The organism is Duganella margarita, from assembly GCF_009857535.1.
Taxonomy (GTDB): domain Bacteria; phylum Pseudomonadota; class Gammaproteobacteria; order Burkholderiales; family Burkholderiaceae_D; genus Rugamonas; species Rugamonas margarita.
Genome location: NZ_WWCS01000001.1, coordinates 1 through 57098, shown reverse-complemented (window position 1 = coordinate 57098; position 57098 = coordinate 1). Strand labels below are relative to the sequence as shown.

Sequence of the window (57098 nt, the reverse complement as noted above, 5' to 3'; positions counted from 1 at the left end):
TACGCTCAGCTTGCGCAGCGCCACCACGGCCAGCTGGGCGATGGCGGCAACGCATAGCCAGACGGTGGCGACGGTATGGCTGATCCCGCCGGCGCTGCGGCCCAGCGTCAGCACGGCGAACCAGCCGAGCACGGCCAGCCCCGGCAGCAGCGTCGCCAGCATGGCCAGGCGATACAGCGATGCGGTGCGCAGCGGCCAGCCGGCGGCGACCGGACGCAGCAGCGCGATTTGTTCGGCCACGGCCTTGTCGCCACGGTCGGTCAGCAGCATGGTCATCAACGCGGCGCACGCGCCCCACAGCGCCGGCGGCACCACGGGCGGATGCGCCATCCACACGCCGATGCTGAGCAGCGCGCCGGCCAGCAGCAGGGTTTGTTGAATGCCGATGACGTTTTCCGCGCGCCAGAACGGCAGCCAGAACAGCCGATACCAGTAGCGCGCCATGCCGCCGCGTTGCGCCACGTAGCGGGTCGGCGCGGGGCGGGAGCGGCCGGGCTTGCGGGCGGCAGGCATGCGGTTGCGATGATGCAGCGTCAGTGCCGACAACAGCCAGGCCAGCAGCAGCGAGGCCACCGTCAGCAGCAGCGCTTGCGGCGCAATCGGCCGCAGCCAGTCCGGCCACTGGAAAAACCAGATCGCGGTGGAGATGGCGTAGACCAGGCTCAGCGGACCGACGATCAGGCCGGCGACGGCGGCATCGGCCAGCCATTTGCTGCGCGGCGCAATCGGCAGCGGCCGGCTCCACAGCATCACCGCCGCCGGGTGCAAGCGCTTGCGCAGCAGCCAGACCGGCAATGTGCCCAGCAGCGTCTGGCCGGTGAACAGGCCCAGCGCTTCCGGCCATGGCTGGCCGGCGGCAAACAGGCCGGGCAGGGCGATCACGGCGACCAGGCCGATCAGCACCGGGCCGAAGCCGAGCAAAATATATTCGAGGGAGCTTGTCAGGCTGGCGGCGAAATGCAGCAGCGCGTGCCGTGCCAGGCGGAGACGGAAATGGAGATAAGCATTTTTCATTGCCGATCAGCTTACATGCTAATTCTGAAATGCAAATGAAAAAAAGGCCCGATGCGAACATCGGGCCCTTCTTCTGAATATTGGCGGAGCGGACGGGACTCGAACCCGCGACCCCCGGCGTGACAGGCCGGTATTCTAACCAACTGAACTACCGCTCCAATTCGTTGTTTATAAGTTTAGCTGGTGGGTGCTGAGAGGCTCGAACTCCCGACCTACGCCTTGTAAGGGCGCCGCTCTACCAACTGAGCTAAGCACCCAGAAAACTTATCAGCGTTGTTTCATTTAACTGCGACAACTGCTGAACGAGGCCGTATTCTATAGGACGCCGATTCGGTTCCGCAAGGGGTTTTGTAAATTATTTGGAAAATTGTTCTAGCGCGGCGGCGGCAGCGCATTGAGCAGCTCGCGGGTGCCATTGTCGACCAGCCGGTGGGTAATGTCAGCGCCAAGGTAGCGCTCGTAGAATTTCTGCATGGTGCCGTCGACCACAATCGAACGCAGCGCATCGGTATAGCGTTGCAGTACTTGCGGCGGCACCTTCTTCGAGACATACAGGCCGACCATCATGCGCGGCGATTCGCTGACCGATGTCGCGCTCATCCTGGCGGTCAGGCCGAACAGGCGCTGGTTCAGCAGGTAGATGGTGGCCGGCGCCAGCGTGCCCTCGGCGCGGCCGGCCTGGATCTTGCGGAACACCACGCCGAAATCGCTGACGTATTCCAGCCGGCCCTGCTGTTGCAGCCGGTCCAGCTGGTGCTGCGCGTCGGCGGTGTAGAAGATGCCGCGCGTGATGTTGAGGCGCGCGGTGCTGTGATCGACGAACTCGGCCAGGCTGTGGAACTTGCCGGCGTCGGCTCCCAGCAGCACCAGTTCGAAGCGGGTCCAGGTATAAGGCAGCCAGACGCCGTAGCGGTCGCGTTCGGCCGTGCGCAGCGAAGCGCCGGTCATTTCCAGTTCATTGCTGAAGAACAGCGCTTGCTGGCGGCTGCGCGGATACCAGCGCACGTTGATCTGGCAGCCGCTGCGCCGCTGGATTTCGGCCAGCACGTCGATATTGCTGCCGCGAATTACCGTGCCGTCGAGATAGGACGAGTAACCAAGATCGCTGACGCCGGCCCGCGCCGGGGCGCAAGCAGGGTCGAGCGGCGCCGCCCGCCCCGCAGTGCATGGAAGCCACAAGGCGATCAACAAAGTGGACAGGCATCTGGTCATGCAACGAGTGTAGCATCGGCAACTTGCACGCCGGCGGTTTTCGGGCGATACTGTACGTATTTACAGTGTTATTTGTGGATTATGGCCGACACCGTGCGCCGCATTGCTCATATCGACATGGACGCCTTCTTTGCGTCGGTGGAGTTGTTGCGCTATCCGCAACTGCGCGGCCAGCCGGTGGTGATCGGCGGCCGCGGCTACGATCCCGAGCAGCGCGCAGATGGCTCGTATGTCTTCAAGCGCCTGCGCGATTACGTCGGCCGCGGCGTGATCACCACCGCCACCTACGAGGCGCGGGCGTTCGGCGTCGGTTCGGCGATGGGCATGATGAAGGCGGCCAAGCTGGCGCCGGACGCCATCCTGCTGCCGGCCAATTTTGACTCCTACCGCCATTACTCGCGCCTGTTCAAGCAGGCAGTGGCCAGCATCGCGCCGGATATCGAAGACCGCGGCATCGATGAAATCTTCGTCGACCTGACCCATGTGGACGGCGACACGCAGACGATCGGCGCCCGCATCAAGCAGGCGGTGCAGGACGCCACCGGCCTGACCTGTTCGGTGGGCATCACGCCCAACAAGCTGCTGTCGAAAATCTGTTCGGATCTGGACAAGCCGAACGGCCTGACGGTGCTGGGCTTTGACGATATTCCCACCCGCATCTGGCCGCTGGGCGTGCGCAAGGTCAACGGCATCGGCCCGAAGGCCACCGAAAAGCTGGCCTCGCTGGGCATCGAGACGGTGGGCCAGCTGGCGCAGGCCGACCAGGGCTTGCTGCAGGATTACTTCGGCGCGCATTACGCGGCGTGGCTGACGCGGGTGGCGCAGGGCATTGATGATCGTGAAATTTCCACCAGCCGCGAGAGCAAGTCGATGTCGCGCGAAACCACCTTCGAGCGCGACCTGCATGCGCGCCAGGACCGGGCGACGTTGTCCGGCATTCTGACCACGCTGTGCGAGCGGCTGGCGGACGATCTGAAGCGCAAGGATTACGTCAGCCGCACCATCAGCATCAAGCTGCGCTATGACGATTTCCAGATCGTCAGCCGCAACGTGACGCTGCCGCAGGCGGTGGCCGAACCGGCCGCCATCCTGCAGGCGGCGCGCGAATGTCTGAAGCGGGTGCCGCTGCAGCGCAAGCTGCGCCTGCTGGGCGTGCGCGCCAGCACGCTCGAACCTCCCGGCGCCATGGCCAGCGCGCAACAGCCGGTGCAGGGCGATCTATTCGCCTGAGACCGGGTGTGCGCCAGCGTGTAAAATGGCGCTCCTTTTGCAATTTCCGAAACAAGGCCAGTCAACTTTATGTGGTTCAAGAATCTACAGATTTACCGTCTGCCGGCCCCTTGGGCCTACACTCCCGAACAACTGGAAGAAGCGCTGTCGTCAAACGCGTTCACGCCGGCCAGCAGCAACGAGCTGCTGCGCCAGGGCTGGGACAAGCCGCGTCCTAACGGCGGCCTGGTCCACGTGGTCAACAAGCAGATGCTGATCGTGCTCGGCACCGAGAAAAAACTGCTGCCGGCCAGCGTCATCAACCAGGTCGCCAAGGCGCGCGCTGCCGAAATGGAAGAAGCCCAGGGCTTTGCGCCGGGCAAGAAAGCCATGAAGGAACTGAAGGAACGAGTGGCCGACGAACTGCTGCCGCGCGCCTTCTCGATCCGCGGCAACGTCTGGACCTGGATCGATCCGGTCAACGGCTGGCTGGTGGTGGACGCCGCCAGCCCGGCCAAGGCCGATGAAGTCATCAAGTTGCTGCTGAAGGCGGTCGACCGCATGCCACTGGAAAGCCTGCGCGTGCAGCGCTCGCCGGTGGGCGTGATGACCGAATGGCTGCAAACGGATGAAGCGCCGGCCGGTTTCACGGTCGACATGGACACCGAACTGCGCGCCACCGGCGAGAGCAAGGCGGCGGTGCGTTACGTCAAGCACTCGCTGGACCCGGAAGAAGTACGCCGCCACATCGCCGCCGGCAAGCAGTGCACCCGCCTGGCCATGACCTGGGACAGCAAGATTTCCTTCGTGCTGACCGAATCGCTGGCGATCAAGGGCGTCAAGCCGCTGGACGTGCTGAGCGAAAAAGACGCCGGCGTGCGCAACGATGACGAACGCTTCGACGGCGACTTCATGCTGATGACCGGCGAACTGGCCAAACTGATGGCCGATGTGGTGGAAGCGCTGGGCGGCGAAGCCAAGGCATAATCGCCCCACAGCCCTTGCCTTTCAGTTAAAAATGCCGTGAAGTCGTTGATTTCGCGGCATTTTTTCGTTGATAAATGCAAAAAAATGTGCATTGCCACGAGGAAAGTAAGACGAATTCTGCTATAGTGAAAAGTCTTATCAAAAAAGGAACTTCCTATGAGCGGCCCTGTCGGATTGACTACACTGCAGATCGCCAATCTGACCTCGCAACAGCTGGCGGCGTGGACCACGGCGGACATCGCCGCCCTGACGCCGGCGCAAGTGCCGGCGCTGCGCCCGGCCGTGCTGAATGCCGCCGGCGCCGCCACCACCGCGCTGATGGCGGCGCTCAATCCGGAGCAGATCGCCGCGCTGAGCGTGGCCCAGGTGTCGGCGCTGGGGACGCGCGCCTTCACCAGCCTGGCCCATGGCGCGATCGCCTCGTTTGAAACCGCCGACATCGCCGCGCTGAGCACCGCCAATTTCGCCACGCTGCAAAGCGCCGACATCGCGCTGATGCAGGCGGCCCAGTTCGGCGCGCTGAGCGCCGCACAGCTGACCACTTTTTCCGCCGACGACATGCGCGCCATCAGCGATGCCGGTTTCGCGCAACTGAGCACGCAAGCCATGGCGACCCTGGGCAGCACCCAGGTGGCCGCCTTGACCAGCGGCCAGACGGTGGCACTGACCACGCGCCAGGCCACGGCCTGGAATGCGACCCAGCTGGCCGCCTTGTCGAGCGCCAACCTGGCCGCGCTGCAAGCGGCCGACCTGGGGGCGATGAAAACCGCCACCATCGCCGGCCTCTCGGCCAGCCAGATGGCGCTGCTGTCGGCCGGCCAGCTGGCCGGCATGAGCACGGCGCAGTTTGCCGCACTGAACACCAGTCAGGTCGCCGCGCTGAGCAACACCGCGCTGGCCGGCCTGTCCGGCGCCGACCTGGCGGCACTGAGCACCGGCGCCGTCACCCAACTGGGCACGGCCGTGCTGGCGCAACTGAGCAGCGAACAGCTGGGCGCCCTGACCACCCGCCAGATCGTGGCGCTTAGCAGCGCCCAGGTTGCCGGCCTGACGTCGCAGCAAGTCAGCCATCTGCGCAGCGCGCAACTGGCGGCGCTGGGGTCGCGCCAGGTAGCTGGCTTGTCCAGCGCCGATATTGCCGCGCTCGATAGCGGTGACCTGCCTTACCTGAATGCGGTGGCGATGAGCGCGCTGACGTCGGCGCAGTTCAGCGTGCTGGGCGGCGCCGATTTCAGCGCCATCGCCAGCCTCACCACGGCGCAGATTGCCGCGTTGGGCACCGCCACGCTGGTGGCGCTGAATGCCGCCCAGGCCGCTGCGCTGAGCAGCCGGCAAGTGGCCGCCCTGAGCAGCGCGCAGGTCAGCGTGCTGTCGCTCGCCGCCATCCACGCCCTCTCGGCGGCCGACCTCGGCGCGCTGCGCACCAGTGCGATCAGCGCGCTGTCCACCCAGCAAATGGCGGTGTTGAGCAGCGCCCAATTTGGCGCCTTCACCACGGCGCAGTTCTCGGCCATGAGCAGCCGCCAGCTGGCGGCCATCAGCAACCAGACCCTGGCTGGCCTGTCCAGCGGCGCCTTGTCGGCGCTGTCGACCAGCGTGATCGCGCAACTGAGCCCGTCGCTGCTGGCGGCGCTCAGCGTGACGCAGCTGGCCGGCCTCGGTTCGCGCCAGATTGCCGCGCTGAGCACGGCGCAAGTGGCGGCCCTCGATGCGGCGGTGCTGGCCTCGCTGAGCACCGCCCAGATCGTCGGTCTCAATAGCGCACAGGTCAGCGCGCTGAGCGAAGACGACCTGAACACCCTCGGCACCCGCGCCTTGCGGGCGCTCACCACTAGTGTGATGGCGGCGCTGAATTCCCAGCAGCTGGCCGCTATCGGCTTGCTGGATGGGGGCGCCGCCATTGCCGCGCTGAGCACCGCCCAGATCGCCGCGCTGCGCAGCAGTGCGCTGGCCGGCCTGACCCACAATCAGTTGCTCGCGCTGACCACCGCGCAAGCCGCTGCGCTAACCAGCAGCCAGGTGGCGGCGCTGCCGAGCGCCTTGATGGCGGCACTGGAGACTGCCGACTTTGCCGCGCTGCGCACCAGTGTCATCGCCAACCTCGGCACGGCGGCGCTGGCGCTGCTCAGCAGCGATCAGGTCAGCGCCCTGACCACTGCGCAAGCCAGCGTGCTGAGCGCGCGCCAGTTGGCCGCGCTGAGTGCCCCGAGCCTGGCCGGCCTGCAAAGCGCCGACCTCGGCGCGCTGGCCACTGCCACCATTGCCGCCATCGACGGCGCGCGCCTGGCGTCCCTGCAGACCGAACAGTTGAGCGGCCTGGCCACGCGCCAGATCGCCGTGCTCAGCATCGACCAGCTGAACGCGCTCAGCGATGACCAACTGGCCAGCCTGCGCTCGGCCCAGGTGGCCGCCCTGAGCAGCCGCCAGATCGGCGGCCTCAGTGTCGACACCGTCGCCGCGCTCAGCAGTGCCGGCGTGGCGGCGCTCAGCACAGCGGTGATCGCCAGCCTGAGTCCGCAACAACTGGCAGCGCTGGGACTGGATGTGGCGGCGCTCAGCACGGCCCAGATCGCCGCGCTGCGCACCAGCACGCTGGCCGGCCTGACTGCCGCGGAAGTGATGGCGCTGGGCACGCGCCAGGCCGCCGCCCTGAACAGCACGCAGGTCCAGGCGCTGTCGACCGCGATCATCCACGCGTTTGACGCCGCCGACTTCGCTGCGCTGCGCACCAACGCCATCGCCGCGCTGACCACGGCGCAAGTGCGGGTGCTGACCAGCGACCAGCTGAGCGCAATGACGCCGGCCCAGTTTGCCGCGCTCGGCACCCAGCAGCGCGCGGTGCTGCCGACCGATGCCATTGCCGGCTTCTCCAGCGACAGCCTGGCCGCGCTGGGCCCGGCGGCGCTGGCCGCGCTGTCGGCCGACCTGATTGCGCGCCTGAACGCGGCGCAATTGGCGTCGCTGGGTTCGCAACAATTCGCCGTCTTCAGCAGCGCCCAGTTGGCGGCGCTGAGCGTGGCACAAGTGGCCTTCCTCGGCACCCAACAGGTCGCCGGCCTGAATACCCGCAACCTGCCGGGCTTGTCGGTGGCCGATATTGCCGCGTTGAGCAGCGACGGCATGCGCGGGCTGAGCACGGCCATGTTGCAGGCGTTGACCAGCACGCAACTGGCGGCGCTGGGGGCGGACCCGGATGGCAACCTGTTCGGCGCCCTCAGCACCACGCAGATCGCGGCGCTGGGCACCCGCGCCATCGGCTGGCTCAGCATCGACCAAATCGTTGCGCTGAGCACTTTGCAGGCCAGCGTATTGAGCAGCGCCCAGCTGCGCGCCTTGAGCAGCAATGACATCGTGGCGCTGGAGACGGCCGAGGTGGCGGCGCTGCGCACCGCCGCCCTGAGCGGCTTGAGCACGGCACAGATGGCCGCGCTCGGCAGCGACCAGGTGACGGCCCTGACCAGCCAGCAAATCGCGGTCTTGAATGCCGCCCAGTTTTCCGCGCTCAGCTCGGCAGGGCTGCTGGGCTTGCAACTGAGCGACATTCCCGTGCTGAACACGGGCGTGATTGCCGGCCTGACCACGCGCGCGCTGGCCGTGCTCAGTCCCGAGCAGGTCGCCGCGCTGGCTACCCGCCAGATCGCGACCTTGAACAGCAGCCAGTTGAACGCGCTGAGCAGCCGCCAGATATTCAGCCTGCAGTCGGCGCAATTGGCGGCGCTGAGTTCGGCGCAACTGGCCAGCCTGTCGCTGAGCGATATCGGCGCCCTCAATCCCGAGCTGCTGGCGGCGCTGAGGACGGCGGCGATTGCCGGCCTGAGTTCGGCGCAATTGAGCGTACTGGGCAACGATCCACTCGGCAGCGGCCAGACTGCGATCGGCACGCTGACCACGGCCCAGATTGCCGCCTTGCGGCCGGCTGCGCTGGCCGGCTTGCGCTCCGCGCAGGCGGCTGCGCTGAGCTCCGACCAGGTCATGGCCCTGGGCAGCGCGCAGCTGGCGGCCCTGTCGATCGCCGATCTTGGCGTGTTCGACCTGACCGATATCGCCGCACTGCGCACCAGCACCCTCAAGGGCTTGTCGTCCAGCCAGCTGGCCGGCCTCAGCGGTGACCAGTTCGCAGTGCTCAGCACCGGCCAGTTTGCCGCGCTGGGCAGTGCAGCGTTGCGCGGCCTGACGGGCGCGCAGGCGGCCGCCATCACGGTCGAGCAGGCCAGGGCGATGACCAGTGCCCAGTTGGTCGGACTGTCGCTGGCGGCCATCGCCAGACTGAGGGCGGAAGAGGTGGCGGCGCTGCGTACCAGCGCGATCGCCGGTCTGACATCGGCCCAGATGACGGCCATCGGCACGGCCCAGCTGGTGATGATGTCGACCGCCCAGGTTGCCGTGCTCAACAGCGCACAGGCAGGCGCCCTGTCGGCCGCCAGCGTGATCAGCCTGTCGAGCGAACAGTTGTCGGTACTGAGCACTGCCGCCGTCAGCGCGCTGGACGCGACCGGCCTGGCGCAACTCAGCACCCAGAAACTGCTCAGCCTCACCACGCGCCAGATCGCCAGCCTGACATCCGGCCAAGTCAGCGCCTTGTTGCCGGCGCAGATGACCGCGCTGACCGCGGAGCAAGTGGCGGCCCTGGCCGTGCGCCAGGTGGCCGGGCTATCGACGGCCGATGTAGTCGCGCTGGACAGCGATGTCGGCGCCCTCAGCACGCAGGCGGTGGCGGCCCTGAACACCAGCCAGATCGGCGCCCTTGGCACCAACAGCCGCGGCCAGGCGGTCAACTTCGGTCTGCTGCGCACGGCGCAGATCGCCGCGATCGCCACCGCCGCGCTGCAAGCGCTGCGCTCGTCCCAGGTGCAAGCCTTTACCAGCGCACAGATCGGTGCGCTCAGTCTGACGCAGATCAAATCGGTGGCGCCGGCCTTCCTGCACAGCCTGAGCAGTTCGCAGCTGGCTGGCCTGAGCACCGCGCAGTTGGCGGCGCTCAGCACTTACCAGCTGGACGGCCTGACAACGGCGCAGCTCAGTTTGCTCAGCACGACCCAGGTGCATGCATTGACGGCGGCGCAAGTCAGCAGCCTGACGGTCGACGACATCGCCGCCTTCGGTAACGATGCGATGGCGGCCCTCAGCATTGCCGCCATCGCCACGCTGACGCCGGAACAGTTGGGCGCGCTGGGCAGCCAAGGTGGCGGACTCGTCGCGCTGAGCACGGCGCAGATCGCCGCGCTGAGCACGCGCACCTTTGCCAGCATCAGCACTGCCCAGGCGGCGGCGCTGACGCTCAACCAGATTGCCGCCCTGAGTTCGGCGCAAATGGGCGTGCTGCCGCTGACGGTGGTCGGCGCGCTGGACGCCAGCGTGATTGCCATGTTGAAGCCGGCTGTGGTGGGCAGCCTGAAAACCGAGCAATTGCTGGCGCTGAAGAGTAACCAGATTGCTGCGCTCACCGGGGTGCAGGTGGCGGCGCTGACTAGCGCGCAGCTGACCACCTTGGCGGCGTCGCAAGTCCGCTACCTGGACCCGAACGACATCGCCCTGATCAGCCCGCAACTGCTGAATGCGGCGGCGCGCGACGGCAATCTGCTGGCGGCGCTGAACACCGCACAATTGCAGGCGATGACGTCGACGCAGTTTGCCGCGCTGAACTCGGCGGCGGTCGCGCGCCTGCTGCCGGCCTCGCTGGCGGCGGTGGAAGCCGTCGATATCGCCGCGCTCAGCACCGGCGTCATCAGTGCGCTGAGCGACGCTCAGTTGCAGGCGTTGACGGTGCGCCAGGTATCGTCACTGACCATGCAGCAAGTGGCGGCCTTGATTCCGCACGATAGCGCCGAGCAATTCACGGCGGCGCAAATGGCGGCCTTTACCGGCGCCCAGCTGGCGGCGATGAGCACCGCCCTGATTGCCGACCTCAGCGCGGACAACCTGCGCGCCATCGACGTGGGCGATATCGCCAGCCTCGGCACGCGCCAGATCCGCGCGCTGACGCCGTATCAGATGACGTCCTTGAGCAATGCCCAGTTGTTGCAGCTGACCACTACGCAAACCCATGTGATGACGGCAACGCAATACAACAACCTGTCGACGGCGCAGCAGGCGGCGTTCACGGCCGAGCAGAAAGCGGCAATGACCTTCGTCACGCCGCTGGTGCTGGACCTGGACGGCAACGGCGTGCGCACGCTGGGTCTGGACGCGGGCGTGCAGTTCGACCTGGCCGCCAGCGGCGCCAGGCGCGCCACCGGCTGGGTTGGTCAGGGCGACGGCTTGCTGGCGCTGGACCGCAACCATGATGGCCTCATTAACGACGGCAGCGAACTATTCGGCTCGGCCACCAAACTGGCCGACGGCAGCACGGCCGCCGACGGCTATCAGGCGCTGGCGTCGATCGACAGCAATGGCGACGGCGTCATTGATGCGCAGGACGCACTGTACGGCGACCTGCGCGTGTGGGTGGATGCGAATGCGGACGGCGTCAGCCAGCCGGACGAGCTGAAGACCCTGGCCGCCCTGCACATCGCCAGCCTCAAGCTGGACGTGCAGCGCAGCAGCGCACTCGACCACGGCAACCTGATCGGCCTGACCTCGACCTACACCACCGACGACGGCCAGTCGCACGCGGCGGCCGACGTCTGGTTCGCGCAAGGCTTGAGCGGCAATGTCAGCGGCATGGCGCAAGCGATGTCGGGCTATGCGGAGGCGGCCGGCAGCAGCGCGGCCCCACCGGCGAGCGGCCAGCTGGCCACGCACAGCGCGCGCCTGGCCGAGGCATTGCAACACTACAGCGCCACCGGCCTGAGCGTCATTAACGCCACCAACGCCGCCTACACCGATGCCGACAGCCACCGCCTCAAGGCGCTGCAAGCCGGCGCAGCGCAAGGGCTGCTGGCAGCCCCGCGCTAAGCCCGGAGCGGATTACAGCGGCTGGAACACGCCAGCCGCTTTGTTCTTCTGCACGTTGTCCCAGGCGAAGATCTTGCCGTTCATGGCGACGTACACGCCGGCTGGCAGGGTTTGCGCCACGCCGGAGGCAAAGCCCAGATTGAACAGGGCGTCGGAGTTGGCGATCTCGTAAGGGATCATGGCGCCGGTCAGCACGATCGTCTTGCCCAGGTTGGCCGGACCCAGCACCTGCGCCGTCTGCGGCATTGTGTCGGTGCCGTGGATGATGACAATGGCTTTTTCGGCGGCCGCGCGGCACGCCGCCAGGATGCGCTCGCGGTCGGCATCCACCATGTCCAGCGAGTCCATCAGCGGCAACTGTTCCAGCGCCACATCGATGGTCAGGCGGCAACGTTTCAGCAAGTCCGGCACGTGGCTGTCGGCGAAGCCCAGGGTGCCGTTCAGTTCATTGTAGTGTTTGTCGAAGGTGCCGCCGGTGGCCAGGATGCGCAGGGTCATGATAAAAACGTATGCTAAAGAATGGATGTGCATCATAACCCAAACCTCGCACTGGAAACTTGGGTAGACTATGTCTACACTGGTTTCTTTGTTCGTTCAGCTGATCATGAAAGCGCTCGCTCCCGGCACTGTTATTTTCCACCGCCACCGTGGCTACGGGGTAATCACGACGGTCAATTTGTTGACCGGCTGGATTTCCGCCCGCTTCGGTAGCGAGTCGCGCACGCTCGACCTCAATCTGTCCACCGACGAGGTGCAGTTTGCCGATGGCGAGGCGATCCTGTTCCGCCGCGCGCCGCCCGACCGCATGCCGCACGCGCGGCTGATGGCGATGGTGCGCGCGCTGCACCAGGCCGGCTATCAGAAGCTGTACCTGTATTCCTGGCCCAAGCCGTCCGGGCTGCACTGGCGCTGGCATTTGTTCACCGGCCAGCGCGACTGGATGCAGCGGCCGTGGCGCGAAGGCTGGTATGGCTCGGGCGCCGACTACAACAGCAATCCGGTCATGGGCTGGGGCGATACGCCGGGCGCCAGTACCGATGAGCTGATCCACGCGCTGGCCAAATTCGATCCGCAGGGACTGGCGCAGGCGCTGGGCCGCGATGAAGACCATACCGCCTGGTTCGCCAGCGTGTGCGACGCGCTGCTGCCCGGGTATATGTACAGCCTGGACATGCAGCGTCCCGCTGGCGGCCCGCTGACCGACATGCCGCCGGTGCCGGTGATCCCGGTGCGCGCCACACTGCCGCCCTATGCCGGTCCGGACATCACCTGGCCGCCCGGCTGGGCTGGCCTGTGGAGCAAGGTCCATGTGATGCCGGCCCCGCGCGTCAATCTGACTGGCGTGCCTGACGAGCGTAGTCTGGATTATTGATGTTGGCTGGCGTGCCGTTGGCAAACGCCACCACGTTCTGGAACGCATGCTGGAAGTACAGCTCGTAGCTGTCCTGCTCGACGTAGCCCAGGTGCGGCGTCGCCAGCACGGTGGGGATGCGCAGCAGCGCTGAATCGGCCGCCAGCGGTTCCGAGTGGAACACGTCCAGCGCCGCATTGCCCGGCCGTCCTTTCAGCAGCGCCTGTTCCAGCGCCTCCGGCTGCACCAGTTCGGCGCGGCTGGTGTTGACGAACAGCGCATCCGGCCGCATGCGCGCCAGATCCCCGGCGTTGACGATGCCGCGGGTGGCGTCATTCAGGCGCAGATGCAGGCTCAGCACATTGGCGTGCTCGAAGAAAGCCTCGCGCGATGTGGCCGCCGTGTAGCCGTCCGCCACCGCCTTGTCGCGGCTGGCCTGGCTGCCCCACACCATCACGTTCATGCCGAAGGCGCGGCCGTAGCCGGCTACCGTCTGGCCGATCTTGCCATAGCCCCAGATGCCCAGCGTGCGGCCCTTGAGTACGAAGCCCAGTCCGTTCAACTGCGGGTTGATCGAGGCGGTCTGCCACAGGCCGTCTTTGAGATTGTTCGCATACGGCACGATCTTGCGCGCCGCCGCCATGATCAGCGCCCACGTCAGTTCCGACGGCGCGGTCGGCGAACCGATGCCCTCGGCAATCGCAATCCCCAGCTCGGTGGCAGCCGCCACATCGACATGGCCGGCCAGCTTGCCGGTCTGGGAAATCAATTTTAGATTTGGCAATTTTCCCAGCAGGGCGCGGTTGAACGCAGTGCGTTCGCGGATCAGCACCAGCGCGTCGTAGGGCGCCAGCCGGATCGCCAGCTGGCCGAGGCCACGGGTCGTGCTGTTGAACACTTTTACTTCGTGGCCTGCCAACAACTCGAAGCATTTCAGACTTGGAGTTGCATTTTGGTAATCATCGAGAATTGCGATTTTCATGGAAGATGAACGATCTTTTAAGAAATTTCGTAGGGAAATAACAGCCCTGCAGATAAGCCAAATAGCCTACTACTTTACTCAACTAATTCTCCTACATTTTCGTATGGAACCTTTGTTGAGGGGTGTACAATCGGCCGAAAATACAAAGCCGGACCACGAGATCCCGGCCCGCGCCACGACCGCCGTATGACCGCCGACCCATTTCGAATGGACCTCTGAGCGCTAGCCATAAGCTGACGACGATCTGCCGCCACCGAATTCTTTATTAGCATTGGAGGTATCATGAATCAGCCCGTGATGGGAGGCGTTGCACCATTGAACGCACCAGCTTACATCAAACAGCAAAAGCTCATCAATTGGGTGGCCGAAATCGCCGCCCTGACCAAGCCGGACCGCATCTACTGGTGCGATGGCTCGCAAGAAGAGTACGACCGCCTGTGCGCCGAGATGGTTGCCGCCGGCACCATGAAAAAACTGAACCAGGAAAAGCGTCCGAATTCCTACCTGGCCTGCTCGGACCCGACCGACGTCGCCCGCGTGGAAGACCGCACCTTCATCTGCTCGGCCACCAGGGAACAAGCCGGCCCCACCAACAACTGGATGGATCCGGCCGAGATGCGCGCCACCCTGCATCCGCTGTTTGACGGCTGCATGACCGGCCGCACCATGTATGTGGTGCCGTTCTCGATGGGTCCGCTGGGTTCGCCGATCGCCCACATCGGCGTGGAACTGTCGGATTCGCCATACGTGGCCGTCAATATGCGCACCATGACCCGCATGGGCAAGGCCGTGTATGACGTGCTGGGCACCGACGGCGAATTCGTGCCGTGCGTGCACACCGTCGGCGCGCCGCTCAAAGCCGGCCAGAAGGACGTGGCGTGGCCTTGCAACGCCACCAAGTACATCGTGCACTACCCGGAAACCCGCGAAATCTGGTCCTACGGCTCCGGCTACGGCGGCAACGCGCTGCTGGGCAAGAAATGCTTCGCGCTGCGCATCGCCTCCAACATGGGCTTCCAGGACGCCCAGAATGGCGGCGCCGGCTGGCTGGCCGAACACATGCTGATCCTCGGCGTGGAATCGCCGGAAGGCAAGAAGCACTACGTGGCGGCAGCTTTCCCATCGGCGTGCGGCAAGACCAACTTTGCCATGCTGATCCCGCCAGACACCTTCAACGGCTGGAAGATCACCACGATTGGCGACGATATCGCCTGGATCAAGCCGGGTGCGGACGGCAAGCTGTACGCCATCAACCCGGAAGCCGGCTACTTCGGCGTGGCCCCTGGCACCAACGAAAAAACCAATTACAACTGCATGGCCTCGCTGCGCGAGAACACCATCTTCACCAACGTCGCGCTGACCGACGATGGCGACGTCTGGTGGGAGGGCCTGAGCAAGCCGGCCCCAAGCCACCTGATCGACTGGCAAGGCAAGGACTGGACGCCGGAATCGACCGGCAAGGCCGCGCATCCGAACGCCCGCTTCACCGTGCCGGCCACGCAGAACCCGGTGATCGACGCAGCCTGGGATGATCCGGCCGGCGTGCCGATCTCGGCCTTCATATTCGGCGGCCGCCGGTCGACCACCGTGCCGCTGGTGACCGAAGCGCGCAACTGGGTGGAAGGCGTCTACATGGCCGCCACCATGGGTTCGGAAACCACCGCTGCCGCCGCCGGCCAGATGGGCGTGGTGCGTCGCGACCCGTTCGCCATGCTGCCCTTCATCGGCTACAACATGAGCGACTACTTCCAGCACTGGCTGGACCTGGGCAAGAAAGTGGAGAAAATCGAAGGCGCCACGCTGCCGAAGATCTTCTGCGTCAACTGGTTCCGCACCGACGAGCAGGGTCACTTCGTCTGGCCCGGCTTCGGCGACAATATGCGCGTGCTGAAGTGGATGCTGGAACGCATTGAAGGCGAAGCCGGCGGCGTCGAAAACATCTTCGGCACCACCCCGCGCTTTGGCGACATCCACTGGGATGGCATGCCGTTCTCACCGGAAGAGTTCGAGACGATTACTTCGATCGACAAGGACGCCTGGCGCGAAGAACTGAAGCTGCATGAAGAACTGTTCACCAAGCTGGCCTACCGCCTGCCGGCCGAACTGACCGCCGTGAAAGCCGAACTGGAGAAGCGCCTGGCCCGCTAAGCTCAGCGCGCGTCGCTCCCGCGAAAGCGGGAGCCCAGTCGGACTATCAGGTGCCCTATGGATTCCCGCTTACGCGGGAATGACACCGTGACGCCTTTTTTTTTGCTTGCAATTTCGCACACCTGTGCTAAAGTGCAGCCCATGGATACCCTGACCGCAAAAAGCGAAGCCACCTACGCCGCGATTCTGGAGGCCGCGCTGGATATGGCAGCCACCGACGGCATCGGCAAGCTGTCGCTGGGCGAGCTGGCCAAACGCACCGGCATCAGCAAGAGCGGCGTGTTTTCGCGCGTCGGTTCGCTGGAAGCATTGCAGGAGGCCGTGCTGGATGAGTACGACCGCCGCTTTGGCGCGGAGATTTTTCTGCCGTCGCTGCAACAGCCGCGCGGCTTGCCGCGGCTGACGGCCCAGGTCAATGCCTGGGCCAGCCGCGTCGCGGACGAGGGCTTGCGCAATTCCTGCCTGTACAGCGCCGGCGCTTTCGAGTTCGACGACCAGCAAGGCCCGCTGCGCGACCGCCTGCAGCAAGGCGTGATGGCCTGGCGCGCCTCGCTGCGCAAAACTATTCTGCAAGCGATGGAGCTGGGCCAGTTGCGGCCGGATACCGATCCCGGCCAGCTGGTGTACGAGATCTACAGCCTGGTGGTCGGCCTGATCCACGACACCCGCTTCCTGCATGACGACCAGACGCTGCGCCGCATGCAACGCGCCTTCAGCCGCCTGATTTCGACCTACAAGAGTTTTAACGATATGGCCTGAGCCGGCCTTTTTATTCACTTAATTTCGCACAGGCGTGCGAAAAAGGAGTCAATCATGAAAACTGTCCTGCTGTTGCTGCTCGTCCTGCTTTGCCTGCTGTGGCCGCGACTGGGCCGCACCTTGCGCTCGCTGCCGGACCGCAACGAAGACTTCATCCTGTTTTGAAATACAACGGCATAATAGGAAACCTCACATTGTGCCGGGAACAACTTGGACCGCAAACTCATCATCTTTGATTTCGACGGCACCTTGGCCGATACCCTGCCGGTGTTCTTGCAGGTGTTTGACGAAGCCGCCGACAAGTACGGTTTCAAGCGCTTCGATCCCAGCCGCAGACAAGCGCTGCGCGACCTCGACGCGCGGCAACTGATGGCGATTCATGAAGTACCACTGTGGAAGCTGCCCGCCATCGCCAACTTCATGCGCGCCAGCATGGGCCGCAATACCGACGGCATCCGCCTGTTCGCCGGCATGGATCAGGCGCTGCGCGCGCTGAAGGCGCAGGGCGTGCAACTGACCATCGTCAGCTCCAATTCGCGCAGCAATGTGCTGACGATCCTGGGGCCGGAGACGTCGGCACTGTTCAGCCAGTTCGAATGTGGCGCCTCGCTGTTCGGCAAGCTACCGAAGATCCGCAAGGTGCTCGCCGCCACGGGTGTCGCGCGCGAGCACGTGATGCTGATCGGCGACGAGATCCGCGACGCCAGGGTGTCGGCCGAAGCCGGCATTGCCTTCGGCGCCGTGGCCTGGGGCTTCAACAACGTCGATGTGCTGATTGCCGAGCAGCCTCAGCGGGTATTCCGCCAGGTCGCCGACCTGATCGGAGCGCCCGCTGCCTCCACGACGGTCTAGCGATACTGGGCCGCCTCGCCGAGGATGGCTTTCGGTTCCAGATACGCCTCCAGCCCGTACGGACCGAACTCGCGGCCGATGCCCGATTGCTTGAAGCCGCCGAACGGCGCGATCAGGTCATCGTGGATGCCGTTGATGTGCACCCGGCCCGCCACGATCTGGTCCGCCACACGGTTGGCGCGCGCCAGGTCGGTCGAGCTGACGTAGGCTTGCAGGCCGTACGGCGTGTCGTTGGCGATGGCGATCGCTTCCTCTTCGGTCTCGTAGGTCATGATCGACAGCACCGGGCCGAAGATTTCTTCCCTGGCGATGGTCATCGACGGCGTCACGCCGGCAAACACGGTCGGCTTGACGAAGTAGCCCGCCTCCAGACCGGCCGGCTTGCCCAGGCCGCCGGTGACCAGCTCCGCGCCTTCGGCGATGCCGACGCCGATGTAATGCTGCACGCGGTCGAACTGCTTCTGCGTGACGATCGGCCCCAGCGACACATTGGCGTCGTGCGGATCGCCGACCACCACCGCTTCGGCCGCCGCCTTGGCCAGCGCCTTCACTTCGTCCAGCCGAGGCGCCGGCACCAGCAGGCGCGTGCCGGCAATGCAGGCCTGGCCGTTGTTCATGTAGCAGGCCGCAATCGCGTTCGGAATCGCCTTGGCGAAATCGGCGTCGTCCAGGATCACGTTGGCGCTCTTGCCGCCCAGTTCCAGCGTCACCCGCTTCATGGTGTCGACGCCGAGGCGGGCGATCTGCTTGCCAACCGGGGTTGAACCGGTGAACGAAATCTTGCTGATATCCGGGTGCACGCTCAGCTCCGCACCAACCACGTCGCCGCGGCCGTTGACGATGTTGACTACGCCCGGCGGCAGTTCCGCCGCGTGAAAGGCTTCGGTCAGGATCTGGTTCTGGCGCGCGCTCAATTCGCTCGGCTTGACCACCACCGTGCAGCCGGCCGCAATCGCCGTGGCCACCTTGTTGGCGACGAACCAGGCGCTCGAATTCCACGGCGTGATGATGCCGACCACGCCCACCGGCACCAGCACCACCTTGGACTTGTTCACGGTCTTCACGTACTCGTGATCGTCCATGACCTGCTTCACATCCAAAAACATATTGGCGGTGTAGCGTGAGCGGCCAACGCTGCTGTTGCGCGGACCGCCGTATTCTTCGATCAGCGCGTTAGCCGCATCGTCGGCGCGCGCCAGCACCGCGTCGTGCAGGCGTTGCAGCATGGCGCCGCGTTCCGCCTTGGTGGTGCGCGAAAAGGCCGGGAAGGCTGCCTTGGCGGCGGCGATGGCGCGGCGCGTGTCCTCCACGTCGCCCAGCCGCACCTGGCCGTCCAGCTGGCCGGTGGTGGGATTGATAAGGTCGAACATTTCGGTGCCGTGCGGCGTGACGAACTGGCCGTTGATGTAGATGTGATCGATGGTGTGCATGACAGCTCCTTGGGTAGGTTGATGGAGCCATTCTAGGAATTCGCGCGCCGCCGCATCAGTGGGATTCCTGCCGCATGGTTGCCTGATTCTGCATTCCACGCCGGTGTTTTGGCATTTCGTCACAATTACGCCGCAGCTTGCCGGCGCCGGCGCTACAGTGCACGCTCAACCCCTCTTTACGATAGGCCCACATGATCACCACCACCCGCATCGGCGCCGCCAGCGCCCTGTTGTTTGCCCTGTTCCTGGGCGTGGCCCATGCCGATACCAGTGCGCCCGACCTGGAAGCGCGCCGCGCGGCGCTCAATAACCTGCTCACCGAACAATGGCAGTACACCATGCGCACCAGTCCCGAATGGGCGTCGCTGCTGGGCGATAAGCGCTACAACGATAAGTGGTCGGACTTCTCGCAAGCCGGCATCGATGCCGACATCCAGGCCAGCGCCGCCTTCCTCAAGCGCTTCCAGGCAGTGGACACCACCGGCTTCCCGTTGCAGGAGCAGCTCAACCGCGAACTGATGGTGCGCCAGTTGCAGCAGAATGTGGACGGCGCGCGCTTCAAGGACTGGGAGATGCCGCTGGCGCAGAACTCCGGCGTGCATATCGATACCCCGATGATCATTTCGGCGCTGAACTTCGAAACGGTGAAGGATTACGAGGACTACATCCAGCGTCTGCACGCGCTGCCCAAGCTGTTCGACCAGACCCGCGCGCAGATGGAGAACGGCGTGCGCGATCACCTGATGCCGCCGCAGTTCCTGATTCCGAAAATCGTCAAGCAGTGCGAGGACGTGGCGGCCATGAAGCCGGCCGACTCGCCGTACGCGGAACCGCTCAAGAAATTCCCGAAAGATTTCTCTGCCGCCGACAAGGCGCGCCTGAGCAAGGAAGTGCTGGCGGCGGTGAAGAACGACGTGGCGCCGGCGTATAAAAAGCTGGCGGTCTACACCAGGACCAAGTACCTGCCATACGGCCGCAAGGACGTGGGCATGTGGTCGCTGCCGGACGGCGCGGCGCGCTACGCCTTCAAGGCGCAGGCGTCCACCACCACCGAGATGACGCCGGAGCAGATTCACCAACTGGGCCTGTCGGAAGTGGCGCGCATCGAAGGCCAGATGCTGGCGACCGCGCAAAAGCTGGGCTACCAGGATCTGAAGAGCTTCAACAAGGCGGTGGCTGCCAATCCGGCGCTGCATCCCAAATCGCGCCAGGAGATCCTCGACCTGTATCAGAAATATACGGACCAGATGTACCTCCAGCTGCCTAACCTGTTCGGCGTGCTGCCGAAGGGGAAAGTGGAGATCAAGCCGGTGGAGGAGTTCCGCGAGAAGGGCGCATCGGCTGCGGCCTATATGCCCGGCTCCCCGGACGGCAAGCGGCCGGGCCGCGTGATGGTCAACACCGGCGACTTCGCGCACCGCTCCACCATCGATATCGAAACCACCGCGCTGCATGAAGGCGTGCCCGGTCACCACATGCAGCTGACCGTGGCGCAGGAGATCCAGGGTCTGCCCGACTTCCGCCAGCAAGGCAACTACACCGCCTACGCGGAAGGCTGGGCGCTGTACTCGGAGCGTCTGGGCGAGGAGCTGGGATTCTATAAAGACCCATACAGCTACTACGGCCATTTGCAGGACGAGATGCTGCGCGCGATCCGCCTGGTGGTGGACACCGGCCTGCACTCGAAGCAGTGGACGCGCCAGCAGGTGGTGGACTTCTTCCACGCCCACTCGGGGATTGAGGAAGTAGAAGTGCAGAGCGAGACCGACCGCTACATCGTCTGGCCGGGCCAGGCGCTGGGCTACAAGATCGGCCAGCTAAAGATTCTTGAGCTGCGCGACTACGCCCGCAAGGAACTGGGCGACCGCTTCGACATCCGCGCCTTCCACGACCAGGTGCTGGGCGCCGGCGCATTGCCGATGGATGTGCTGGAGGCGCACATCAAACAGTGGGTGGCAAGCCAGAAGCAGGCTTGATGCCCTGAAGCCGGCGCAGGTCGATCCTGGTCACCCACCAGGCGCGGTTCTGGAAGGTGAAGTCCAGCGCGCCGATGGCGATAACCTTGCCATCGGCGGCTTGCGCTTCAGCGGGCGGCGGCAGCACGTCGGTGTCGCTCTTGTTGTCGGACAGATAGTCCAGCGCCTGCATCAGGCGCGGGTCGTCGCGCTTCATGGCGGCGCAGACGCCGTACTGGTCGCACACCTGCACCGGAAAGGCGATGAAGCGCACCGCGCGGTCCAGCATGTCGCCGTTGCGCAGGTAGTTGAACACCCAGCCGGCGGTGTCGCCCAGGTCGCGCGCGCGGGCCAGGATGGCGTCGTTCTCCTGCAGCAGCTCGACCCGCATCGAGCGGTTTTGCGAGAACAGCATGTCGTCCACGCGCCAGCCTTCGTCTTCCTGCACCAGCACATAACGGATCTGGCGGTCATAGGCGGTGCCCATGTCGGGATAGACGTTGAAGGTGGCTTCCACTACGTTGTCGCCGACGCGGCTGATGCGGAAGCTGGAGCGCTCGAAGTCCAGGCTGGGCGAGGCTTCCTGCGCATCGAGGAATACATCGCTGTCGGCGCCATAGCCGCAGATATCGTCGCTGCGCGACAGGCTGTAGCAAAGCTGGTTGTTGGCGTCGATCAGCGCTTCCAGTTCCGGCGTGAAGAAGCCCGGCGGCACCTGGCTCGGTTGGCGCTTGTCCGGCCGCGCCAGATGGTCGCGGTAGAAATCGGTGATCAGGTCCAGTTGCTGCTGCTTCTCCGACCACGCCTTGTCGGCCAACAGTCCCACCATGGCAAACACGAACAAGCCTATGCCCAGCGGCAGCAGGCGCTTCTTATTGATCTTCATGGTGCGGTCCGTAGTTTCTTGATGTCCTGCATAGGCGGTGCGCCGAACAGGCGGCGGTATTCGCGGCTGAACTGGGAGGCGCTTTCGTAGCCCACTTTGTAGGCGGCAGTGGTGGCGTCAACTTCGCCATTGAGCAGCAGTGAACGCGCCTGCTGCAAACGTAGCTGTTTCTGGTACTGCATCGGCCCGATATTGGTCACCGCCTTGAAGCGGTGGTGCAGGCTGGAGACGCTCATATTGGTCGCCTGCGCCAGCTCCTCCACCTTGATCGGCTGGTCGTAGCGGGCCTTGAGCCAGGCGATGGCTTTGCTGATGCCGCGGTCCTGCTGGTCCAGCACCACGTTCTGGTACAACTGGCGGCCATAAGGGCCGTTCAGCATGCGGTAGATGATTTCGCGTTTCAGTCCCACCGCCAGGAAGGCCGCTTCCGCCGGCGGCGCATGCAGCAGGCGCACCAGCTGATACAAAGACTCCTGCAAGGCGTCGTCAGTCTGGCCGATGAAGGCGCCGCGTACCGGCTGTTCGGAATCGATGGTGATTTTCGCTTCCAGCACGATGGCTGCAATCTCTTGCGGATCGAGTTCGATATTCAGCAGCAGGTAGGGCTGGTCGGCCGTGGCGCTGATGATGTGGCCTGATGCAGGCATGTCGACCGACACCACCAGGTATTCGCCGGGGCCGTAGTCCAGCACTTCGTCGGAAAGGTGCACGCGCTTGTGCCCTTGCAGGATCACGCAGCACGATGGTTTGAGCACGCCCTTGGTAACGGGCGTGGGATGGGAAGAACGCAGCAGCGACAGAAACGGAATCGCCGTCGCCACCCGCTGCTCGCCCAGCGTATGCAGCTGGACGATGTCGATCATGTGATCGAGGCGGGTGGGGGCGAGATCCCGTTTCATTTTATTTCAGCAGCGGTACCAGGTATTTGCCGGTGACGCTGGCCGGATTGGCCGCCACTTCTTCCGGCGTGCCGCTGGCGATGATCTTGCCGCCGCCGGCGCCGCCTTCCGGTCCCAGATCGACGATCCAGTCGGCGGTCTTGATCACATCGAGATTGTGCTCGATGATGACCAGCGTGTTGCCCTGATCGCGCAGACGGTGGATCACTTTCAGCAGCAGGTCGATATCGTGGAAGTGCAGGCCGGTGGTCGGCTCGTCCAGGATATACAGCGTGCGGCCGGTATCGCGCTTGGACAGTTCCAGCGACAGCTTGACGCGCTGCGCCTCGCCGCCCGACAGCGTGGTCGCGCTTTGCCCCAGCTTGATGTAGCCCAGGCCCACGTCCAGCAGCGTATGCAGCTTGCGGGCGATGACCGGCACCGGCTTGAAGAACTCGTGCGCGTCTTCGACCGTCATGTCGAGGATCTCGGTAATGTTCTTGCCCTTGTAGTGGACTTCCAGCGTTTCGCGGTTATAGCGCTTGCCGTGGCAAACATCGCAAGGCACGTAGACGTCCGGCAGGAAGTGCATCTCGACCTTGATCACGCCATCGCCCTGGCACGCTTCGCAGCGGCCGCCCTTGACGTTGAACGAGAACCGGCCGGCGCTGTAGCCGCGCTCTTTCGCGGTCGGCACGGTGGCGAACAGGTCGCGGATCGGCGTGAACAAACCGGTGTAGGTGGCAGGATTCGAGCGCGGCGTGCGGCCGATCGGCGCCTGGTCGACCGAGATCACCTTGTCGAAGTGTTCCAGACCGCTGATGGTGTCGTGCGGCGCTGGTTCGGTCTGCGAACCATACAGGTGGCGCGACAGCGCCGGGAACAGCGTGTCGTTGATCAGCGTGGACTTGCCGGAGCCGGAAACGCCGGTCACGCAGGTCATCAGGCCGACCGGCAGCTTGAGGTTGACCTTTTTCAGGTTATTGCCGGTGGCCCCGGTGATCACCAGCTGCTTGTCCGCATCGGCCACATGGCGCTTGGCCGGTACCTCGATCTTGCGCGTGCCGCTCAGGTACTGGGCGGTCAGCGACTTCTTGTTCTTCATGATGTCTTTGAGCGAACCGGCTGCGATCACTTCGCCACCGTGCACGCCGGCGCCCGGGCCCATGTCGACGATGTAGTCGGCGGTGCGGATCGCGTCTTCGTCGTGTTCCACCACCAGCACGCTGTTGCCGATGTCGCGCAGGTGGCGCAAGGTGTCGATCAAGCGGTCATTGTCGCGCTGGTGCAGGCCGATCGACGGTTCATCCAGCACGTACATCACGCCGGTCAGGCCGGAGCCGATCTGCGACGCCAGGCGGATACGCTGCGCTTCGCCGCCCGACAGGGTGTCGGCGCTGCGGTCGAGCGACAGGTAATCCAGGCCGACATTGTTGAGGAATTGCAGGCGCGAGATGATCTCTTTCACCACGCGGTCGGCGATGTCCTTCTTCGCGCCTTTCAGTTTCAGCTGCTCGAAGAACGACAGCGTTTCGCGCAACGGCTTCTCGGCGATCTCGTAGATGGCCTTTTCCTGCTTGCCGGTGCCGACCTTGACGAAGCGCGCTTCGATGCGCAAACGCGCGCCTTCGCACGACGGGCATTTTTTCTCGTTGATGAACTTCGACAGCTCCTCTTTCACCGCCATCGAATCGGTTTCGCGGTAACGGCGCGCCAGGTTGTTGACCACACCTTCAAAGGTATGTTCCTTGACCACGGTGCGGCCACGCTCATTGATGTAGGTGAACGGGATCGAGGTTTTGCCAGAGCCGTTCAGCACCGCTTCCTGCGCCGCCTTCGGCAGCTTTTCAAACGGCACATCCAGGTCGAATTCGTAAAACGCCGCCAGGTTGGACAGCATGGCGAAGTAGAACTGGTTGCGGCGGTCCCACCCTTTGACCGCGCCGGAAGCCAGCGACAGGTTGGGGAAGGCGACGATGCGCTTCGGATCGAAGAACTCGATGTGACCGAGACCGTCGCACTCGGGGCAGGCGCCCATCGGGTTATTGAAGGAGAACAGGCGCGGCTCCAGCTCCTGCAGCGAGTAGCCGCAGATATTGCAGGCGAACTTGTTGGAGTAGACGTGGGTGGCGCCGCTGTCCATTTCGAATGCCACGGCGCGGCCGTCGGCCAGGCGCAGCGCGGTCTCGAAACTCTCGGCCAGGCGCTGCTTGATATCCGGGCTGACCTTGACGCGGTCGATCACTACGTCAATGGTGTGCTTCTCGGTTTTCTTCAGCTTCGGCAGGTCGTCCACTTCGTAGATCTTGGCGTCGTGGGTGCCGCTCTGCACGCGGAAGCGCACGAAGCCCTGCGCCTGCATCGCTTCAAACAGGTCGGAGTGCTCGCCCTTGCGGTTGGCCACCACCGGCGCCAGGATCATCAGCTTGGTGTCGGCCGGCAGGGCCAGCACTGCGTCGACCATCTGCGACACGGTTTGCGCGGCCAGCGCCTGGTCCGGGTGGTTGATGCAATAAGGCGTGCCGACGCGCGCGTACAGCAGACGCAGATAATCGTGGATTTCGGTCACGGTGCCGACCGTGGAACGCGGATTGTGCGAGGTGGCTTTCTGCTCGATCGAAATGGCCGGCGACAGGCCCTCGATCAGGTCCACATCCGGCTTTTCCATCAATTGCAGGAACTGGCGGGCGTAGGCCGACAGCGATTCCACATAGCGGCGCTGGCCCTCGGCGTACAGCGTGTCGAACGCCAGCGAGGATTTGCCGGAACCGGACAAGCCGGTAATCACAATCAGCTTGTTGCGTGGCAGGTCAAGATTGATGTTTTTCAGGTTGTGCGTGCGTGCGCCGCGGATGCGGATCTGTTCCATGGGATTTTTGGCCTTTAGAGTCAACCCGTCACTATAGCCGGGTTTGATTACTTGCGCCGGGCGCGCGCTGGTTCGTGCGTGCGCAGGCTAACACTGTACATAATACCAGTATTTTCTTGCGCCGTTTCAACTTGCCTGATGTGAACGTTGCTGCAACGCTTCGCCGATCATCACCAGCACCGGACCCTGCGCGGCGTCCAGCCCGTTGGCCAGGCCGTCCAGCGTCAGGCGCAGGATGCGCTGGTCGGCGCGGCTGCAATTTTCCACCACCACCACCGGCAGATCGGGGCGGCGGCCCTCGGCCAGCAGCCGCGCGGCGGTCGCGGCCGCTTCCCGGCCACCCATGTATTGCACCAGAGTATCGGTTTCCGGCAGCGCGGGATGGTCCGGCTCGTCCGGTGCAGTGCTGGAGGTGAAAAAGGCGACGCTGCGGGCCACGCCGCGACGGGTCAGCGGCTGCTTGGTGACGGCGGCGGCGGCCAGTGCGGTGGTAATGCCGGGCACCACTTCGACTTCGATGCCTTCCGCTTCCAGCGCGCGCAATTCCTCGTCGGCGCGGCCGAACAGCATCGGATCGCCGCCCTTCAGGCGCACCACCAGCTGGTACTGCTGCGCGCATTCCACCAGTTGCTGGTTGATCAGCGTTTGCGCGGTCGAGCGCTGGCCGGAGCGTTTGCCGACCGAAATCAGCCTGGCCTGCGCGCACAGGGCCAGCATTTCGGGCGTGACCAGTGCGTCGTACAGCACCACGTCGGCCTGCGCCAGCAGACGCGCACCGCGCACGGTGATCAGGTCGTCCGCTCCCGGCCCTGCTCCGATCAAATAGACTTTCCCCAGCGCTGCCATACATTCCCTTTTTGACGATTCAGGACGAATGATACCGGCTGCGGCGTGGTTTGACTTCGTTTAGGCAATGAGGGGCTGCTCGAAGGTTGATGCAAGTCTGGGCCTGCATACGCGATAAGAGTAACCATCTTTCGTACGCCTTATCACACCAGAAAAACGACGAGGAATAATTTTTCTTTCAAATCAATTGGTTACTATCACATGGACAAACACTGGATTGTACAGGCGCTTACCTCCCTTAAGTCCAGCCTTGAGCCTGTACCGCATGAATTGAATGAGCTGGACTGGAAGGTGCGTTTATCCGACAACAAAGATCGGCTTACAGAGCATCTTATTGCTTTTGCCAACCATCCCAATGGCGGATTTCTTGTTTATGGCATTGCTGATGTTGACGCCAATTTGGTTGGGGTTGGTCAAATACAAGTGGAAGAGATTACTCGTCGGCTTGCGAATCTGGGCCGCGATACGGTAGATCCGCCGCTTGTTCTTGACCATGCAATTGTTGATTATGGAAATACGCCCCTGCTGTTTGTGCACATTCCTGAATCGTTAAACAAGCCCGTACACAAGCGGGGAAAAAGTATCGAAGAGGCCTGGATTCGTTCTGGCGGAACGACGCGTAAGGCCGCCCGCTCCGATGTGGGCGCACTGATGTTGCATAGCCATGCGCCAAGGTGGGAAGAGTTACGCGCGACCTCGCTTTTGTCTGCCAGTGAAGTAATTGCGAAGTTGGACATCGAAACAATGAGCAAGCTTTTGCAGCGTCCACTGCCGGGTAGAGATCATGATCTACTGCATTGGCTGAGTGAGCAGAGCATGGTTGTGGCGGATGGAGCGGGCTATTACATTACCAACCTGGGTGGGATAGCCGCTTCGCGCGACTTGAATTTGTTCGATTCTCTCCAACGAAAGAGTATTCGCATGATTCGTTATCGTGGGACCAATAAGGTTTATACAACTGATGAACTGATCGGAGAAAAAGGTTATGCGGTAGGTTTTGAGGGCTTTATAGATTACCTTAAACGGGTATTGCCTCACTCCGAAGTCATCCTGCAATCATTGCGAGAGCAGGTCAGTCTTTATCCTGAAATCGCTCTACGCGAATTGATGGCTAACGCTTTGATTCACCAAGATTTCAGCATCAGTGGCGCAGGTCCGACAATTGAAATCTACGATGATCGAATCACCTTCACAAATCCAGGCACTTTGCTGCCTGGTAAGCGCCTTGATCGCTTGATCGGTACGACTCCCGAGTCACGTAATGAGCTTCTCGCATCAAAATTCAGGCTGTATCGCATCTGCGAGGAAAGGGGCACGGGGTTCCAAAAAGTGGTCTCGGCAGTCGAACTTTTCGGCATGCCGCCCGTGCTCTTCACGCCTTTAGAGAACGCATTTCAGGTAACGCTTTACGCGCCGCGCCAATTTTCCGATATGCCTCAGGCCGAGCGCATTGAGGCGTGTTACCAGCATGCCGTCCTGCAATATTTTTCAAGCCAGGCACTAACGAATACCACACTGCGCACTCGCTTCAAGGTCAGCGAACGGCAGCGAAACCAAATCACCAATTTAATAGCGGATGCAGTCGAGGCCGGTCGAATAAAACGAAAAGACACGACGGCCGGGAATAAGTTCGCGGAATACATTCCATACTGGGCGTGACGATCCTGGCGGTTCCACTGCGAGGGCTAACTCACTCGGGTTTAGCTTGGCACGCGTCCGGCGGCTAGTGTAAGATGCGACCCTTGGGTGCGCCATTTTGTTGTAAAGGCGTTAAACGGGAAACCGGTGTAAATCCGGTGCAGCCCCCGCTGCTGTAAGCCAGACGACTCCGTCTACACGTCACTGCCGTCACACGCGGGAAGACACGGAGAAGGATGAAGGCGAGCCAGAATACCGGCCCAAAAAGTCCAGCACCATTCCCCGGGGTCACGGGAAGCCGCTGTCGACCCCGGCCGCCTGTCCCATGCCTCCCGTCGACCGTCCTCTCTGCTCCCGCCTTGGTGTCCATCCAGCCCATTCGACGGGAGGTTTCGAATGCACATCATGGAAGGCTTTTTGCCGCCAGCGCACGCGCTCGGCTGGGCAGCCGTTTCCTTACCTTTTCTGGCGTGGGGCCTGCGCGCCATCGGCCGCGACCTGCAGGCGCATCCCGAACGCCGCATGCTGCTCGGCGTGGCGGCGGCGTTCGCGTTTCTGCTGTCGGCGCTCAAGCTGCCGTCGGTGACGGGCAGTTGTTCGCATCCGACCGGGGTGGGCCTCGGCGCGGCGCTGTTTGGGCCGGTGGCCATGGTGCCGGTGGGCTTTGTGGTGCTGCTGTTCCAGGCGCTGCTGATGGCGCACGGCGGCCTGACCACGCTCGGCGCCAATGTGTTTTCGATGGCGATTGTCGGGCCGTTTGTGTCGTACGGCGTGCTGCGCGCGGTGGCGGCGATGGGCTTCTCGCGCTCGGTGGCGGTGTTCATGGCCGCCAGCCTGGGCGACCTGGCGACGTATGTGACCACTTCGGTGCAACTGGCGCTGGCGTTTCCGGCGGCGGTGGGCGGCTTTAGTGTGTCGTTCTTCAAATTTGCCGGCATCTTTGCGCTGACGCAGGTGCCGATCGCCATCAGCGAAGGTTTGCTGACCGTGCTGGTGGTGAATGCCATGGTACGTTTCAACGCCCACGAACTGCGTTCGCTGCCGGTGATGATGCTTGGCGCGCGCAAGGGTGGCGCATGAAGGCCCGTACCGTGCTGGTATGGCTGGCCATCGTGGCGCTGACGGTGCTTCCTTTGTGGCTGGTGAGCGCGCCGCCGGCCAATCCGGGCGGCGAAGCATCTGCACTGTTTGCCGGTGCGGACGACCGCGCGCAGCGTGCCATCGGCGATATCGCGCCGGGCTACAAGCCGTGGTTTGCACCGGTGTTCGAGCCGGCCAGCGATGAAATCGCATCGTTGCTGTTTGCGCTGCAAGCGGCCATCGGCGCCGGCGTGATCGGCTTCTGGCTTGGCCTCTCGGTCGCCCGCGAACGCGCGTCGAAGGTCTCATCGCCGCAGGACCAACGTGCTGATTGAATCGTCGGCCTACACCAGCCGCTGGCGCGATGTGGCGCCTGCTGCCAAGGCGCTGTTTGCGCTGGCGGGCTTCGTCGCGGCCTGGCTTGCGCGCAGCCCTGTCGCATACGCCCTGCTGACGGCCATGCTGGTGCTGGCCGCGCTGCTCGGCGCGCGCGTCCAGTTGCGCAACTACGTCGCGGTTGCGCTGCCGCCGCTCGGCTTCCTGCTGCTGTCCTGCCTGACCATGCTGTTTGGCCCGGACGCCAACGGCCATTGGAACGTCACCACCACCATGCTGCCGACCATCGAGCATCTGGCACTGCGCTCGTTCGCCATGCTGGCCGCGATGCTCGGCCTCGTGCTGACCACACCGCTGCCCGACCTGCTCGCGCTGCTGCGCAAACTGCGTACGCCCGAGCTGCTGCTCGATCTGATGGTGCTGTGCTACCGCATGCTGTTCGTCATGCGCCAGGCGTGGGACGAAAGCATCACCGCACAAACCGCGCGTCTCGGCTACGGCAGCTGGCGTCAGGCCTGGCGCTCCACCGGCCTGTTGGCCGGCCAGATGGCCGTCCAGGTGTGGCAACGCGCCGCCGCGCTGCAAACCGCTGCCGACGCCCGCGTCTACCAGGGCACGCTGCGCTTCCTGCCCACCGCCTATCCGCAAGCAGGCCGCCAAATGGCCAGCGCCGCACTGGCTGGCGCGCTAATGCTGGCCATCGCTTTGGGAGACCGCCTGTGAGCGCGCCGCTGCTGGAACTGCAAGCCGTCAGCCACGTCTACCCCGACGGCAGCGCAGGCCTGGACGACTGCACACTGACGCTGCACCGCGGCCGCCGCTACGCCCTGCTGGGCGCCAACGGCGCCGGCAAGACCACCGTGCTCCAGCACCTCAATGGGCTGCTTCGTCCCACCGCCGGCACGCTGCGTCAGGACGGCCAACCGTTCGACTACAGCCGCAAAGGCCTCACCGCACTGCGCACCCGCGTCGGACTGGTGTTCCAGAACCCGGACCGCCAGCTGTTCTCCGCGCTGGTGGAAGAAGACGTCTCTTTCGGCCCGCTCAATCTTGGCCTGCACGAGTACGAAGTGCGCCACCGCGTTGCTGCCGCACTCGATGCGGTAGGCCTGCGCAGCCACGCGCGCCGAGCCGTACACCAACTAAGCTTCGGCCAGAAAAAACGCGTCTGCATCGCCGGCGTGCTGGCGATGGAGCCGGACGTGCTGCTGCTGGACGAACCCATGGCCGGCCTCGACGCCCCCATGCAAACCGAATTGACAGCACTGCTGGACCGCCTCGCCGCGCGCGGCGTCACCATCCTGCTGTCCACCCACGACATCGACTTCGCACTGCGCTGGGCCGACGACATCCACGTGATGGCGGCCGGCCGCTGCATCGCCTCCGGTCCCGCGCAGCAACTGGCCGCGCAGACCGACGTGCTGCAAGCGGCCGGCCAGCGTCCGCCGGCCGCACTGGCGCTGCACGCGGAACTGGTGGCTCTCGGCGTGCTGCCGCAAGGCCCGGCGCCCCGCAGCGTCGATGCGCTGCTGGATACGCTGCGCGCACTCAAACAATCAGGAGTAATCACCGCATGACCACCCTCGGAAAAATCTGGTTCGTCGGCGCCGGTCCCGGCGACCCGGAACTCATCACCGTCAAAGGCCAGAAGCTGCTGTCGCAAGCTGGCGCGGTGCTGTTTGCCGGATCGCTGGTCGACCAAGCCGTCACGCTGTACGCTCCGCCCGGCTGCGCCATCCGCGACTCCAAGGACATGACGCTGGAAGACATGACCGCATGGCTGATCGACCAGGCCAGCCGGCACGCCACCGTGGTGCGCCTGCAGACCGGCGACCCGGCGCTGTATGGCGCGCTGATCGAACTGGCGCGTCCACTGACCGACGCCGGCATCGAATGGTCGGTGGTGCCGGGCGTGTCGTCGGCGATGGCGTCGATGGCTGCCGCCGGCGAATCCATGACGCTGCCCGAGGTGACGCAAACCGTCATCCTCACCCGCGTTGAAGGCCGCACGCCGATGCCGGAGGGCGAAGATCTCGCCAGCCTGGCCGCGCACCGCACCACCATCTGCATCTTCCTGTCGATCACCTTGATGCACAAGGTGGAAACTGCGCTACGCGCCGCCGGCTGGGCCGAGGATGCGCCGATGCTGGTGGTGCATAAGGCCAGCTGGCCGGGAGAACAGAAAATCGTCCGCGGCACGCTGGCCGATATCAAACAAAAGTGCCGGGAGGCCGGCATTGCGAGCCAAGCGATGATCGTCGCCAGCCCCACGCTGGGCGCGCTGCACTGGGAAACCCTGGCGCGCTCCAAATTGTATGACCCTACATTTACCCATCGTTTCAGAAAGGCGAGCGCATGAACCAAGTTTCCAAGGACACGATCCTGATTGTCGGCCACGGTTCCCGCGAGGATTCCGGTAACCAGGAGATTCGTGAATTCACGGAGCAGTGGCGCGCGCGCCGTCCGGATTGGCGCATTGAGTTGTGCTTCATCGAGTTTGCGCCGCCGGAGATGAACGCGGCCTTGCTGAGTGCTGCACGCAGTTCGCGCCGGGTGCTGGTGGTGCCGCTGATTCTGAACGCGGCCGGTCACGTGAAGATGGAGATTCCGGAAGCGATCGAGCAGGCGCGTTTGGCTTGTCCGCAGACCGAAATCCTGCTGGCGCCGCACCTGACCGCATGCGATCCGATTCTGGCGATCCTCAAGCGCCGCCTGCGCAAGGCCATGAACGCGCTGGATATGCCCGACCCAACCACCACCGGCGTGGTGGTGCTGGGCCGTGGCTCGTCCGACCGTGGCGCCAATGGCGAAATGGCCAAGATGGCGCGCTGGCTGCTGGAAGAGGGCGATCATGAGCTGGTCGATCTGGCGTTCACCGGCATTACCTGGCCGCGCCTGGAGAAGGTTGTGCAGCGCCATGTGCTGCTGGGCATGCGCCAGGTTGTGGTGCTGCCGTATTACCTGTACACCGGCACGCTGATGCAGCGCATTCACCGCCAGGTGGAAAATCTGCGCCTGCAGTATCCGCAGGTGCGCTTTGCTTGCAGCGAGCATTTCGGCTTTGAGAAAGAGATTTTTGAATTGATGGACCAGCGCGTGGAAGACCTGCGCGCCGGCGTGCCGGATAGCCGCCTGCCGTGCGACGGCTGTACCTACCGCGTCATTGCGCACGATCTGGGCCACGGCCACTCGCACGCGCATACGCACGATCACGCTCCGGCTGCGCCGCACGATCACGGCCACGCGCACGAACATGATCACTCGCATGACGCCCACGCCCATGCACACGGCCACGGACACGAACATGATCACGCGCACGACGGCCATGCACATGACGATAGCCATGCGCATCACGACCATGTGCACGATCACGCCCATGGCCACGAGCATCCGCACGCCAAGCCCGAGGACCAGCCAGCATGAGCACCGTGAACACCGTCACCGAGCAGCTAACGCGCGCCGGCCAGGTCATCGAGCATGACAGCTTCGCCATCATCGACGCTGAAGTCGGCCCGCACACCTACACCGAAGGCCAATGGCCGATCGTGCGCCGCATGATCCACGCCAACGCCGATTTCGACTTCAACGGCCTGACCGACTTCCATGCAGACGCGGTGGAAGCCGGCGTCCAGGCCATGCTCAAAGGCGGCACGCCCGTCGTCGCCGACGTCGAAATGATCTGCTCCGGCCTGTCGCAACCGCGCCTCGGCCACTTCGGCATGAAGCCCCACCAGTTCATCAGCGACCCGGACGTCATTGAAACCGCCAAGGCCGAAGATACCACGCGCGCTGTGCAGGCGATGCGCAAGGCGCACCGTCTCGGCCTGCTGGACAACGCCATCATCGGCATCGGCAACGCCCCTACCGCGTTGATCGAAGTGGTACGCCTGATCCGCGAAGAAGGCGTCAAGCCTGCGCTGGTGGTCGGCATGCCGGTGGGCTTCGTCTCTGCCGCCGAATCCAAAGACCTGATGGCGGAACTGACCGACGTGCCGTGGATCGTCATCCGTGGCCGCAAGGGCGGCTCCACGCTGGTGGTGGCAACGCTGCACGCGCTGCTGTCGCTGGCCGAAGCCCGTCAAAAGGCCGCGCCATGAAAGAAAAAACGGCTGCCGAACGTGGCACCCGTACCGGTTTCACCACCGGCGCCTGTTCTGCCGCCGCTGCACGCGCGGCGGTGCTGGGTCTCGTCCATGGACAAGTACCGGCAGAAATCGAAAGCCTGCTACCCAACGGCACACGGGTGACGTTTGCCATCCATGACGGCAGCTGCGGCGATGGCCGCGCGCATGCAATGGTCGTCAAGTTTGCCGGCGACGATCCCGATTGCACCGACGGCGCGCACATGACGGTCGATCTGCGTCTGCTGCCCGGTGAAGCCGGCGTGGTCTCGTACGTGTCAGGCGATGGCGTCGGCACCGTCACCATGAAAGGCCTCGGCCTGGAAGTGGGCGGTCCGGCCATCAACCCGGTCCCGCGCAAGAACATCGCCGACAACCTGCGCGAAGCCGCGCCGGCGCTGCTGGCCGAACACGGCATCGAAGTCACCATCAGCGTGCCGGACGGCCAGGTGATGGCCAAGAAAACCACCAATGCCCGCTTGGGCATTTTAGGCGGCATCAGCATCCTCGGCACCACCGGCATCGTCAAGCCGTATTCCACCGCCGCATGGCGCGCCAGCGTGGTGCAGGGCGTGCAGGTTGCCGCCACCGCCGGCTACAACCTGGTCGCGCTGACCACGGGCGGCCGCACCGAAACCTTCGCCATGACGACGCTGCGCGCCGAACGTCCCGAACTGCCGTCTGCCTGCTTTGTGCAGATGGGCGACTTCCTGCGCTATGCGCTGGATGAAGTGGTCGCGCAAGGCATCGAGCTGGTGGTGATGGCGGTCATGGTCGGCAAGCTGACCAAGATCGCGCAGGGCGAAACCATCACCCACGCCAACCGCAGCGAAGTCGATACCGACCTGGTGGCGGAAATCGCCCGCCGCATCGGCGCCACAGAAGAAGACTGCGCCGCCATGGCCGCCGCCGAAACCGCGCGCTTCGGCGCAGAGCTGATGGTGGAGCGTGGCCTCGGCGATGCCTTCCACCACGCACTGGCGCAAGCCGCCATCGACACGCTGACCGCGCCGGACCGCTATGGCCGCGCGTTCCAGCTGCGCGTGCTGGTGTGCGATTTCAGCGGCGTGCAGGTGGCGGACGTCTGGTCCGCGCCGGCCGAGCCGCACGAACGTCCCGCCAGCGCTGGCCGCACCGGCGTCGATCACTTACCGGAAACCTAAGAATGGAAATCAAAGATCCCAATCCCTGCCGCGTCATCGGCGTGCTCGATGACGGCGTCGCCAGCCTGAATGCCACCGCACTGGCCTTGCTGCGCAGTGCTGATGTGATCATCGGCGGCGCGCGCACCCTGGCGCTGCTGGAACGCGAATTCAAAAGCGGCGCGGTGCGCCATGACCTCACCGGCAAGCTGAAAGAAGTGCCGGAGTGGGTCCGCGCAGCGCGCGCCGACAACATGGCGTGCGTGGTGCTGGCCACTGGCGATCCACTGTGCCATGGCATTGCGCCGTATCTGGCGCAGCACCTGTGCGTGGAAGCGCTGGACATCCTGCCTAACCTGTCGACCTTGCAGCTAGCCTGCGCGCGTATCGGCCTGGCGTGGCAGGATGCGCGCATCGTCTCGGTGCACGCCAAGGATGCCGGCGAGTGGCAGCGCGGCGCCAGGCCGAGTCACGGCCTGTATGCATTGGCGCAAGCCACGCGCCAGCATGCGCGCCTGCTGATCCTGACCAGTCCTGACAACTCGCCCGACCGCATCGCGCGCCTGCTGGTGGCGGAAGGCCTGGGCGACGACTTCCTGATGGCGGTGGCGGAAAACCTGCTGCAACCGGAAGAACGCGTGCTGGCCGAACTGACGCCGCAGCAAGCGGCCGAGATGAAGTTCGCAGCGCTTAACGTGGTGCTATTGTGGCGCATCACGCCGGCCGCGCGACCGGTGCGATTCGGCCTGGCCGATACGGAATTTGCGCAACGCCAGCCGGAGAAGGGTCTGATCACCAAGCAGGAAGTGCGCGCCGTCAGCCTGGCGCGCCTGCAACTGCATGCGGACAGCGTAGTGTGGGACATTGGCGCCGGTTCCGGCTCGGTGGGGCTGGAGGCGGCGCGTCTTTGCCCGCAAGGCCACGTCTACGCGATTGAAAAGAACGACGCCGATTTCGGCATCGCCGGACAGAATCACGCAGCCTTCGGCGTCAGCAACTACAGCCTGCATCTGGGTAAAGCGCCGGAGCAGCTGGATACCTGGCCCGATCCGGATGCGGTCTTCATCGGCGGTTCCGGCGGCGAACTGGCGGGACTTATCGCCGGCATCATTGCGCGCCTGCGTCCCAACGGCACGCTGGTGATGAACTTCGTCACGCTGGAAAACCTCGCCACCGCCACCGCCACGCTGCAAGCAATCGAAGGCGTCAGCTGGGACGTGCTGCAACTTCAAGCCGCGCGCAGCAAGCCTATCCTGCACATGCACCGCATGGCTGCCGAGAATCCGGTATGGATCGTCTGCGCACGCCGGGAGGCTGACAATGACTGATCAAGCGACCAAGCCCGGTACCCTGTGGGGCATCTCGCTCGGCCCCGGCGATCCAGGCCTGATTACGCGCGCCGCGTGGGAAGCGCTGCAACGCCGCGACACCATCTGGGTCTACCCGGCACGCAGCGGCAAGACGCCCAGCTATGCCTTCGACATCGTGGTGCGCTCCGGCGTCACGCCGCCGGATCATCACACGCAGCTGCTGTTCCCCATGACGCATGACGGCGAAAAGCTGGGCCGCGCGTGGCTGCGCGCTGCCGACACCGTGCTGCCATGGCTGCGCGAAGGCCGCGATGTGCTGTTTCTGGTTGAAGGCGACGCCAGTACTTACGCCACCTTCGGCCACCTGGCCCGCACCGTCAACGCCATCGACCCGCAGGTGCCGGTGCAGATCATCGCCGGCGTCAACTCCTTCACGGCCGCCTGCGCGAAAGTGCCGGTGCCGTTCTCGGAGCAGGACGACACGGTCGCCATCGTGCCGGCAGCCTACGGCGTCAGCGCGGTGGACCGCCTGCTGCCGGACTTTGACACGCTGATCCTGATGAAGGTGAAGCCCATCCTCGACGAATTGATCGACTGGATGGAGCGCCGCGACTTGCTGGACGGCGCACACTTCATCGAACGTGTCGGCGCGCCGGACGAACGCCGCTTCAGCGGCAGCGACATCCTGACCCTGCGCGGCACCAAGGTCAGTTACCTGTCGCTGCTGATTATCAAACACCCGCACCGTATTCGCGGTGAACGCATCAAGGGCTGCCTGCGCAAGGATGGCCCACAACCTCACTCCCTGGAGACCACTGCATGAGCACCATCATCAACCAGCCGGCACCGCGCGTATGCCTGGTCGCCATCACCAAGCATGGCGCCGCACAGGCCGCGCGCCTGGCCGCCGACCTGCCGGAAGCGGACATCTGCACCTCGGCCAAATTCGCCGCCACCTTTGCGGAAGCCAGCAACACCGTGCGCGCCTACGACGGCGCACTGCGCGACGAAATCGGCCCGCTGTTCGCCGGCTATGACCAGATCATCTTCTTCGTCTCGCTCGGCGCCGTGGTGCGCCTGATTGCGCCGCACCTGCGCAGCAAGGACGAAGACCCAGGCATCATCGTGGTGGACGACGCCGGCCAGTATGTGATTCCGGTGTTGTCCGGCCACGTCGGCGGCGCCAACGAATGGAGCGAACGCGTGGCCGACCTGCTAGGCGCCGCGCCGGTGCTGACCACCGCCTCCGACGTCGGCCGCACGATTCCGGTCGATATCCTGGGACGCCACCTCGGCTGGAAGGTGGAGGCGCCGAAGATCAACATCACGCGCGTCTCGGCCCACGTGGTCAACGGCGAACCAATCGCCTTCGTGCAGGAAGCCGGCAGCCCGGATTGGTGGACGCGCCCGACGCCGCTGCCGGAGAACATCCACCGTTTCACCAGCTTTGACGAGGTGCCGCTGGACCGCTATGCCGCGCTGCTGTGGGTGACGCACGCCGACGTGCCGGCCGAACGCTGGACCGCGCTGACCGAACGCCTGGTGGTCTACCGCCCGCCGCAGGAAGCATGAGTCCAGCCTTCACCATAGGCCTCGGCTGCGACCGCGGCGTGCTGCTGCAGACGGTGCGCGAAGCGGTGCAGGCCGCGCTGGCCGCCGCCGGCGCGCAACCGCAGCAAGTGGTGGCTGCCGCCAGCATCACGCTGAAGAAGGACGAAGTGGCGCTGCTGGCGCTGGCCGAGGAAAACGGCTGGCCGCTGCACTTCTACGAAGCCGAACAACTGGCCGCAGTCGACGTGCCGCATCCATCCGAGACCGTGCGCAAGTACACCGGCACGCCATCGGTGAGCGAAGCGGCGGCGCTGCTGGCCGCCGGACCGAATACGCCGATGACCGCGCTGGTCGTCGAAAAACATAAACACAAAGGGACGGACGGCCGCAATGCCACCGTCTCCATCGCAAGGAAAACACCATGAGTGGAGCTGGAAAAATCATGCTGGTCGGGATAGGCCCGGGCAGCGTAGAACACATGACGCAGCGCGCGCGCGACGCCATCGCCGAAGCGGATGTGGTGATCGGCTACGTCACCTACATCAAGCTGGTGGCGGATCTGATCGAAGGCAAGGAGATCATCCGCAAATCGATGACCGAAGAACTGGACCGCGCCATCAGCGCGCTGGAAGCGGCGCGCGCCGGCAAGAAGGTGGCGCTGATTTCGTCGGGCGATGCGGGCGTCTACGGCATGGCGGGTCCGACCTATGAAGTGCTGTTCCAGTCCGGCTGGACGCCGGACGATCCGGTGCAGGTGGAAATCGTCCCCGGCGCCTCGGCGCTGAACAGCTGCGCCGCGCTGGTTGGCGCGCCGCTGACGCACGACTTCTGCGCCATCTCGCTGTCCGACCTGCTGACGCCATGGCCGACCATCGCCCGCCGGCTGGACGCGGTGGCCATGGCCGATTTCGTGGTCGCGCTGTACAACCCGAAAAGCGGCCGCCGCACGCGCCAGATTGTTGAGGCCCAGCGCCTGTTTCTGCGCCATCGCCGTCCGGACACTCCGGTGGCCATCGTCAAGAGCGGTTACCGCCGCCGCCAGAACATCGTCTTCACCACGCTCGATGCGATGGCCGAAGCCGACATCGGCATGCTCAGCACGGTCCTGATCGGCAACAGCAACACCTTCGTGCGCTACGGCCTGATGGTGACGCCGCGCGGCTACGCCAACAAGTACGACATGGAAGAGGGCGGCGCCACGCGCGAAGGCGAAAAGGCAGGCCGTTCGCTGTCGACCGGCCTGCTGGGCTGGCTGGAAACGCTGCAGGCCGAGCACGCGGCCGGCGACAGCATCGAGACGCTGGCTGCGCGCCACCGCCTGCCGGCCGACTACATCCGCGACACCCTGAATGAACCGGTGGAAGCCGAAGCCGCCGCCAGCGAGGAGAGCGAAGCATGACTGACGCCGTGATCAAGCCGAAAATCGGCAATTACTACCGCCACATCCTGATCTGCACCGGCCCGCGCTGCGCCCAGGACGGCGCCTCGCAGGCGCTGTTCGACAGCCTGGGCGACAAGTTCAAGGCCGCCGGGCTGAACGAAGGCGAGTTGCGCGTCAAGCGCAGCCGGGTCAGCTGCTTTGCCGCCTGCAAGGGTGGTCCGATCATGTGTGTACAGCCGGACGGCACCTGGTATTACAACGTCACGCCCGAGAATATGGACCGCATCATCGACGATCACCTGTGCAACGGCAAGCCTGTGGAAGAGTTGGTATTCCACCAGGCGGGCAACACGGATTTTGAGCGATAACAAACGGTCGGCGTGCGGAATCTAGGGTCCCAAGCCAAAAGTGAGCTAAACTTCTACTTTCGCCGAACACATTTGGAGTTTTAATAAAATGGCATCAGTCAACAAAGTCATCATCGTCGGCAATCTGGGTCGCGATCCTGAAATTCGCTACATGCCGAGCGGTGATGCGATCGCCAACATCGCCGTGGCGACCTCGTATAAATCGAAAGACCGCAACACCGGTGAGCAGAAAGAGCTGACCGAGTGGCATCGTATTTCGTTCTTCGGCCGTCTGGCGGAAATCGTTGGCCAGTACCTGAAAAAAGGTTCGTCGGTCTACGTCGAAGGCCGTCTGCAGACCCGTAAGTACACCGATAAAGATGGCGTCGAGAAATACGCAACCGACATCATCGCGGAAAACATGCAGATGCTGGGCGGTCGCGCCGGCATGGGCGGCGACGCCGGCATGGACGACGGCAACAGCTACGGCGGTGGCGGCGGCGGTTACGAAGCCCCACCACAGCGCCAGGCACCGGCCCCGCGCCCGCAAATGGCGGCCCCGGCGCCTGCCCCACGCCCAGCACCACGTCCAGCACCGAACTTCTCGGATATGGATGACGATATTCCGTTCTAAACCAGCTTAGCTTGGGAAAGTAAAAATCCCCATAACTCCTTGAGGTTATGGGGATTTTTTATATTTTAGGGGCCGGATTATTTGCAGACGTAGGCCTTGCCGATCCACTCGCTGGTCATGCTGGTACCTTGCTGCGACCAGACGACGTCGGTGGCTTTCAGGCGTACGGCTTCGTTCATGGCCTTGGCCTTGGCGTTCTTGGTGCCGATGCCGGCGCTCAGGCCGACAAACACCGAGTCGGAACCGTAGACCGGACCTGCCAGCTTGCAGGACTTCACGTCACTGTCGTTGACTTCGCGGAGGTTGTTGGGCGTGACGGTGGTGCAGGCGGACAGCACTGCCAGGCTGCCGAGGCAGGCCAGTACGCGTTTGATGTTGTTCATGATTTCTTTCCGTTAGTGTGATTATTGGGCCGCCTGGCTGGCCAGCACATTGCCTTTCTTGTCGACCAGCTCGACCTTGAGGATCTGCGCCTGTACTACCTTCTTGCTGACGTCGGCGTCCTGCACGTAGCCGTACACCACCAGGTGCATCGCTTCGTACTTGCTGCGCAAGCCTTCGATCACGCGCGCCTTGTCTTCTTCCGGCACGTTGAGGTAGCGGAAGCTGGCGCCGTTGTTAAAGCCGATCTTGTAGCTGCTGTTGTCGCCAAAGTAGCGGTACGAGCCCTTTTCCCACAGCGATGAATCGAGCGGGAAGCCTTTTTTCTCGAAGTCATATTTCTGCACCGGGCTGGCAATCTCCAGCTTGACGTAGCGCTGCTGCGCCGCCTGCGCCACGCCGGCGTCGATCTTCACTTTCAGCGCTTTCAGCAGATCGTTTTTCTTGAACTCGTCGGAGGCGGTGGCGTAGTCGCGCGAGTAGCTGGTCGCGACTTCGTTGTAGTCGACCGGCATGCCGGCCACGCCGAGGTAGGCGAACATCAGCTGGTTGCCGCTTTCGATGTCGGTGTAGCTACTGGCCGGCGTGTTCGGATCGCCTTTCGGCAGGGCGGCGCGCGCCTGTTCCTTGGCTTGTTCGGCCATGACGGCCGGCTTGGCGGCGTCGGTCAGGTTCGGCTTGACGTCGGCGCCGGCCGGCACGGTGGCGGCCTTGTCGCCGCAGGCGGCCAGCAGGGCCAGCGTCAGCAGGCTGGCGGCAGGGAGGATACGGAATGGATGGCGCATGATGGTTCCTTGATCAAGTTAAAGAGGGTTCAAGCCTTGGCGGCGAGGAATTGGATGGCGCTGCGACCGGCCAGGTAGAGGCTGGCCGCCAGCGCCAGGTAGCCGCCAATGCCTATGGAGATGGCGCGCATGGCTTCGCGCAGCATTTCATTGCCGACGTTTTCGGCCATGCGTGCACCCTGGCCGCCGCCGAACATGCTGGCGGCGCCTTGCGCCTGCTTCAGGCCATCGCTGATGCCGAGGTAGACCATCAGCGCCACCAGCAGCATGAAGGCCAGCGGCAGCAGGCCGCCCAGGTAGGCGCGCTTGTCCTTCCAGACTTGCGGCGCCAGCGGCGCGATCAGGGCGACGATGCACAGGAAGGCGTAGATGCCGCCACCGCCGCCGCCACCCATATCGCTAAAGCTGGTCATCAGCGTGGCCGGCGAGTTGAGCACGCCGAGGATTTTCCAGAACGACAGTCCGATGCGGTAGCTGGACGAGATCTGGATGGCGACGGTGTTGAGGAAGAACCAGCCGGCCACTAGTGCCGCCATGGCGACCAGCGTCGGCACGCCGAAGCGCGCGGTCAGGCCGGCGGCCAGTTCGCCGCCTTTGGCCTTGGCGGCCTGCATCGCCAGTTCCGCTTGCTCCTTGGCCAGTTGGGTGTCTGCCACCGGGACCACGGTCCGCAAGACGCCGACCTCATCCAGGTCGGCTTCGACCACTAGGCCGACCTTGGGCGGCGTGTCCGACTTCCAGTGCGCTTCCAGCGTGAACGGATGCTGTACGCCGTCGATACTCAGCAGGCCGGGGCCGGCGTTGGTGTCCCGCAAAATCTTGCCGCGTTTTTTCATGATGCTGTTTCTCCTCTCCAGTTCCAGTGCCGCACACGCAGCCTGTCGCGGGGTTATTCGTAAGCCTGGAGAGCACGGTTCAAATTATTTTTTGTTTTTTGGATGTTGCCAAAAGATGATGATCTGACCCTATAATGTTTCTCATGATTACCAATCCCACCGTCAAAAAATCCCGTCGGAGGCCTGCTTGAGTACGCCTGCGCTGGCGCCCGGCGAGCTGCTGGCGGCCATGGCCGGCGGCGACCAGCGCGCGCTCGATGCGCTGTATCGCGGCTGGTCGCGCAAGGTGCGGGTGTTTGCCCATGCCAAGCTGCTGCGCTGCGGACTGGATGCCGACGCCATCGCCGACGAGGTCACGGTCGATGTGTTTCATGATTTGTGGCGGGCGCCGCTGCGCTACGACGGTCGCATCGAATTCGCCAGCTGGCTGCTCACGCTAACGCGCAACAAGACGGTCGATCAGATTCGTCGCCACGGCAAGCGGCAGGCGGCGGAAGTGTTGCTGGATGAAGAGGGTGAGCTGGAGCAGGCGGCCGCTACCCATCTGGAGATGATGGCGCCCAGTCCGATGGTGTTGCAGGAGAATGCGCAGCGCCGTTCGGCGGTACTCAATTGCTTGCGCCGCCTGCGCAATCCGCTGCAGCGGGAAAGCCTGACGTTGTGGGCGTTGGAAGATTTGTCGGTGGGCGAGATCGCCCGCATTCAAGGCGCGGTGGAGGGCACCGTCAAGAGCCGGCTGTTCCATGGCCGGCTCAATTTGCGCCAGTGCCTGGAGCGCTGGTTTGTACAGGAAGGTGGCCGTCATGGATGAGCAACAACGTTTGCTGGAACGCTTGCCCGACTACCTCACCGGTCACGTCACCGGCGCGGATGCAGAACGCATCGCGGCGTTGCTGGCCACCGATGCGGCGTGGCAGGCGCAGGCCGCCATGCTGGAGGATGTGCGCGGCGCCATCGCGGCGCAGATCGCGGCCATGGATAGCGATACCGGACTTGATGAGCTGCATCGGCGTATCGCCGCTGCACCGGTGTCTACGACCGTGACCGCTACGCAACCGCCACGCAACGCCTGGTGGCAGCGCCTGTTCGATCTGCGCCTGGTGCCGCAGTTCACGCCAGCCATCGTGGCGTCGCTGGTAGCGATATGTGCGGTGCAGGGCTGGATGCTGGGCCACGCGCCCGACACCGATGTGGCCTGGCGTGCCGCGCCACTCAACGTCGCCGCCCCGGCCGCCAACCTGCAGGTGCGCTTCGCCGCCGACGCCAGTCTGGCGCAGGTGGAAGCAGCGCTGCTGCAAGTCCATGCCCGCATCGTCGGCGGCCCGCAAGGCGGCCAGCGCTATCTGCTGCAAGCCGAGGATGCCACTGCCGCGCTCGCGCAATTGCGGGCTACCGCCGTGGTGGCCGAGGCCAGCGTCATTCCGCTCGCACCGGCGGCGCCGCAACCCTGATGCGCGGCCGGCTGCTTGTCTGGTTGCTGGCCGCAGCCGCCGGCGTTGGCGCACCCGCGGCAGCAGCCGAGCGCTACGCGCTGCTGGTCGGCGTATCGGCCATGCCGGCCTTGCCGCGCAGCGCCTGGCTGAACGGGCCGCGCTACGACGTGCCGGCCATGCGCAGCGCACTGCTGGCGCAAGGTTTTCCCGCCGCCCACATCACCAGCCTGGCCGACGGTGTCGACGGTGCCGCCGCACCGACCCGCAGCGCCATCCTGGCGCAACTGACCCAACTCGGCAAGACACTGCGACCGGACGATGTGCTGGTGCTCTATTGGTCTGGCCACGGCTTGCTGATGCCGGGTCAGCCCGGCGTGTGGCAAACGCCATCCGGCCAGCAAGTGCATCTGCTGACGCGCGACGCCCGCATCGATGCGCAGAGCCGCCAGCTGTCCGGCAGCATCAGCAGCGCCGACATCGGCCGCGCCATCGATGCGCTGGCGGCGCGCCGGGTGCAGGTGGTGGCGCTGTTCGACAGCTGCTACGCAGCCGGCAGCACGCGCGGTGATCCCGGCCTGGCTTGGCGCGGTCTGTCCAACTCGGCGATGGGATGGCTGCCACGGCCGGCCAGTCTGGGCGTCCGGCGTCCTGACAGCGAGCGTGCGGACATGCCGCCGCCGGTCAGCGCGGCCATGCCGCATGAGCGGCCGTTGTTTATCGGCTTCTTTGCCGCCGAGCCGCAGCAGCGCAGCGCCGAGGCGCTCAGCAGCGACTATGCCGGCCAGGCGCGCGGCATTTTCACGCGCGCACTGATCGCCGGCTTGGGCGATAGTCCTGCCAGCTACCTGGCGTGGGCCGGCGCCACCAACCAGCACTATCGCGACGCATTGGATGCGCGGCAGTTACCAGCGAGCGCCAGGCCATCGCCGGTGTATGCCGGCACGCTGGAGCAGCGGTTGTGGACAGCCGCCGGGGCGCCGGTGTTGTGGCCGGTCCGGCAGGACGGACGCGGCTGGTATGTGCCCTATGGCCGTCTGGATGGCTTGCAGGCAGGTGATCTGTTGCAGCGCGGCGCCAGCCTCTGGCGCGTCACCGACGTCGGCTGGGGCGAGGCGCGGCTGGCCGTCGCCGACAGCGTCGCAACAGCCGGCGACGGTGCTGGCCCGCTGGCGCTCAGCCCGCCACTTGACGGCGGCCGTACCGGCCTGCAAGGGAACGGCGCGGCTCCGGCCGGCGGCTGGGCTAGCCGGCTGCCGGCCAACACCACGGCTGTCGGCAGCGCGGCTGGCGGCATGTCGGCCGGCGCGGCCACAGTTGCCATCCTTGGGCGGCAGGGTAGCACGCGGGCGGTCAGCGTCACGCTGCCCGGTCGTAGCGCGGTGCGCTTGCGCGTGGCAGATAAGGAACTGCCGGCCTTGCGCGCGCGCGCCGCCAGCATCGCCGCCTTGCTGGCGTTGCCGTCGACCGCCGCCGCCGCACCGCTGCTGCAAGCGCGTATCGAGATACAGGCTCCGGGTCAAGCCGCCATCAGCCTGCCGTTTGCCGATCGCGACCTTGGTCCGCTGACGCCTGGCACCCGCCTGCGCGTGGTAGTGGAAAACGGTGGCGAGGATTCCGTCGATGCCGGCATTGTGCATCTGCCGTTGAGCGGGCCGGCCACGCGCGTGTTTCCGCCGTTTGAGGGCGACAGCAATCGCCTGCCGCCCGGCACGCCGGTCCAGATCAGCCGCTTTGAGCGCGAATTCGAGGTCACGGTCCAGGGTGCGGCCGGTGCGCCGGAATGGCTGGCGCTGGTGGCCGCACCGGCTACCAGTGGCGCCATGCCGCGCCGCTTTGCGCTGCTCGATGCGTTGCGCAGCAACGTTGCCGCGCCGGCCGAACGTGGCGCCTCGCTGGCGACCGGACACAATCCGGACCAGGCGCAGGTGGCGCGCGTCAGCTGGCGCGTGGCGGCAGGAGGCAGACAATGAAGCGAAGGTTGCTGGCATGCGCTGCGTGGCTGTATGTGGTGGCCGCTGGTTCCCCGGTAGCCGCGCAGACGGCGATTCCGGTAATGGCGCCATCGGCGGCGCCCGCTACCGGCAGTTGCCAGCCCGCCGCCGGCGAATTGCTGGCGATTGGTGACAAGGCGTTCGAGCAGGAGCGCTATCAGGATGCCGTGTCATCCTTCGAGCAAGCGTTGCGCCTGTGCCGCGCGGCCGGCGATATGCGCGGCATCTCAGCCGCCCTGCTGGAGTATGGCCAGACGGTCCATCACCTGAACCGCTATGCCGACAGCGAAGCGGCCTTGCTGGAAGGCTGGGCATTGCGCCAGAAAATCGACAGCAGCGCTACGCCGGACGGCGATCCCGACCGCGAGGGCGTGCATTATCCGGCCGAGTTGATGTACCTGTACCGACAGTCCAGCCGTTTCGACCTGGCCTGGCAGTGGGGGGAAATAGCGCTGCGCGTCAAGGCGAAGTCGGAGGGCACCCGCACCAGTTCCTATGGCACGCTGCTGTCCAACCTGTCCGGCATCACGCTGATGACGCGTGACTACGCGCGCGGCCTGGTCTACGCCAAGGAGGCGATGGATATCTGGGAGCACACCTCCGGCACCGACAGCACCGACCACGCCTGGGGCATGCGCGACGTCGGCGTGCTCTTGCTTCGGCAGGGCAAGCAGCAAGAGGCTTACTACTATCTGGAACGCGCTTACCGCATCCGTCTGGCCGCTTTCGGCCAGGACCGCACTGAGACGCAGACCAGTACGCAGGATATGGCGGCGTGGTACACCGAGGCCGGCAACGATGCGGCGGCATTGACCTTCGCCGAACAGGGGCTGGCCAGCGCGGTGCGGCGTTTCGGCCCCGATGCGGTGAATTCCACGTATGCGCTGTCGCGCGTATCGGCCATTCACCTGCGGCTGGGCGAGGCGGCACAGGCGGCCAGCGAGGCGGAACAGGTGCTGCGCATCCGTCGCGCAACCTTGGGCGAGCACCATGCACAAACCATCAGCGCCTGGCAGGATGTGGCGAGTACGCAGTTGGCTAACAACCGTTTGGGCCGCTCGGCAGCCGCGGCGCAGGCGGGATTTGACGCCTGCCGGGCGATGCCGGGCGGGATTGCTGCCTCGTGCGTCTGGCTCCAGCTGGCCCATGCCAAGGCGCTGTTGGCGCTGGGGCAGGCGCAGGTGGCATTGGACGAGGCCGAACGCGCCGCCGCCGTGGCCCGCGCGGCGCAGGGGGTGCTGGGCGGTGATGAGCGCGTCGCCGCCATGCTGCGCGCGCAGGCGCTGCTGGCGCTGGGACGCTACGAGCAAGCCGAGAGCACACTGGCCGAACTGGCGCAGCGTGTGGCGGCGTTGCCTGATCCGATGGCCAATGGCCAGACTGAAGTGGATCTGGCGCTTAATGCAGTGCGTGCCGAACGGGTCGGCATCGATGCGCAAGCCTTGTCTGTGCTGGCGGAACGTGTTGGCGTGCTGGCGCAGCAGTTGGCCGGGCAGCGTGGTCTGTCGCATCCCACGTATGCCAATGCGCTGCTGGATGCCGCCGCATTGAATGCACGCGGCCCGGACCTTGCGCTGGCGCGTCAGCAAAGCGCGCGCGCCATGGCGATCGGTCTGGCTAATCGCGCGACGTTGTTGCAGGCGCGCGCGGCTGCGCAGTTGAGCGCGCTGGATGATGGCAATCAGGCGGTGTTTCTTGGCAAACAGGCGGTGAATGCTTTGCAGCTGGCGCGCGAGAATATCACCGGTTTGCCGGTCGAGCAGCAGCATAGTTTTGTGCAGTTGAAGCAGGTAGCGTATCAGCAATTGGTTGATCGATTGTTGGACCGGCGCCGTATCGGCGAAGCGGAAAGCGTGCTGGCGATGGTGGAGGAAAACGAATTCCACGATCTGGTGCGTGGCGCGGACACCAGCGCCGATAGCCGCCAGGACGCCCGCATTGCCCGTCTTGGTTTCGACGGCGCAGACCAGTTGGCGCAACAGCAGTTTACGGCGCGCGCGCAAGCGTTGGAGCAAGCCGCGCAAGCGCTGGCGAAGGCGCGCGAGCATCAGGCGCAGGGCAGCGCAGGTGGCGCGGCGGAACTGGCGAAGGCGCAGGCCGACATGCAGCGCTTGTTGGACGCGGCTACGGCGGAGTGGAGCGCGCCGAATGCCGCCGCATCCGCCATCGCGGCAACATCGCTGGCTGCGTCTTCGCCCGCCGCGTCGGCTGCGGTACCGGATAGGACGCTAGACACCGTCACGCGCGCGGCATTGCCGGCGGGGCGGTTGCAGCTGACGTATCTGGTGAGCGAACGCCGCTTGCGCATCGTGGTTCAGCATGACAGCGTGGCGCGCGTGGTGACGCTGGATGTCGATGAGGCGGCGTTGGCGCGCGAGATCGCCTCCTTGCGGCGGCTGGCGCAAGATCCCGGCAAAGATCCGCGTCCGCACGCGCAGCGGCTGTACAACCAGCTGCTGGCGCCGGTGGCGCAGGAGCTGGCGCAGGCCCGCAGTCTGAGCCTGTCGCTGAACGGCGTGCTGCGCTACCTGCCGTTCGCCATGTTGCACGATGGCCGTCATTGGCTGGTGGAGCGCTTGCCGCTGCAGGTCGCCGGCGGCGCCGACTCGAACGACGTACCAGCCACAAGCAACGCCCCGGCGCGCACGCATTCGGTTGCGCTGTTCGGCCAAAGCCAGGCCACCGACGATCTGCCGGCCTTGCCCTATGTGGCGCGCGAGTTGCAGGCCGTGAGCGCCACCGAGCGCGCCGGCCATATTCCCAGCCAGACCTATCTGGACGCCAGCTTTACCGCTGCCACCCTGGAGCGGGCGCTGCAGCGCGACAGCATGGTGCACATCGCCAGCCACTTCGTGCTGCGCTCGGGGCGCGACGACGGCTCCTATCTGCTGCTTGGCAACGGCCAGCGTCTTAGCCTGGCGGAACTGGCGCTTCCGCGCTTCCGCTTCACCGGCCTGGACCTGCTGACCCTGTCCGCCTGCGAAACGGCGGTGCCGGCCGGTGTCGACGCCACCGGCCGCGAACTGGCCAGCCTGGCCTGGCTGGCGCGCGAACGCGGCGCGCGCAACGTGCTGGCCAGCCTGTGGCGCGTGTCGGACCGCTCCACCGCCACATTGATGACCGACTTTTATCAAGCGTTGGGACGCGGCGCCAGCAAGCCGGAGGCATTGCGTCAGGCACAATTGCGACAGATCGCCAGCGCGGCGGCAACCGGCGCCGGACGCGCACGCGGCCTGAAGGCGATCGACGCACCGGCGTCGGCAAGCATGCCGGCCGGCACCCACAGCCATCCGTTTTACTGGGCCGGTTTCACCATGCTGGGCAACTAAAAAACCATCAGCAGGATGCCGTGCCATATCTTTGGACAGGGGCCTCAACCGAACGCCTGATTCACCATTAAACTGACAGAATCACTCCCGAGGTCACCCACCATTTACGCGAGGAAAGCATGCGATTGCCACTGATTCCCCCAGCAGAACTGAGCACCGAGCAAAAATCTTTGTACGACAGCATGCGCAAAGGCATCGCCAGCAACTTCAATGCGTTCCAGGTGGAACGTGAAGACGGCGCCTTGATGGGGCCGTGGAATCCATGGTTGCACGAGCCGGCTATCGGCAAGGCAATCTGGGATCTGACATTGGCCATGACCGCCAACGCCGTGCTGCCCGACAATGTGCGGCAGATTGCCATCCTGGTGGTCGGCGCGCGCTACGACGCCGCCTACGAGTTGTACGCCCACGTGGCGGTGGCCGAAAAAGAAGGCATGTCGGCCGAGCGCCTGGCGGCGCTGGTGGCGGACCTGAAGCCGACAGACTTGTCGAAGGAGGAGAATGTCGCCTTCGATTTCTCGTATGCATTGAGTCGTGGCGGCGTGTTGCCGGAGCCGCTGTACCGGCTGGCCATCGCAACCTTCGGCCAACATGGCACGAATGAGTTAATCTATCTGGTCGGCCTGTATGCGCTGGTCTCGACTACGTTGAATGGTTTCAACGTGCCGGTGCCGGAACGCGAATAAACGAGTCTTCCCTAACATCTCTTTTGAAGGAACATCATGAGTATTCAAGACAAAGTTGCTGTTGTTACCGGCGCCGCCAGCGGCATCGGCAAGGAAATCGCCACGGTATTTTTCAAGAACGGCGCCAAGGTCGTCATCGCCGACCTGAACCTGGCATCGGCACAGGCCGCCGCCAAGGAACTCGATCCATCGGGCGAACGTGTGATCGCGGTGGCGATGGACGTCACCAATGAAGAACAGGTCGACGCCGGCATCGCCGACGCGGCGGCCAAGCTGGGCGGCATCGACGTGCTAGTCTCCAACGCCGGCATCCAGATTGTCGCCCCGGTGGATACCTTCGCATTCTCGGACTGGAAAAAGATGCTGGCGATTCACCTCGACGGCGCTTTCCTGACCACGCGCGCCTGCCTGCGCCTGATGTATGAACAGAAACGCGGCGGCAGCATCATCTACATGGGTTCGGTCCACTCGAAGGAAGCGTCGAAATTGAAAGCGCCGTACGTGACCGCCAAACATGGCCTGGTCGGCCTGTGCAAGACCGTCGCCAAGGAAGGCGCCGCCCACGGCGTGCGCGCCAACGTCATCTGCCCGGGCTTCGTGCGCACGCCGCTGGTGGAAAAGCAGATTCCCGAGCAAGCCAAGGAACTGGGCATCACGGAAGATGAAGTGGTCAAGAATGTGATGCTGAAGGAAACCGTCGACGGCGAATTCACCACCGTCGACGATGTCGCGCAGACCGCGCTGTTCCTGGCCGGCTTCCCGACCAACGCGCTGACCGGTCAATCGATCGTGGTCAGCCACGGCTGGTTCATGCAGTAATCAGATACGGCGTTAGCACCGTACCGCGGCGGCTGCGCTTAGCCGCGGTATAGCGGGTTGCTGGCGACGTAGACTTCAATCGCGCCTGCGTCGAAGCCGGCAGGCGCAATCTGTTTCAGGTCCACTTCGGTCACGTTCGGGTAGGTGTCGACGTGCCAGCTGAAGCTTTTGCCTTGCTGGACGAACTGCACGGTTTCGCCGTTCGTCACATTGACGTACCTGGTGCCGGCGTCGAGGTTGATAACGCGATCGCTGTAATTGTTGCCGACCACCTGACCGTAGTCGGCGGCATGGGCTGCGCTGATGGCGGCGGTGGCGACGGTCAGGGCTGGAAGGCACGTACGGCACGCACAAGGGCCAGCGGCGCAACCACACCAAGGGCACTGGGGCCGGAGTTTCGCCTGCCGCGTGGCGGCATGCACCACATCACCATGCTGAATACGTCGATGTTTTTCGCCCGCATGCCGGCCACCTTCATTGCCAAGTTCGCCGCCGTCAAGCCGGACCCGGTCCGCGGTGTCATGCCCCTATATGACACGTAACGCAGGCGTGACAACCTTATTGGGACGATAAACAAAGTAGGGCAATGATGGCAGGGCGTTAACAGCTTTACACGAATTTACGTGGTATTTGGGTGATAATTTCCTTTGTGCAATGTGTTTCCTTGTGGGAATTTGATAGTATTTGCTGACCCCTTCTGCTTTTCCTGCGAGACCGCCATGTCCCTTCTTTCCCGCCACAGTCGTTTAGCTGTCCCGCTGACCTGCATCGCCGCCTTGCTGAGCGCTTGCGGCGGCAGCACCACCGATAGCACGGCCAATACGGCGCAGTTGCAAGCGGCGCCGCTGGCCACCGCCACCACCATCCTGCAGCTTGATCCGGCCACCTTGCCGGACGCCGACGCGCAGCAGCTGGCGGTGCCGGCGTTCCACATGGCGCCGGTGTTGCTGGAGACGCCAGCCGACGCCAGCGCCGATGCCGCCGCGCCGGCCAGCGTGCACACGCAAACCGTGCCGACCGAATTCCGTGGCATCAGCTCGCGCCGCCTGACGTTGCAAGGCTTGCGCCAGGCCCAGGCGGCCCGCAGCCAGAGCACCAGCAGCGGCAGCAGCAGCAATGACGGCAGCGACAGCAGCGCAACCGCCAACACTACCGCCGCGCCGCTGGCGACTACCACGACCGTGGCCACCTACACGCCGGCGCAGATCCGCGCCGCCTACGGCCTGCCGACGCTGCCGGCCAGCTTCACCGGCCTGACTGCCGCGCAGGCGGCCCAGCTCGGCGCCGGCCAGACTATCTATATCGTCGACGCCCAGCACAATCCGAACGTGGCGGCCGAGCTGTCCGCGTTCAACACCAAATTCGGCCTGCCGGCCTGCACCACCAAGGCGATTGCCGCGACCGCCAGCCTGCCGCTGGCGACCGCATCGTCGTCGGCCTGCGAATTGTCGGTGGTGTACAGCACCGCCGCCGGCGGCATGACCGCCACCGCGCCGGCCTATGATTCCGGCTGGGCTACCGAGATTGCGCTGGACGTGCAGTGGGCCCACGCCACCGCGCCGCTGGCGCGCATCGTGCTGATCGAAGCCTCCACTTCCAGCTACAACAACCTGCTGGGCGGCATCAAGCTGGCCAACGCCATGGGGCAGGGGATCGTGTCGATGAGCTTTGGCGGCAGCGAGAGCAGCGGCACCAGCTCGGCCGAGAGCGCGTTCGCGGCCACCGGCATGACCTACCTGGCCGCGACCGGCGACTCGGGCGCGGCGGTATCGTGGCCATCGTCGTCGGCCAAGGTGCTGGCGGTGGGCGGCACCACGCTGACCTACACCGGCGGCACCCGCTCGGAAGTGGTGTGGTCCGGCACCGGCGGCGGCGTCAGCGCGTATGTGGCCACGCCGAGCTACCAGAGTACCGCCGTGCCCGGCATGGGCAGCGCCGTGCGCCGCACGGTGGCCGATGTCGCCTTCAACGCCGATCCAAACAGCGGCCAGTACGTGGCGGTGATCGCCTCCGGCACCTCCACCGTCAAGTGGGCCAGCGTCGGCGGCACCAGCCTGGCGACGCCGCAATGGGCCGGCCTGATCGCCGTCAGCAACGCGCTGCGCGCCGTCAATGGCAAAGCTGCGCTGGGGGCGCCGCACGTGGCGCTGTACACCAATATCTCTACCGTGCCGGGCACCTATGCCAGCACCTTCGCCGATATCACCAAGGGTAGCCACGGGACGTGCGCCGCCTGTAGCGGCGAAGTCGGCTACGACCAGGCTACCGGCCTCGGCACGCCGAACGCCACTGCGCTGCTGTCGAGCCTGTCCGGTCTGACGGTGCAGACGGCGCCGGTGGTTGCGGCGGCCAGCATCAGCGGCAAGGCCGGCACCGCGCTGAGCTTCACCGTGGCGGTGACCGCCAGCAATGCCGTGACCTACACGCTGAGCGGCGCGCCGTCCGGCATGAGCATCAGCAGCGCCGGCGTGGTCAGCTGGGCAACGCCGGTGACCGGCACGTATAGCGTGACGGTCACCGCCAAGGACAGCAAGACCGGCTTGAGCGGGCAGGGCGTGTACACGGTGACGATTGCGGCCGCCACCAGCAGCACCACGACGACGACGACCACCGCCGCCGGCAGCGGCCCGGTCATCAAGGCCACCACCATGAGCGGCGTGGCCGGCCGCGCGCTGAGCGGCACGATCAGCATCACCGACGCCACCAGCAAATCGATCTCGGTCAGCATCTCCGGCGCACCGCTGGGCATGAGCTTCCAGGTCAGCGGCATGCAGATTGTGGCCAGCTGGGCCTCGCCGCAGACCGGCAGCTACACGCTCAAAGTGGTCGCCACCGACGGCAACGGCGCCAGCGCTTCGCTCGCCGTGCCGGTGACGGTGACCGCCCGCTAAGCCGCACCAGCACTCACCTCGAGCCCGGCCTTTGCGCCGGGCTTTTTTGTTTCCGTCCCTCGCAAGCGGGATGGCGGGAGGCTGCGGACAGCGCTACATTCTGTTATAGTTCAGCAATAATTGGTCTGACCAATTGCAGTTTGGTCAGGCCATAATTACATAAGTGTAATATTGCTAAACAAAAAACGGCGCCTGCTGGCGGGTGCTGTCCTCCTCACTTTCACTACACGCTACCTATGTCCAAAGACAAATTCAGTCCGTCTCGCCGGACGATACTCATGGCGACTGCAGCGGCCGTTCCTCTGGTTTCCGTGCCGGTCTACCGCGCTGCCCGCGCCGACGGCCTGGAAGGGGTCGAACTGGCGCAGTACCAGCCGGTCTTCTTCTCGGCAGCCGAATGGCAATTCCTGCTGGCCGCCTGCGACCGCCTGATCCCGGCCGAAGGCCGTGGTCCGGGCGCACTGGAAACCAACGTCCCGGTGTTCATCGACCAGCAGCTGCACAACGGCCTCGGCGACGACGTCTACATGGACGGGCCGCACAAGGCCGACGCGCCGTCGACGCTGGGCTTCCAGAGCGCCTTCACGCCGCAGCAGTCGTACCGCACCGGCATCAAGCTGGCGCAGCAATATGCGCAGCAGAAGCACGGCAAGCCGTTCGAGCAGCTGGCGCCGGCCGACAAGGACGCGCTGCTGACCGCGCTGCAAAAGAACGAGATCGTGTTTGCCGACCTCGGCGAGCCAGGCCTGAAGGCCTCGTCGTTCTTCAACCAGATGCTGGGCGACGCCAAGAACGGCTACCTGGCCGACCCTATGTACGGCGGCAACAAGGACATGAAGGCCTGGGTGGCGATCGGCTTCCCCGGCGCCCGCGCGGCGTACACGGAATGGGTTGACCAGCACAACGTCAAGTATCCCTTGGGTCCGGTCAGCGTCAGCGGCAAGCGTGCTTAAAAAGAAGAAAGTCAAACATGTCAAACATCACTAACGACGAAGTAGACGTCGTCATCGTCGGCCTCGGCTGGGCCGGCTCCATCATGGCCATTGAACTGGCCAAAGAAGGCCTGAAGGTACGCGCGCTGGAGCGCGGCCCGGACCGTCCGCCAGAAGATTTCGCCTACCCGAAACCAGCCGACCAGTACGCCTACGCGATCAAGAACAAGGTGTTCGCCACCCCGCGCGACGCCGCGCTGACGGTGCGCTACAACGACAGCGAAACCGCGCTGCCCACCCGCAAGTGGGGCGCGTTTGCGCCCGGCACCGGCGTCGGCGGCTCCGGCCTGCACTGGACCGGCGTGCTGATCCGCCCGACCACTACCGACCTCAAGCTCAAGACCTACGCCGACCACGCCTACAAGCGCGGCGCGCTCGATCCGGACATGCGCATCAAGGACTTCCCGTTCAGCTGGGAAGAGATCGAACCGTTCTACGACAAGTTCGACAAGATCTGCGGCCTGTCCGGCACCACTGGCAACCTGCAGGGCGTGATCCAGCCGGGCGGCGACCCGTTCGAAGGCCCGCGTTCCAGCCCGTATCCGCTGCCGGCGCTGCACGACACCTACAACAGCTCGCTGTTCGCGGCCACCGCAAAAAAGATGGGCTACCACCCGTTTCCGAACCCGTCGGCCAACGTCTCGCAGGCGTGGACCAACCCGTACGGCGCGCAGCTGGCGCCGTGCAACTACTGCGGCTACTGCTCCAAGTATCCGTGCCTGAACTATTCGAAAGCCTCGCCGCAGACCACCATCCTGGACGTGGTCAAGCGCATGCCGAACTTCAGCTACCGCGCCAACGCCAACGTCATCCGCGTCGACCTGCACGCCGACAAGAAGACCGCCAAGGGCGTCACCTACATCGACGAGAACAAGAACGAAGTGTTCCAGCCGGCCAGGATCGTCATCCTGTCCAGCTTCCAGTTCGCCAACGTGCGCCTGATGATGTTGTCGGGCATCGGCCAGATCTACAATCCGCAGACCGAGACCGGCACCATCGGCCGCAACTATGCCTTCCTGAGCAATGGCGACGCCACCCTGTTCTTCAAGGACAAGCACTTCAATCCGTTCGCCACCGCCGGCGCCACCGGCGAAATGTTCAACGACATCTCGCCCGGCAATTTTGAAGACGGCATCAAGCTGGGCTTCATCGGCGGCGCCAAGATCCACAGCTCGCAAGCGACCGGCGCGCCGATCGGCACCTCGCTGCCGAAAGGCACGCCAGGCTGGGGCAAGGGCTGGAAAGAAGGCATGGTCGACTGGTATGGCCGCTCGATGAAAATCGGCATCACCACCACCTGTCAGTCGTACCGCGGCCACCACCTGGACCTGGATCCAAACTACAAGGACCCATGGGGCCAGCCGCTGCTGCGCATGACCTTCGACTGGCGCCAGAACGAACTCAAGCTGCAACGCTATCTGCGCGACATCGTGCTCGGGATTGCCAAGGAACTGGGCCCGGATTCGATCAGCGAAAACTTCCTGGCGCTGGACTCGCATTGGGACATCACCAAGTACGTGTCGACCCACAACGTGGGCGGCGCCATCATGGGCGATTCGCCGCGCGACTCGGCGCTGAACCGCTACCTGCAATCGTGGGACGTGCACAACGTCTTCGTGCCGGGCGGTAATGCCTTCCCGCAGAACTTCCAGGCCAATCCGACCGCGACCATCGGCGCCATCACGCTGTTTGCTGCCGAAGCGATCAAGAACCAATACCTGAAAAACCCTGGCCCGCTGGTGCAAGTATGATGAACAAACTGACGCAATTCCTCACCACGGCAATGCTGGCGCTGGCCGGCGCCGCTGCCAATGTTGCGCATGCCGCGCCTGATCAGGCATTGATACAGCGCGGCGAATACCTGGCGCGCGCCGGTGACTGTATCGCCTGCCACAGCGCGGCCGGCAAGCCGGCTTTCGCCGGCGGCCTGGCGATCGACAGCGGCCACGGCATCATTTACTCGACCAACATCACGCCGGACAAGCAGCATGGTATCGGCGCCTGGACCGAGCAGCAGTTTGCCGACGCCGTGCGCAAGGGCGTGAAGCCGGACGGTACGCACCTGTATCCGGCCATGCCGTACACCAGCTACGCCAAGGTCAACGATGCCGACATCAAGGCGCTGTATGCGTTCTTCCAGACGGGCGTGAAGCCGTCGGCGTTCGATCCGCCGGCCACCAAGATGAACTTCCCGTTCAATCTGCGCTGGGGCATGGGCGTGTGGAACCACCTGTTCGCCGACACCAAACCGTTCGTGGCGCAAGCCGGCTGGAGCGACAAGGTCACGCAGGGCGCGTATCTGGTGGAAGGCCTGGGGCACTGTTCCAGCTGCCACACGCCGCGCGGCTTCGCGATGAACGAGAAAGCCGGCAACAGCGGCCAGCAGAAATTCCTCGCCGGTGGTGAGCTGAACGACTGGCCGGTGCCATCGCTGCGCGGCCTGCCGCGCTGGAGCGAAGCGCAGATCGTCGACTACCTGCAAACCGGCCGCAACCACGGTTCGGCGGTGGCGGGCGAGATGACGGCGGTGGTCGAGCACAGCACCTCGCATCTGCAGGATGCCGATCTGCAGGCGGTGGCGGCCTATCTCAAGCAACTGTCGCCGGCGCCGCCACGCGGACCGGCCGTCAAGCCGCAGGGCAAGGAAGAAACCGCGCGCAAGCTGACGGCCGCCGTCAACCTGACGCTGGGCGAACGCCTGTACCTGGACAACTGCGCGGCCTGTCACTTTGTGAACGGCAAGGGCGCCAGCCGGGTATTCCCTGAGCTGGATGGGGCGACCGTGATCAATGCGGACAATCCGACCGCGCTGGTCAACGTGGTGCTGCACGGTGCGCGCACGCCGTCGACCGAGAAAGCGCCGTCGATCCTGGTGATGCCCGGCTTCTCGCGGCGCCTGAGCGACGCCGAAGTGGCCGCGCTGGCGACCTTCCTGCGCCAGGGCTGGAGCAACAGCGCCGACAGCGTGTCCGAACGCGACGTCGCCAAGATCCGCGCCAAAGCCACCCACTAACCCAATCCGGGGTCAGATACCGTCTTGAATAGCAAGCCCTTTCGCCAGGTAATTGGGGTCAAAGGGCTTGTTTGTTTTGATGACGCCGTAAATGAAATGCGCCAGCTTATGCATGACGGCGCCGATGACG

General features: G+C 64.7%; 48 protein-coding genes, 2 tRNA genes and 1 riboswitch (1 of these 51 running past the window's edge). Of the genes, 35 read left to right on the top strand and 15 right to left on the bottom strand.

Annotation, left to right across the window (positions count from 1 at the left end; all coding sequences use genetic code 11):
* The 4 genes from GTP55_RS00250 to GTP55_RS00235 all read right to left on the bottom strand — a co-directional run.
* Window positions 1–1014 carry the 5' portion of a hypothetical protein gene (locus GTP55_RS00250; protein WP_161043015.1) on the bottom strand. The gene continues 72 nt to the left of window position 1, outside the view, so only the first 1014 of its 1086 coding nucleotides appear in the window; it begins with the start codon at window positions 1012–1014; its stop codon lies beyond the left edge, outside the window.
* An 81-nt stretch (window positions 1015–1095) separates the two neighbouring features.
* Window positions 1096–1172, bottom strand: a tRNA-Asp gene (locus GTP55_RS00245).
* Between the two features lie 23 nt (window positions 1173–1195).
* A tRNA-Val gene (locus tag GTP55_RS00240) sits at window positions 1196–1271 on the bottom strand.
* Window positions 1272–1386: 115 nt separating this feature from the next.
* The gene (locus tag GTP55_RS00235; RefSeq protein ID WP_161043014.1) at window positions 1387–2226 is read right to left on the bottom strand and encodes a substrate-binding periplasmic protein; all 840 of its coding nucleotides are present in this window, start codon (window positions 2224–2226) and stop codon (window positions 1387–1389) included.
* Window positions 2227–2307: 81 nt separating this feature from the next.
* On the opposite strand from GTP55_RS00235, the gene dinB reads away from it, so the two are divergent.
* The 3 genes from dinB to GTP55_RS00220 all read left to right on the top strand — a co-directional run bounded on the left by dinB (window position 2308) and on the right by GTP55_RS00220 (window position 11316).
* Window positions 2308–3456, top strand: coding sequence for a DNA polymerase IV (dinB, locus tag GTP55_RS00230; RefSeq protein ID WP_161043013.1), 1149 nt, complete (start codon window positions 2308–2310; stop codon window positions 3454–3456).
* 69 nt (window positions 3457–3525) lie between these two features.
* On the top strand, window positions 3526–4422 hold the full coding sequence (locus GTP55_RS00225; RefSeq protein ID WP_161043012.1) for a recombination-associated protein RdgC: 897 nt from the start codon (window positions 3526–3528) through the stop codon (window positions 4420–4422).
* A 156-nt stretch (window positions 4423–4578) separates the two neighbouring features.
* On the top strand, window positions 4579–11316 hold the full coding sequence (locus GTP55_RS00220) for a beta strand repeat-containing protein (protein ID WP_161043011.1): 6738 nt from the start codon (window positions 4579–4581) through the stop codon (window positions 11314–11316).
* Window positions 11317–11328: 12 nt separating this feature from the next.
* On the opposite strand, the gene GTP55_RS00215 is transcribed toward GTP55_RS00220, so the two are convergent.
* Complete coding sequence (locus tag GTP55_RS00215) at window positions 11329–11814, bottom strand: asparaginase domain-containing protein (RefSeq protein ID WP_161043010.1); 486 nt, start codon at window positions 11812–11814, stop codon at window positions 11329–11331.
* Window positions 11815–11920: 106 nt separating this feature from the next.
* On the opposite strand from GTP55_RS00215, the gene GTP55_RS00210 reads away from it, so the two are divergent.
* Window positions 11921–12688, top strand: coding sequence for an L-asparaginase (locus tag GTP55_RS00210; protein ID WP_161043009.1), 768 nt, complete (start codon window positions 11921–11923; stop codon window positions 12686–12688).
* Here GTP55_RS00210 and GTP55_RS00205 read toward each other — a convergent pair.
* The gene (locus GTP55_RS00205; RefSeq protein ID WP_161043008.1) at window positions 12645–13649 is read right to left on the bottom strand and encodes a D-2-hydroxyacid dehydrogenase family protein; all 1005 of its coding nucleotides are present in this window, start codon (window positions 13647–13649) and stop codon (window positions 12645–12647) included. The two genes, GTP55_RS00210 and GTP55_RS00205, sit on opposite strands and share 44 nt — an antisense overlap.
* A gap of 282 nt (window positions 13650–13931) precedes the next feature.
* Between GTP55_RS00205 and GTP55_RS00200 the strand changes: the two genes are divergently transcribed.
* From GTP55_RS00200 to GTP55_RS00190, 3 genes are all read left to right on the top strand, one after another.
* Window positions 13932–15797, top strand: a complete 1866-nt coding sequence (locus GTP55_RS00200) for a phosphoenolpyruvate carboxykinase (GTP) (RefSeq protein WP_161043007.1) — start codon at window positions 13932–13934, stop codon at window positions 15795–15797.
* Window positions 15798–15938: 141 nt separating this feature from the next.
* On the top strand, window positions 15939–16556 hold the full coding sequence (locus GTP55_RS00195) for a TetR/AcrR family transcriptional regulator (protein ID WP_161043006.1): 618 nt from the start codon (window positions 15939–15941) through the stop codon (window positions 16554–16556).
* Window positions 16557–16766: 210 nt separating this feature from the next.
* Entirely contained in the window at window positions 16767–17408 is a 642-nt protein-coding gene (locus tag GTP55_RS00190; protein ID WP_161043005.1) for an HAD hydrolase-like protein, read from the top strand.
* Here GTP55_RS00190 and GTP55_RS00185 read toward each other — a convergent pair.
* The gene (locus GTP55_RS00185; RefSeq protein ID WP_161043004.1) at window positions 17405–18838 is read right to left on the bottom strand and encodes an aldehyde dehydrogenase family protein; all 1434 of its coding nucleotides are present in this window, start codon (window positions 18836–18838) and stop codon (window positions 17405–17407) included. The genes GTP55_RS00190 and GTP55_RS00185 overlap by 4 nt on opposite strands.
* 191 nt (window positions 18839–19029) lie before the next feature.
* Between GTP55_RS00185 and GTP55_RS00180 the strand changes: the two genes are divergently transcribed.
* A complete protein-coding gene (locus tag GTP55_RS00180; RefSeq protein ID WP_161043003.1) occupies window positions 19030–20814 on the top strand; it encodes a DUF885 domain-containing protein in 1785 nt (594 codons plus the stop codon).
* Here the strand turns inward: GTP55_RS00180 and GTP55_RS00175 are convergent.
* From GTP55_RS00175 to cobA, 4 genes are all read right to left on the bottom strand, one after another.
* Window positions 20780–21679: a hypothetical protein gene (locus GTP55_RS00175; RefSeq protein ID WP_161043002.1), complete on the bottom strand. Its 900-nt coding sequence runs from the start codon at window positions 21677–21679 to the stop codon at window positions 20780–20782. The two genes, GTP55_RS00180 and GTP55_RS00175, sit on opposite strands and share 35 nt — an antisense overlap.
* Complete coding sequence (locus GTP55_RS00170) at window positions 21676–22578, bottom strand: AraC family transcriptional regulator (RefSeq protein WP_161043001.1); 903 nt, start codon at window positions 22576–22578, stop codon at window positions 21676–21678. The genes GTP55_RS00175 and GTP55_RS00170 overlap by 4 nt, the downstream gene beginning before the upstream one ends.
* A 1-nt stretch (window position 22579) precedes the next feature.
* The gene (gene uvrA / locus GTP55_RS00165) at window positions 22580–25426 is read right to left on the bottom strand and encodes an excinuclease ABC subunit UvrA (protein WP_161043000.1); all 2847 of its coding nucleotides are present in this window, start codon (window positions 25424–25426) and stop codon (window positions 22580–22582) included.
* Between the two features lie 126 nt (window positions 25427–25552).
* Window positions 25553–26272, bottom strand: coding sequence for a uroporphyrinogen-III C-methyltransferase (cobA, locus tag GTP55_RS00160; RefSeq protein ID WP_161042999.1), 720 nt, complete (start codon window positions 26270–26272; stop codon window positions 25553–25555).
* 201 nt (window positions 26273–26473) lie between these two features.
* Between cobA and GTP55_RS00155 the strand changes: the two genes are divergently transcribed.
* The 16 genes from GTP55_RS00155 (at window position 26474) to ssb (ending at window position 39812) form a co-directional block, all read left to right on the top strand.
* Window positions 26474–27931, top strand: a complete 1458-nt coding sequence (locus GTP55_RS00155; protein ID WP_161042998.1) for an ATP-binding protein — start codon at window positions 26474–26476, stop codon at window positions 27929–27931.
* A 68-nt stretch (window positions 27932–27999) separates the two neighbouring features.
* Window positions 28000–28188, top strand: a riboswitch (cobalamin riboswitch).
* Between the two features lie 118 nt (window positions 28189–28306).
* Window positions 28307–28990 (top strand): energy-coupling factor ABC transporter permease, encoded by a 684-nt coding sequence (locus GTP55_RS00150; RefSeq protein ID WP_110845827.1) that lies wholly within the window; start codon window positions 28307–28309, stop codon window positions 28988–28990.
* On the top strand, window positions 28987–29325 hold the full coding sequence (locus GTP55_RS00145; protein WP_161042997.1) for an energy-coupling factor ABC transporter substrate-binding protein: 339 nt from the start codon (window positions 28987–28989) through the stop codon (window positions 29323–29325). Before GTP55_RS00150 ends, GTP55_RS00145 begins: the two co-directional genes overlap by 4 nt.
* Window positions 29315–30049, top strand: coding sequence for a cobalt ECF transporter T component CbiQ (gene cbiQ / locus GTP55_RS00140; protein WP_161042996.1), 735 nt, complete (start codon window positions 29315–29317; stop codon window positions 30047–30049). Before GTP55_RS00145 ends, cbiQ begins: the two co-directional genes overlap by 11 nt.
* Complete coding sequence (locus GTP55_RS00135; RefSeq protein ID WP_161042995.1) at window positions 30046–30903, top strand: energy-coupling factor ABC transporter ATP-binding protein; 858 nt, start codon at window positions 30046–30048, stop codon at window positions 30901–30903. Before cbiQ ends, GTP55_RS00135 begins: the two co-directional genes overlap by 4 nt.
* Window positions 30900–31685, top strand: a complete 786-nt coding sequence (gene cobM / locus GTP55_RS00130; RefSeq protein WP_161042994.1) for a precorrin-4 C(11)-methyltransferase — start codon at window positions 30900–30902, stop codon at window positions 31683–31685. Before GTP55_RS00135 ends, cobM begins: the two co-directional genes overlap by 4 nt.
* On the top strand, window positions 31682–32749 hold the full coding sequence (locus GTP55_RS00125) for a sirohydrochlorin chelatase (RefSeq protein ID WP_161042993.1): 1068 nt from the start codon (window positions 31682–31684) through the stop codon (window positions 32747–32749). Before cobM ends, GTP55_RS00125 begins: the two co-directional genes overlap by 4 nt.
* Window positions 32746–33423, top strand: a complete 678-nt coding sequence (locus GTP55_RS00120) for a precorrin-8X methylmutase (RefSeq protein ID WP_161042992.1) — start codon at window positions 32746–32748, stop codon at window positions 33421–33423. The genes GTP55_RS00125 and GTP55_RS00120 overlap by 4 nt, the downstream gene beginning before the upstream one ends.
* On the top strand, window positions 33420–34610 hold the full coding sequence (locus tag GTP55_RS00115) for a cobalt-precorrin-5B (C(1))-methyltransferase (RefSeq protein WP_161042991.1): 1191 nt from the start codon (window positions 33420–33422) through the stop codon (window positions 34608–34610). Before GTP55_RS00120 ends, GTP55_RS00115 begins: the two co-directional genes overlap by 4 nt.
* Before the next feature lie 2 nt (window positions 34611–34612).
* On the top strand, window positions 34613–35917 hold the full coding sequence (gene cbiE / locus GTP55_RS00110; RefSeq protein WP_161042990.1) for a precorrin-6y C5,15-methyltransferase (decarboxylating) subunit CbiE: 1305 nt from the start codon (window positions 34613–34615) through the stop codon (window positions 35915–35917).
* Window positions 35910–36722 carry a precorrin-2 C(20)-methyltransferase gene (gene cobI / locus GTP55_RS00105; protein ID WP_161042989.1) on the top strand — a complete coding sequence of 271 codons (813 nt, stop codon included), beginning with the start codon at window positions 35910–35912 and terminating at the stop codon, window positions 36720–36722. Before cbiE ends, cobI begins: the two co-directional genes overlap by 8 nt.
* Window positions 36719–37471, top strand: coding sequence for a cobalamin biosynthesis central domain-containing protein (locus tag GTP55_RS00100; RefSeq protein ID WP_202423409.1), 753 nt, complete (start codon window positions 36719–36721; stop codon window positions 37469–37471). Before cobI ends, GTP55_RS00100 begins: the two co-directional genes overlap by 4 nt.
* Window positions 37468–37875: a cobalamin biosynthesis protein gene (locus GTP55_RS00095; protein ID WP_161042988.1), complete on the top strand. Its 408-nt coding sequence runs from the start codon at window positions 37468–37470 to the stop codon at window positions 37873–37875. The genes GTP55_RS00100 and GTP55_RS00095 overlap by 4 nt, the downstream gene beginning before the upstream one ends.
* Window positions 37872–38849 (top strand): precorrin-3B C(17)-methyltransferase, encoded by a 978-nt coding sequence (cobJ, locus tag GTP55_RS00090; protein ID WP_161042987.1) that lies wholly within the window; start codon window positions 37872–37874, stop codon window positions 38847–38849. Before GTP55_RS00095 ends, cobJ begins: the two co-directional genes overlap by 4 nt.
* The gene (locus GTP55_RS00085; protein ID WP_161042986.1) at window positions 38846–39199 is read left to right on the top strand and encodes a (2Fe-2S) ferredoxin domain-containing protein; all 354 of its coding nucleotides are present in this window, start codon (window positions 38846–38848) and stop codon (window positions 39197–39199) included. Before cobJ ends, GTP55_RS00085 begins: the two co-directional genes overlap by 4 nt.
* An 88-nt stretch (window positions 39200–39287) precedes the next feature.
* Window positions 39288–39812 carry a single-stranded DNA-binding protein gene (gene ssb, locus GTP55_RS00080; RefSeq protein WP_161042985.1) on the top strand — a complete coding sequence of 175 codons (525 nt, stop codon included), beginning with the start codon at window positions 39288–39290 and terminating at the stop codon, window positions 39810–39812.
* Window positions 39813–39889: 77 nt separating this feature from the next.
* Here the strand turns inward: ssb and GTP55_RS00075 are convergent, their stop codons facing one another.
* From GTP55_RS00075 to GTP55_RS00065, 3 genes are read right to left on the bottom strand one after another with little or no spacing between them, the layout of a single operon-like run.
* On the bottom strand, window positions 39890–40195 hold the full coding sequence (locus tag GTP55_RS00075; protein WP_161042984.1) for a hypothetical protein: 306 nt from the start codon (window positions 40193–40195) through the stop codon (window positions 39890–39892).
* A 21-nt stretch (window positions 40196–40216) separates the two neighbouring features.
* Window positions 40217–40978 (bottom strand): hypothetical protein, encoded by a 762-nt coding sequence (locus GTP55_RS00070; protein ID WP_161042983.1) that lies wholly within the window; start codon window positions 40976–40978, stop codon window positions 40217–40219.
* A gap of 29 nt (window positions 40979–41007) precedes the next feature.
* On the bottom strand, window positions 41008–41814 hold the full coding sequence (locus tag GTP55_RS00065; protein ID WP_161042982.1) for a hypothetical protein: 807 nt from the start codon (window positions 41812–41814) through the stop codon (window positions 41008–41010).
* A gap of 187 nt (window positions 41815–42001) precedes the next feature.
* Here GTP55_RS00065 and GTP55_RS00060 point away from each other — a divergent pair, with 187 nt between their 5' ends.
* From GTP55_RS00060 to GTP55_RS00035, 6 genes are all read left to right on the top strand, one after another.
* Window positions 42002–42625, top strand: coding sequence for an RNA polymerase sigma factor (locus GTP55_RS00060; RefSeq protein WP_161042981.1), 624 nt, complete (start codon window positions 42002–42004; stop codon window positions 42623–42625).
* Window positions 42618–43265, top strand: a complete 648-nt coding sequence (locus GTP55_RS00055; RefSeq protein ID WP_161042980.1) for a hypothetical protein — start codon at window positions 42618–42620, stop codon at window positions 43263–43265. The genes GTP55_RS00060 and GTP55_RS00055 overlap by 8 nt, the downstream gene beginning before the upstream one ends.
* Window positions 43265–45217 carry a caspase family protein gene (locus GTP55_RS00050; RefSeq protein WP_161042979.1) on the top strand — a complete coding sequence of 651 codons (1953 nt, stop codon included), beginning with the start codon at window positions 43265–43267 and terminating at the stop codon, window positions 45215–45217. Before GTP55_RS00055 ends, GTP55_RS00050 begins: the two co-directional genes overlap by 1 nt.
* Window positions 45214–48567, top strand: a complete 3354-nt coding sequence (locus tag GTP55_RS00045) for a CHAT domain-containing tetratricopeptide repeat protein (protein ID WP_161042978.1) — start codon at window positions 45214–45216, stop codon at window positions 48565–48567. The genes GTP55_RS00050 and GTP55_RS00045 overlap by 4 nt, the downstream gene beginning before the upstream one ends.
* Before the next feature lie 119 nt (window positions 48568–48686).
* Window positions 48687–49253, top strand: coding sequence for a carboxymuconolactone decarboxylase family protein (locus GTP55_RS00040; protein WP_161042977.1), 567 nt, complete (start codon window positions 48687–48689; stop codon window positions 49251–49253).
* 36 nt (window positions 49254–49289) lie between these two features.
* On the top strand, window positions 49290–50072 hold the full coding sequence (locus GTP55_RS00035) for a 3-hydroxybutyrate dehydrogenase (RefSeq protein ID WP_161042976.1): 783 nt from the start codon (window positions 49290–49292) through the stop codon (window positions 50070–50072).
* Between the two features lie 38 nt (window positions 50073–50110).
* Here the strand turns inward: GTP55_RS00035 and GTP55_RS00030 are convergent, their stop codons facing one another.
* The gene (locus tag GTP55_RS00030; protein ID WP_161042975.1) at window positions 50111–50344 is read right to left on the bottom strand and encodes a CzcE family metal-binding protein; all 234 of its coding nucleotides are present in this window, start codon (window positions 50342–50344) and stop codon (window positions 50111–50113) included.
* On the opposite strand from GTP55_RS00030, the gene GTP55_RS30300 reads away from it, so the two are divergent.
* From GTP55_RS30300 to GTP55_RS00005, 5 genes are all read left to right on the top strand, one after another.
* Window positions 50246–50614, top strand: coding sequence for a hypothetical protein (locus GTP55_RS30300; RefSeq protein WP_202423488.1), 369 nt, complete (start codon window positions 50246–50248; stop codon window positions 50612–50614). The two genes, GTP55_RS00030 and GTP55_RS30300, sit on opposite strands and share 99 nt — an antisense overlap.
* A 177-nt stretch (window positions 50615–50791) precedes the next feature.
* Window positions 50792–52963, top strand: coding sequence for a S53 family peptidase (locus GTP55_RS00020; RefSeq protein WP_161042973.1), 2172 nt, complete (start codon window positions 50792–50794; stop codon window positions 52961–52963).
* 236 nt (window positions 52964–53199) lie between these two features.
* The gene (locus tag GTP55_RS00015) at window positions 53200–53916 is read left to right on the top strand and encodes a gluconate 2-dehydrogenase subunit 3 family protein (RefSeq protein WP_161042972.1); all 717 of its coding nucleotides are present in this window, start codon (window positions 53200–53202) and stop codon (window positions 53914–53916) included.
* Between the two features lie 17 nt (window positions 53917–53933).
* On the top strand, window positions 53934–55706 hold the full coding sequence (locus GTP55_RS00010) for a GMC family oxidoreductase (RefSeq protein WP_161042971.1): 1773 nt from the start codon (window positions 53934–53936) through the stop codon (window positions 55704–55706).
* Window positions 55703–56968, top strand: coding sequence for a c-type cytochrome (locus tag GTP55_RS00005; protein WP_229257676.1), 1266 nt, complete (start codon window positions 55703–55705; stop codon window positions 56966–56968). Before GTP55_RS00010 ends, GTP55_RS00005 begins: the two co-directional genes overlap by 4 nt.
* The last annotated feature ends 130 nt before the right edge of the window (window positions 56969–57098 follow it).

What these genes read in the sequence shown, in the direction of transcription:
- GTP55_RS00235 (WP_161043014.1), bottom strand. Translation starts at nt 2,226, where the DNA reads ATGACCAGATGCCTGTCCACTTTGTTGATCGCCTTGTGGCTTCCATGC.
- dinB (WP_161043013.1), top strand. Translation starts at nt 2,308, where the DNA reads ATGGCCGACACCGTGCGCCGCATTGCTCATATCGACATGGACGCCTTC.
- GTP55_RS00225 (WP_161043012.1), top strand. Translation starts at nt 3,526, where the DNA reads ATGTGGTTCAAGAATCTACAGATTTACCGTCTGCCGGCCCCTTGGGCC.
- GTP55_RS00220 (WP_161043011.1), top strand. Translation starts at nt 4,579, where the DNA reads ATGAGCGGCCCTGTCGGATTGACTACACTGCAGATCGCCAATCTGACC.
- GTP55_RS00215 (WP_161043010.1), bottom strand. Translation starts at nt 11,814, where the DNA reads ATGACCCTGCGCATCCTGGCCACCGGCGGCACCTTCGACAAACACTAC.
- GTP55_RS00210 (WP_161043009.1), top strand. Translation starts at nt 11,921, where the DNA reads ATGAAAGCGCTCGCTCCCGGCACTGTTATTTTCCACCGCCACCGTGGC.
- GTP55_RS00205 (WP_161043008.1), bottom strand. Translation starts at nt 13,649, where the DNA reads ATGAAAATCGCAATTCTCGATGATTACCAAAATGCAACTCCAAGTCTG.
- GTP55_RS00200 (WP_161043007.1), top strand. Translation starts at nt 13,932, where the DNA reads ATGAATCAGCCCGTGATGGGAGGCGTTGCACCATTGAACGCACCAGCT.
- GTP55_RS00195 (WP_161043006.1), top strand. Translation starts at nt 15,939, where the DNA reads ATGGATACCCTGACCGCAAAAAGCGAAGCCACCTACGCCGCGATTCTG.
- GTP55_RS00185 (WP_161043004.1), bottom strand. Translation starts at nt 18,838, where the DNA reads ATGCACACCATCGATCACATCTACATCAACGGCCAGTTCGTCACGCCG.
- GTP55_RS00180 (WP_161043003.1), top strand. Translation starts at nt 19,030, where the DNA reads ATGATCACCACCACCCGCATCGGCGCCGCCAGCGCCCTGTTGTTTGCC.
- GTP55_RS00175 (WP_161043002.1), bottom strand. Translation starts at nt 21,679, where the DNA reads ATGAAGATCAATAAGAAGCGCCTGCTGCCGCTGGGCATAGGCTTGTTC.
- GTP55_RS00170 (WP_161043001.1), bottom strand. Translation starts at nt 22,578, where the DNA reads ATGAAACGGGATCTCGCCCCCACCCGCCTCGATCACATGATCGACATC.
- uvrA (WP_161043000.1), bottom strand. Translation starts at nt 25,426, where the DNA reads ATGGAACAGATCCGCATCCGCGGCGCACGCACGCACAACCTGAAAAAC.
- cobA (WP_161042999.1), bottom strand. Translation starts at nt 26,272, where the DNA reads ATGGCAGCGCTGGGGAAAGTCTATTTGATCGGAGCAGGGCCGGGAGCG.
- GTP55_RS00155 (WP_161042998.1), top strand. Translation starts at nt 26,474, where the DNA reads ATGGACAAACACTGGATTGTACAGGCGCTTACCTCCCTTAAGTCCAGC.
- GTP55_RS00150 (WP_110845827.1), top strand. Translation starts at nt 28,307, where the DNA reads ATGCACATCATGGAAGGCTTTTTGCCGCCAGCGCACGCGCTCGGCTGG.
- GTP55_RS00145 (WP_161042997.1), top strand. Translation starts at nt 28,987, where the DNA reads ATGAAGGCCCGTACCGTGCTGGTATGGCTGGCCATCGTGGCGCTGACG.
- cobM (WP_161042994.1), top strand. Translation starts at nt 30,900, where the DNA reads ATGACCACCCTCGGAAAAATCTGGTTCGTCGGCGCCGGTCCCGGCGAC.
- GTP55_RS00125 (WP_161042993.1), top strand. Translation starts at nt 31,682, where the DNA reads ATGAACCAAGTTTCCAAGGACACGATCCTGATTGTCGGCCACGGTTCC.
- GTP55_RS00120 (WP_161042992.1), top strand. Translation starts at nt 32,746, where the DNA reads ATGAGCACCGTGAACACCGTCACCGAGCAGCTAACGCGCGCCGGCCAG.
- GTP55_RS00115 (WP_161042991.1), top strand. Translation starts at nt 33,420, where the DNA reads ATGAAAGAAAAAACGGCTGCCGAACGTGGCACCCGTACCGGTTTCACC.
- cbiE (WP_161042990.1), top strand. Translation starts at nt 34,613, where the DNA reads ATGGAAATCAAAGATCCCAATCCCTGCCGCGTCATCGGCGTGCTCGAT.
- cobI (WP_161042989.1), top strand. Translation starts at nt 35,910, where the DNA reads ATGACTGATCAAGCGACCAAGCCCGGTACCCTGTGGGGCATCTCGCTC.
- GTP55_RS00100 (WP_202423409.1), top strand. Translation starts at nt 36,719, where the DNA reads ATGAGCACCATCATCAACCAGCCGGCACCGCGCGTATGCCTGGTCGCC.
- GTP55_RS00095 (WP_161042988.1), top strand. Translation starts at nt 37,468, where the DNA reads ATGAGTCCAGCCTTCACCATAGGCCTCGGCTGCGACCGCGGCGTGCTG.
- cobJ (WP_161042987.1), top strand. Translation starts at nt 37,872, where the DNA reads ATGAGTGGAGCTGGAAAAATCATGCTGGTCGGGATAGGCCCGGGCAGC.
- GTP55_RS00085 (WP_161042986.1), top strand. Translation starts at nt 38,846, where the DNA reads ATGACTGACGCCGTGATCAAGCCGAAAATCGGCAATTACTACCGCCAC.
- ssb (WP_161042985.1), top strand. Translation starts at nt 39,288, where the DNA reads ATGGCATCAGTCAACAAAGTCATCATCGTCGGCAATCTGGGTCGCGAT.
- GTP55_RS00075 (WP_161042984.1), bottom strand. Translation starts at nt 40,195, where the DNA reads ATGAACAACATCAAACGCGTACTGGCCTGCCTCGGCAGCCTGGCAGTG.
- GTP55_RS00070 (WP_161042983.1), bottom strand. Translation starts at nt 40,978, where the DNA reads ATGCGCCATCCATTCCGTATCCTCCCTGCCGCCAGCCTGCTGACGCTG.
- GTP55_RS00065 (WP_161042982.1), bottom strand. Translation starts at nt 41,814, where the DNA reads ATGAAAAAACGCGGCAAGATTTTGCGGGACACCAACGCCGGCCCCGGC.
- GTP55_RS00055 (WP_161042980.1), top strand. Translation starts at nt 42,618, where the DNA reads ATGGATGAGCAACAACGTTTGCTGGAACGCTTGCCCGACTACCTCACC.
- GTP55_RS00050 (WP_161042979.1), top strand. Translation starts at nt 43,265, where the DNA reads ATGCGCGGCCGGCTGCTTGTCTGGTTGCTGGCCGCAGCCGCCGGCGTT.
- GTP55_RS00045 (WP_161042978.1), top strand. Translation starts at nt 45,214, where the DNA reads ATGAAGCGAAGGTTGCTGGCATGCGCTGCGTGGCTGTATGTGGTGGCC.
- GTP55_RS00040 (WP_161042977.1), top strand. Translation starts at nt 48,687, where the DNA reads ATGCGATTGCCACTGATTCCCCCAGCAGAACTGAGCACCGAGCAAAAA.
- GTP55_RS00035 (WP_161042976.1), top strand. Translation starts at nt 49,290, where the DNA reads ATGAGTATTCAAGACAAAGTTGCTGTTGTTACCGGCGCCGCCAGCGGC.
- GTP55_RS00020 (WP_161042973.1), top strand. Translation starts at nt 50,792, where the DNA reads ATGTCCCTTCTTTCCCGCCACAGTCGTTTAGCTGTCCCGCTGACCTGC.
- GTP55_RS00015 (WP_161042972.1), top strand. Translation starts at nt 53,200, where the DNA reads ATGTCCAAAGACAAATTCAGTCCGTCTCGCCGGACGATACTCATGGCG.
- GTP55_RS00010 (WP_161042971.1), top strand. Translation starts at nt 53,934, where the DNA reads ATGTCAAACATCACTAACGACGAAGTAGACGTCGTCATCGTCGGCCTC.
- GTP55_RS00005 (WP_229257676.1), top strand. Translation starts at nt 55,703, where the DNA reads ATGATGAACAAACTGACGCAATTCCTCACCACGGCAATGCTGGCGCTG.